This window comes from Streptomyces taklimakanensis (genome assembly GCF_009709575.1).
GTDB classification, from domain to species: Bacteria; Actinomycetota; Actinomycetes; order Streptomycetales; family Streptomycetaceae; genus Streptomyces; species Streptomyces taklimakanensis.
The window spans coordinates 4405884-4463554 of sequence record NZ_WIXO01000001.1 but is presented as its reverse complement, the minus strand read 5'-3'; the positions used below and the strand labels follow the sequence as shown (position 1 = coordinate 4463554).

General features: G+C 70.6%; 36 protein-coding genes, 1 tRNA gene and 3 rRNA genes (2 of these 40 cut by a window edge). 10 read left to right on the top strand and 30 right to left on the bottom strand.

The annotated features are described in order from the left end of the window. A protein-coding gene (locus tag F0L17_RS19790; protein ID WP_155072102.1) for an ATP-dependent helicase crosses the window boundary here: on the top strand, positions 1-3315 show its 3' portion. Its footprint begins 1419 nt before the window's first position; only the last 3315 of its 4734 coding nucleotides appear in the window; its start codon lies off the left edge, out of view; the stop codon is at positions 3313-3315. Between the two features lie 126 nt (positions 3316-3441). Continuing rightward, complete coding sequence (locus tag F0L17_RS19785) at positions 3442-4239, top strand: DNA-formamidopyrimidine glycosylase family protein (protein WP_162466458.1); 798 nt, start codon at positions 3442-3444, stop codon at positions 4237-4239. A gap of 140 nt (positions 4240-4379) precedes the next feature. Here F0L17_RS19785 and F0L17_RS19780 read toward each other — a convergent pair whose 3' ends face one another. The 8 genes from F0L17_RS19780 to F0L17_RS19745 form a co-directional block, all read right to left on the bottom strand. Next, on the bottom strand, positions 4380-4763 hold the full coding sequence (locus tag F0L17_RS19780) for a helix-turn-helix domain-containing protein (protein WP_155072101.1): 384 nt from the start codon (positions 4761-4763) through the stop codon (positions 4380-4382). A gap of 94 nt (positions 4764-4857) precedes the next feature. After that, the gene (locus F0L17_RS19775) at positions 4858-5487 is read right to left on the bottom strand and encodes a CinA family protein (RefSeq protein ID WP_155072100.1); all 630 of its coding nucleotides are present in this window, start codon (positions 5485-5487) and stop codon (positions 4858-4860) included. After that, a complete protein-coding gene (gene pgsA, locus F0L17_RS19770) occupies positions 5477-6121 on the bottom strand; it encodes a CDP-diacylglycerol--glycerol-3-phosphate 3-phosphatidyltransferase (RefSeq protein WP_155072099.1) in 645 nt (214 codons plus the stop codon). The genes F0L17_RS19775 and pgsA overlap by 11 nt, the downstream gene beginning before the upstream one ends. Next, entirely contained in the window at positions 6118-7638 is a 1521-nt protein-coding gene (gene rimO, locus F0L17_RS19765; RefSeq protein WP_155072098.1) for a 30S ribosomal protein S12 methylthiotransferase RimO, read from the bottom strand. Before rimO ends, pgsA begins: the two co-directional genes overlap by 4 nt. 71 nt (positions 7639-7709) lie before the next feature. Then, positions 7710-8519, bottom strand: a complete 810-nt coding sequence (locus tag F0L17_RS19760) for a RodZ domain-containing protein (RefSeq protein ID WP_162466457.1) — start codon at positions 8517-8519, stop codon at positions 7710-7712. Between the two features lie 188 nt (positions 8520-8707). Further along, positions 8708-11464: a DNA translocase FtsK gene (locus F0L17_RS19755; protein ID WP_155072096.1), complete on the bottom strand. Its 2757-nt coding sequence runs from the start codon at positions 11462-11464 to the stop codon at positions 8708-8710. A gap of 148 nt (positions 11465-11612) precedes the next feature. Next, positions 11613-12290, bottom strand: a complete 678-nt coding sequence (locus tag F0L17_RS19750) for a response regulator (RefSeq protein WP_155072095.1) — start codon at positions 12288-12290, stop codon at positions 11613-11615. Between the two features lie 244 nt (positions 12291-12534). Next, complete coding sequence (locus F0L17_RS19745) at positions 12535-18048, bottom strand: HAMP domain-containing protein (RefSeq protein WP_162466456.1); 5514 nt, start codon at positions 18046-18048, stop codon at positions 12535-12537. A 359-nt stretch (positions 18049-18407) separates the two neighbouring features. Between F0L17_RS19745 and F0L17_RS19740 the strand changes: the two genes are divergently transcribed. Then, on the top strand, positions 18408-21071 hold the full coding sequence (locus tag F0L17_RS19740) for a SpoIIE family protein phosphatase (protein WP_155073900.1): 2664 nt from the start codon (positions 18408-18410) through the stop codon (positions 21069-21071). A gap of 134 nt (positions 21072-21205) precedes the next feature. Here the strand turns inward: F0L17_RS19740 and F0L17_RS19735 are convergent. From F0L17_RS19735 to thyX, 8 genes are all read right to left on the bottom strand, one after another. Beyond that, positions 21206-21278: transfer RNA gene (locus tag F0L17_RS19735), tRNA-Thr, on the bottom strand. Between the two features lie 63 nt (positions 21279-21341). Further along, positions 21342-22055 (bottom strand): DegT/DnrJ/EryC1/StrS family aminotransferase, encoded by a 714-nt coding sequence (locus F0L17_RS19730; RefSeq protein WP_155072093.1) that lies wholly within the window; start codon positions 22053-22055, stop codon positions 21342-21344. Between the two features lie 103 nt (positions 22056-22158). Then, a 5S ribosomal RNA gene (rrf, locus tag F0L17_RS19725) occupies positions 22159-22275 on the bottom strand. Positions 22276-22384: 109 nt separating this feature from the next. Next, positions 22385-25507 (bottom strand): 23S ribosomal RNA (locus F0L17_RS19720). Between the two features lie 322 nt (positions 25508-25829). Then, positions 25830-27357: ribosomal RNA gene (locus F0L17_RS19715) — 16S ribosomal RNA — on the bottom strand. The 16S, 23S and 5S rRNA genes sit together here, the layout of an rRNA operon. A gap of 415 nt (positions 27358-27772) precedes the next feature. Beyond that, positions 27773-29458, bottom strand: coding sequence for a ribonuclease J (locus F0L17_RS19710; protein ID WP_155072092.1), 1686 nt, complete (start codon positions 29456-29458; stop codon positions 27773-27775). A 103-nt stretch (positions 29459-29561) separates the two neighbouring features. Beyond that, entirely contained in the window at positions 29562-30461 is a 900-nt protein-coding gene (gene dapA / locus F0L17_RS19705) for a 4-hydroxy-tetrahydrodipicolinate synthase (RefSeq protein WP_155072091.1), read from the bottom strand. A gap of 178 nt (positions 30462-30639) precedes the next feature. After that, positions 30640-31332 carry an FAD-dependent thymidylate synthase gene (gene thyX / locus F0L17_RS19700; RefSeq protein WP_155073899.1) on the bottom strand — a complete coding sequence of 231 codons (693 nt, stop codon included), beginning with the start codon at positions 31330-31332 and terminating at the stop codon, positions 30640-30642. 246 nt (positions 31333-31578) lie between these two features. On the opposite strand from thyX, the gene F0L17_RS19695 reads away from it, so the two are divergent. Then, positions 31579-31818, top strand: coding sequence for a hypothetical protein (locus F0L17_RS19695; RefSeq protein ID WP_155072090.1), 240 nt, complete (start codon positions 31579-31581; stop codon positions 31816-31818). Between the two features lie 50 nt (positions 31819-31868). After that, entirely contained in the window at positions 31869-32420 is a 552-nt protein-coding gene (locus tag F0L17_RS19690; RefSeq protein ID WP_162466863.1) for a hypothetical protein, read from the top strand. Positions 32421-32533: 113 nt separating this feature from the next. Here the strand turns inward: F0L17_RS19690 and F0L17_RS19685 are convergent, their stop codons facing one another. The 6 genes from F0L17_RS19685 to eccD form a co-directional block, all read right to left on the bottom strand. Then, positions 32534-32995: a hypothetical protein gene (locus F0L17_RS19685; protein ID WP_162466455.1), complete on the bottom strand. Its 462-nt coding sequence runs from the start codon at positions 32993-32995 to the stop codon at positions 32534-32536. Between the two features lie 5 nt (positions 32996-33000). Next, on the bottom strand, positions 33001-33753 hold the full coding sequence (gene dapB / locus F0L17_RS19680) for a 4-hydroxy-tetrahydrodipicolinate reductase (protein ID WP_155072088.1): 753 nt from the start codon (positions 33751-33753) through the stop codon (positions 33001-33003). A gap of 98 nt (positions 33754-33851) precedes the next feature. After that, positions 33852-35276: an insulinase family protein gene (locus F0L17_RS19675; protein ID WP_162466454.1), complete on the bottom strand. Its 1425-nt coding sequence runs from the start codon at positions 35274-35276 to the stop codon at positions 33852-33854. After that, positions 35273-37507, bottom strand: coding sequence for a polyribonucleotide nucleotidyltransferase (locus tag F0L17_RS19670; RefSeq protein WP_162466453.1), 2235 nt, complete (start codon positions 37505-37507; stop codon positions 35273-35275). Before F0L17_RS19670 ends, F0L17_RS19675 begins: the two co-directional genes overlap by 4 nt. 284 nt (positions 37508-37791) lie before the next feature. Continuing rightward, positions 37792-38079, bottom strand: coding sequence for a 30S ribosomal protein S15 (rpsO, locus tag F0L17_RS19665; protein WP_162466452.1), 288 nt, complete (start codon positions 38077-38079; stop codon positions 37792-37794). A gap of 229 nt (positions 38080-38308) precedes the next feature. Beyond that, positions 38309-39784 carry a type VII secretion integral membrane protein EccD gene (gene eccD / locus F0L17_RS19660; RefSeq protein WP_162466451.1) on the bottom strand — a complete coding sequence of 492 codons (1476 nt, stop codon included), beginning with the start codon at positions 39782-39784 and terminating at the stop codon, positions 38309-38311. Positions 39785-40043: 259 nt separating this feature from the next. Here eccD and eccCa point away from each other — a divergent pair, with 259 nt between their 5' ends. Then, the gene (eccCa, locus tag F0L17_RS19655) at positions 40044-44015 is read left to right on the top strand and encodes a type VII secretion protein EccCa (RefSeq protein WP_162466450.1); all 3972 of its coding nucleotides are present in this window, start codon (positions 40044-40046) and stop codon (positions 44013-44015) included. 96 nt (positions 44016-44111) lie between these two features. On the opposite strand, the gene F0L17_RS19650 is transcribed toward eccCa, so the two are convergent. Then, on the bottom strand, positions 44112-45311 hold the full coding sequence (locus F0L17_RS19650; RefSeq protein WP_155072087.1) for a Cmx/CmrA family chloramphenicol efflux MFS transporter: 1200 nt from the start codon (positions 45309-45311) through the stop codon (positions 44112-44114). Between the two features lie 454 nt (positions 45312-45765). Here F0L17_RS19650 and F0L17_RS19645 point away from each other — a divergent pair, with 454 nt between their 5' ends. Next, entirely contained in the window at positions 45766-45999 is a 234-nt protein-coding gene (locus F0L17_RS19645) for a DUF397 domain-containing protein (RefSeq protein ID WP_155072086.1), read from the top strand. Between the two features lie 106 nt (positions 46000-46105). Here F0L17_RS19645 and F0L17_RS19640 read toward each other — a convergent pair whose 3' ends face one another. From F0L17_RS19640 to eccB, 7 genes are all read right to left on the bottom strand, one after another. Further along, complete coding sequence (locus F0L17_RS19640) at positions 46106-46393, bottom strand: WXG100 family type VII secretion target (protein ID WP_155072085.1); 288 nt, start codon at positions 46391-46393, stop codon at positions 46106-46108. Between the two features lie 29 nt (positions 46394-46422). After that, the gene (locus F0L17_RS19635; protein ID WP_155072084.1) at positions 46423-46785 is read right to left on the bottom strand and encodes a WXG100 family type VII secretion target; all 363 of its coding nucleotides are present in this window, start codon (positions 46783-46785) and stop codon (positions 46423-46425) included. Positions 46786-46860: 75 nt separating this feature from the next. Further along, positions 46861-48093 carry a S8 family serine peptidase gene (locus F0L17_RS19630; protein ID WP_338018144.1) on the bottom strand — a complete coding sequence of 411 codons (1233 nt, stop codon included), beginning with the start codon at positions 48091-48093 and terminating at the stop codon, positions 46861-46863. Positions 48094-48171: 78 nt separating this feature from the next. Next, the gene (locus tag F0L17_RS19625) at positions 48172-49839 is read right to left on the bottom strand and encodes a WXG100 family type VII secretion target (RefSeq protein WP_155072082.1); all 1668 of its coding nucleotides are present in this window, start codon (positions 49837-49839) and stop codon (positions 48172-48174) included. A gap of 16 nt (positions 49840-49855) precedes the next feature. Further along, complete coding sequence (locus tag F0L17_RS19620) at positions 49856-50281, bottom strand: hypothetical protein (protein ID WP_155072081.1); 426 nt, start codon at positions 50279-50281, stop codon at positions 49856-49858. A gap of 116 nt (positions 50282-50397) precedes the next feature. Next, the gene (mycP, locus tag F0L17_RS19615) at positions 50398-51705 is read right to left on the bottom strand and encodes a type VII secretion-associated serine protease mycosin (RefSeq protein ID WP_155072080.1); all 1308 of its coding nucleotides are present in this window, start codon (positions 51703-51705) and stop codon (positions 50398-50400) included. A 45-nt stretch (positions 51706-51750) separates the two neighbouring features. Continuing rightward, the gene (eccB, locus tag F0L17_RS19610; protein ID WP_155072079.1) at positions 51751-53262 is read right to left on the bottom strand and encodes a type VII secretion protein EccB; all 1512 of its coding nucleotides are present in this window, start codon (positions 53260-53262) and stop codon (positions 51751-51753) included. 190 nt (positions 53263-53452) lie between these two features. Between eccB and eccE the strand changes: the two genes are divergently transcribed. The 3 genes from eccE to F0L17_RS19595 all read left to right on the top strand — a co-directional run. Continuing rightward, positions 53453-54775, top strand: a complete 1323-nt coding sequence (gene eccE, locus F0L17_RS19605) for a type VII secretion protein EccE (RefSeq protein ID WP_155072078.1) — start codon at positions 53453-53455, stop codon at positions 54773-54775. Then, on the top strand, positions 54775-55512 hold the full coding sequence (locus tag F0L17_RS19600) for a hypothetical protein (protein WP_202917897.1): 738 nt from the start codon (positions 54775-54777) through the stop codon (positions 55510-55512). The genes eccE and F0L17_RS19600 overlap by 1 nt, the downstream gene beginning before the upstream one ends. A gap of 236 nt (positions 55513-55748) precedes the next feature. Further along, positions 55749-57671, top strand: the 5' portion of a protein-coding gene (locus F0L17_RS19595; protein WP_162466449.1) for an SCO5717 family growth-regulating ATPase. It continues 519 nt past the right edge of the window; 1923 of the gene's 2442 nt are visible here — the first part of the coding sequence; the start codon lies at positions 55749-55751; the stop codon falls past the right edge of the window.

The window sequence follows — 57671 nt, the reverse complement described above, 5'->3', positions numbered from 1 at the left end:
CTGACGGTGGTGCGGCGCGCAGCGCCCTTCGCGTCACTGCCGGAGTCGGCGTACACCGCCGTGCTGGACATGCTCGCCGGCCGCTACCCGTCCGACGCCTTCGCCGAGCTGCGCCCGCGCCTGGTGTGGGATCGCGTCGCCCACACCGTCACCGGACGCCCCGGGGCCCAACGCCTGGCGGTCACCTCCGGCGGGACGATCCCCGACCGCGGTCTGTTCGGTGTCTTCCTCGCCGGCGCCGATCCGAAGAAGGGCGGTGGCCGCGTCGGCGAACTGGACGAGGAGATGGTCTACGAGTCGCGGGTGGGCGACGTGTTCACCCTCGGCACGACGAGTTGGCGCATCGAGGACATCACACGCGATCGGGTGCTGGTCACCCCCGCCCCCGGGGTGCCCGGGCGGTTGCCGTTCTGGAAGGGCGACCAGCTCGGCAGGCCGCTGGAGTTGGGCCGCGCGCTGGGCGCGTTCCTGCGCGAGGTCGGGGGCCTCCCGACAGAGGCGGCCCGGCGACGGCTGACCTCGGCCGGGCTGGACGAGTGGGCCGTCGACAACGTCCTGGCCTACCTGGAGGAGCAACGGCGGGCCTGCGGGCACGTTCCCGACGACCGCACGATCGTCGTGGAACGCTTCCGCGACGAGCTGGGCGACTGGCGGATCGTGCTCCACTCCCCCTTCGGCGCCCAGGTGCACGCGCCCTGGGCGCTGGCCCTGCGCGCGCGACTGACCGAGCGGTTCGGCATGGACGCCCAGGTGATGCACGCCGACGACGGCATCGTGCTGCGCCTGCCCGACGCCGACCTGCTGGGCTTCGACCCCGACGCGGACCTCGGTGCGGGCCCGGAGCTCGCGGCCACGGGCCGCGACCCGGAGGAACCTCCGGTCGGCGCCGCCGACGTCCTGTTCGACAGGGACGAGGTGGAGCGGATCGTCACCGACCAGGTCGGCGGCTCGGCCCTGTTCGCCTCGCGGTTCCGCGAGTGCGCCGCCCGGGCCCTGCTGCTCCCCCGCCGCGATCCGGGCAGGCGCACCCCCCTGTGGCAGCAGCGGCAGCGCGCCGCCCAACTGCTGGAGGTGGCCGGCGACTTCGGCTCGTTCCCCATCGTCCTGGAGGCGGTGCGCGAGTGCCTGCAGGACGTCTTCGACGTACCCGGCCTCACCGAGCTGATGGGCGACGTCGAGGCACGGCGGGTGCGTCTGGTGGAGGTCACCACGCCCGAGCCGTCGCCGTTCGCCCGTTCCCTGCTCTTCGGTTACGTCGCCCAGTACCTGTACGAGGGCGACTCGCCGCTCGCCGAGCGCCGGGCCGCCGCGCTGTCGCTGGACTCCCGGCTGCTGGCCGAGTTGTTGGGGCGGGCCGAGCTGCGCGAGCTGCTCGATCCGGAGGTGTTGGCCGAGCTGGAGCGCGAGTTGCAGTGGCTCCCGGGCGAGGGCGCCGACGAGGCCGGCGGCGAAGGCGTCTCCCGGATCAAGGACGTCGAGGGCGTCGCCGACGCGCTGCGCGTGCTGGGTCCGCTCACCGACGACGAACTGGTCGAACGGGGCGCCGAGCCCGGGTGGGCGGTGGAGTTGGAGCGGGCCCGCCGCGCCATCCGGGTCCGTGTCGCGGGCCGGGAGCACTGGGCGGCGATCGAGGACGCCGGGCGGTTGCGCGACGCGCTCGGCGCGGCGCTGCCCGTCGGCGTGCCCGAGGCGTTCACCGAGCCCGTCCCCGACCCGCTGGGCGACCTGCTGGCCCGTTACGCCCGCACCCACGGCCCGTTCACCACGGCCCGGGCCGCCACACGCTTCGGGCTGGGCACGGCGGTGGCCGACGGCGCGCTGCACCGGCTGGCGTCCTCCGGACGCGTGGCCCAGGGCGAGTTCCATCCCTCGGGCGTGGAGCAGGAGTGGTGCGACACGGGCGTGCTGCGGCGACTGCGCCGCCGCTCCCTGGCAGCGCTCCGCGAGGAGCTGGAGCCGGTGCCGTCGACGGCGCTGGCCGCGTTCCTCCCCCAGTGGCAGCACCTGGACGCCGGTGGTCTGCGCGGGATCGACGGGCTGGTGCGCGCCGTCGAGCAACTCCAGGGCGCTCCGGTACCCGCCTCCGCGCTGGAGAGGCTGATCCTGCCCTCCCGGATCGCCGACTACCGCCCGGCGATGCTGGACGAGCTGACCGCCGCCGGCGAGGTGCTGTGGGCGGGTGCGGGCGCGTTGCCGGGCAAGGACGGCTGGGTCCGTCTCCTCCTCGCGGACGCCGCGCCCCTGTTGCTGCCCGAGGCCCATCCGTTGGAACTCTCCCCGCTGCACCGGGCCGTCCTGGAGGCCCTCTCGGGCGGTTACGGTCTGTTCTTCCGGCAGATCGCCGAGCGGGTCCGCGCCGCCGGACACGAGGCGTCCGACACCGAGCTGGCCGACGTCCTCTGGGAGCTGGCCTGGTCCGGGCACCTCACGGGCGACACCCTCGCGCCGCTGCGCGCCCTGCTGGGCTCGGGCCGTACGGCGGGCGCCACCGCGCACCGGGCCCGCCGCAGCGTTCCGCGCGGCCGGTACGGGGCGGCCGTGGCCCTGCCCGGTGCCCGTCCCGCCTCGGCCCGCGCCACCGCCTCGCGGACGGGCCCGCCCACCGTGGCGGGCCGCTGGTCGCTGTTGCCCGAACGGGAGACGGATCCCACCCTCCGTGCCCACGCCCTGGCCCGCACCCTCCTGGACCGGCACGGCGTGGTCACCCGGGGCGCGGTGGCCGCGGAGGGGGTCGAGGGCGGGTTCTCGGCCGCGTACCGCGTGCTGTCGGTCTTCGAGGAGAGCGGCCAGGCACGACGGGGGTACGTGGTGGAAGGGCTGGGCGCCGCGCAGTTCGCCGTGGACGGCGCGGTGGACCGGCTGCGGGCGATCGCCGGCGCACGGGAGAAGCCGGAGGGCGCCCGCCCCCGCGCGGCCGTGCTCGCCGCCGCGGACCCGGCCAACGCCTACGGTGCGGCTCTCCCCTGGCCCGAGCCGCCCCGCCCCGTGGACGGAGGCTCGGAAGCGGGCTCGGGCGGGGGGCGTGCGGTCGCCCACAAGCCGGGCCGGAAGGCGGGTTCCCTGGTCGTCCTGGTCGACGGAGAGCTGGTCCTCTACCTCGAACGCGGCGGCAGGACGCTCCTGGCCTGGCGCACCGAGGGACCGGTCCTGGAAGCCGCCGCCCTGAGCCTGGCGGATGCCGCCCGCCGGGGGACGCTGGGCACCGTCACGGTGGAGCGGGCCAACGGCTCCCCGGTGCTGACCTCGCCGTTCGGTGGCGTGCTGGAGGCCGCGGGCTTCCATCCCACCCCGCGGGGGCTGCGGCTGCGCGCCTGACGGTCGAGCGGGCCCGTCCACCGGACCCGGGCCGAGTGGAGACGATGGCCGCAGGAGGGCCGAAAGGGGGAAGGAGGACAGGGAGGCTGCCGGGAACGGAGACCGGGAACGGAAGGAGGGGACGGGGTGCCCGAGGGAGACACGGTCTGGCGCACCGCCCGGCGACTGCGCGACGCGCTGTCGTCGGGCCCGCTGGTCCGCTGCGACCTGCGCGTGCCCAAGCTCGCCACCGTGGACCTCACCGGTCGGAGGGTGGTGGAGACCACCGCGCGCGGCAAGCACCTCCTCACCCGCGTCGAGGGCGGCCTGACGCTCCACTCCCACCTGCGGATGGACGGCGCCTGGCGCGTCCACGCTCCGGGCGAGCGCTGGAGCGGCGGGCCCGGCCACCAGATCCGCGCCGTCCTCGCCACCTCCGAGTGCTCCGCCGTCGGGTACCGCCTCCCCGTACTGGAGTTGTTGCGCACCGAGGAGGAGGAGCGGGTCGTCGGCCATCTCGGCCCGGACCTGCTCGGCCCCGACTGGGACGTCGCCCGGGCCCTGGAGCGGTTGCTCTCCGATCCCGGCCGCCCCCTCGCCGAGGCCCTGCTCGACCAGCGCAACCTCGCCGGAATCGGCAACGTCTACGCGGCGGAGCTGTGTTTCCTGGCCAGGGCCACCCCCTGGCTCCCGGTCGGCGATCTCGCCGCACCCGAACGGCTCCTGGCCCTGGCCAGGAGGCTGCTGGAGGTCAACAAGGAGCGGAGCGCGCGCATCACCACCGGTGACGTCCGCCGGGGCCGCGGTCTGTGGGTGTACGGCCGGGCGGGCAGGCCGTGCCTGCGCTGTGGCGCCACCGTCCGCACCCGGGTCTCCGGCCCGTCCTCGAAAGAACGCGTGGCGTACTGGTGCCCCGGCTGTCAGCGGGGTCCCTCGCCCTCCTGACGGCCGGCGGAGAGCGCGCGGTCACGAGGGGCGGCCGTACCGGTACGGGCCCGGTCCGGTCGCGTGTTCCCACGCTCCGGGCCGGGCCCGTACCGACCGGTGTGACGTGTGTCTCGGTTCGTCCCGATCGGCTCGGCCGATCAGGCGGCCACGACGTCCACGGCCTCCGTCGGCGCCTTGATCGTCACTCGCTCCTCCGGGCGGCCCGTGACGGAGGTCACGTTCACCGTGTTGAGGACCGGGCGACGCATCGGCGCGGGCACCGTCTCGCCGGCCGCGGACTGCGCCAGTTCGGCGAGCGCCAGCTCGTCGCTGACCTCTCGCATCAGTTCGGACATCCGCACGTCGAGCGCCTCACAGATCGAGGCGAGCAGTTCGGAGGAAGCCTCCTTCTGCCCCCGCTCCACCTCGGAGAGGTAACCGAGCGACACTCGGGCGGACGAGGAGACTTCGCGCAGGGTACGGCCCTGGCGCTGGCGCTGCCGACGCAGCACGTCACCCAGCAGGCGACGGAGCAGAATCATCGGTGGCTCCCTCCTAGGACCGCTGACCCGGATCCTTCATGCCCCACCGTACCGCCTACAGCCGCGGCCGTGCGGGGAGCGATGCTGTGTTCACTCAGGGCTGCAAACATCCATTCCCCCCACCGTGTTCCGTATCCTTTGCCGGCGCATTTTCCACGAGTTCGTTCAGGAGCAACCGGACGACGGCCCTGACGGTCCCGTCGCGGATCTCCGCCCGATCGCCGTCCAAGTGCAGTTCGAGGGCCAGGGCGCGGCCCTCTCCGTCCCCCGCCCGGCCGCCCGGCTCGCCCGGTCCGGCGACCGCCACGTAGACGAGTCCGACCGGCCGACCATCCTGCGGTTCGGGGCCGGCCACCCCGGTGGTCGCCAGTCCCCAGTCCGCCCCGATCACCCGTCGCACGCCCAGGGCCATCCGGCGGGCCACCTCGGCGTCGACCGCGCCGCGCTCCGCGAGCAGTCCCCCGTCCACGCCGAGGACATCGCGTTTGACCTCGGTGGCGTAGGCGGTGACCGAGCCCCGGACGGTCGTCGAGGCCCCGGGGGCGGCCGTCAACTCGGCCGCGACCAGCCCGCCCGTCAGCGACTCGGCGGCGGCCACGCTCTGACCGCGGTCGGCCAGCAGCTCCAGCGCCCGGGCGGTGAGTTCCCTGGTGCCGTCGGTCTCGCCCTCGGCGTCCCCGTCCGGCCCGGCCTCCCGCTCCGCCACGACCGTCTCATCGCTCATGGGCACGCTCCCCCGATCGTCCCGCCTTCCTGAGGACCAGGGCCTGCCGCACGTAGTCCAGGCCGGTGCCGACCGTCAGCACCACGGCGACGGCCATCACCCACCAGCGCAGCGTGGCGAGCGGTCCGGTCAGGGCCAGGATGTACATTCCGACGGCGACCCCCTGGGCGAGGGTCTTCAGCTTCCCGCCACGGCTGGCGGGGATGACTCCGTGTCGGATCACCCAGAAGCGCATCACGGTGATGCCGATCTCCCGGAAGAGGATCACTCCCGTCACCCACCAGGGCAGGTCGGAGAGCGCCGAGAGGCAGATCAGTGCCGCTCCCATGATCGCCTTGTCCGCGATCGGGTCGGCGATCTTGCCGAAGTCCGTGACCAGGTCGTACCGCCGCGCCAGTTCGCCGTCGAACAGATCGGTGATCATGGCGATGGAGAACGCCGCCCACGCGAGGGCGCGCCAGGCCGGATCGTGCCCGCCGCCCGCCACCATCAGGAACACGAACCCCGGCACCAGGAGCAGCCGCACCATGGTGAGGATGTTCGCGATGTTCCACAGACTCACCGGCCGCGCGGCGGTGGTCTTCGATTTCGCCATCGGTCCGCCGCTCGCCGCCGAGGCCGGGATATCCGTCATGTCCCTGCCTCCTCGCTACTGTCGGAGCACCCCCAGACGGCGTCTGGGGGCGGCTCGGCCATGAGGTCCACACCCTCGGTCGCCACCACCTTCGCCTCGACCACCTGTCCCACGGAGAACCGCGAGGAGCCGGACGGGACGGTGAGGAAGGTCAGTCCGTCGGTCTCGGGAGCCTGGTGCGCTCCGCGTCCGACCGGACCCTCCTCCTCGTCCACCGACTCGACCAGGACCCGCACCGTCTCGCCGACGCGCTCCTCCGCGCGCTGCGCGGTCAGCTCCTCGGCGAGGCGCGAGATGCGGGCCAGTCGTTCCGCCACCACCTCGGGGTCGGTCTTGTGCTCGTAGGTCGCCGCTTCGGTACCTTCCTCGTCCGAGTACCCGAAGACGCCGATCGCATCCAGCCTGGCACCGATCAGAAAGCGTTCCAGTTCGTCGACGTCCGCCTCGCTCTCACCGGGGAAGCCGACGATGAAGTTCGAGCGGACCCCGGCCTGTGGCGCCCTGGTGCGGATCGTCTCCAGCAGTTCCAGGAAGCGGTCGGTGTCGCCGAAGCGCCGCATGGCGCGCAACACGCCCGGGGCCGAGTGCTGGAAGGAGAGGTCGAAGTAGGGGGCGACCTTCTCGGTTCCGGTCAGCACGTCGATCAGGCCGGGGCGCATCTCGGCGGGCTGGAGGTAGCTCACCCGGACCCGCTCGATGCCGTCCACGGCGGCCAGCTCGGGCAGCAGCGTCTCCAGCAGCCGGATGTCGCCGAGGTCCTTGCCGTAGGAGGTGTTGTTCTCGGAGACCAGCATGATCTCCTTCACCCCCTGTTCGGCCAGCCAGCGGGTCTCGGCCAGTACGTCGGAGGGGCGGCGGGAGACGAAGGCGCCGCGGAAGGAGGGGATGGCGCAGAAGGAGCAGCGACGGTCGCAACCGGAGGCCAGCTTCACCGAGGCGACCGGGCTGCTGCCCAGCCTGCGGCGGAGCGGAGCCCGCGGCCCGGAGGCCGGCGCGAGGCCGTCGGGCAGGTCGGCGGGCTCGGTCGCGGCCGCCTCCCCGTGACCGGGCAGGGCGACACCGGCTCCCTGGCGCTCGGCCGGGCTGATCGGCAGGAGTTTGCGCCGGTCGCGCGGAACGTGCGGGACGTGGGTGCCGCCGGCCAGGATGGTTCGCAGCCGGTCGGAGATGTCGGTGTAGTCGTCGAAGCCGAGCACACCGTCGGCCTCGGGCAGCGCCTCGGCCAGTTCCTTGCCGTAGCGCTCGGCCATGCAGCCGACCGCGACCACGGCCTGGGTCCGGCCGTTGCCCCGCAGGGCCTCGGCCTTGAGGTCGTTCGCCTCCAGCAGGGCGTCGACGGAGTCCTTCTTCGCGGCCTCGACGAAGCCACAGGTGTTGACGACGGCGACGTCCGCGTCGGCGGCCTCCTGGACGAGCTCCCAGCCATCCGCCGCCAGACGGCCGGCGAGTTCCTCCGAGTCCACCTCGTTACGGGCGCAGCCAAGGGTGACGAGAGCGACGGTACGGCGTTCGGGCATGGGCTCAAGCCTACTTCGTCCCGACGGCCCCGCCCGCCGTCAGGGTTTCGTCACCCCGGCCGCTTCCCGGATCACCCCTGCTCGGGGTCGCCCTTGGTGTAGCTGAGGCGCTGCACTTGGCCCATCTCCCCGACCTCGTCGACCTCCTTGCCGTTGACGAAGAGGGTGACCGCCCCGGCATTGCCGAGGACCAGGTCGATCCGCTTGTCGTCGGTGAAGGTCCGGGAGTCGCCCTCCTTGAGCACGCCCTCCTCCAGCAGCCGCCCGTTGTGGGCCTCGGCCGAGAACCAGCTCTGACCGCCCTCGGCGACCAGTTTGACGGTGACCTTGTCGGCCGGGGCCGCGGCGATGGCGCTGTCGGAGACGGACGGATCGGGGTCGGGCTTGGGGTCGGCGGGGCGGACCGTCTCCGGCTCGTCGTCGGTCTCCGGCACGGAGGTGTCCTGCGCGACCGGGGGACCCGTCTGTTCGTCGCCCCCACTGAAGAGGGTGAACCCGACGAAGCCCACCACCGCCACGATGGCGGCGACCATGGCGGCGGTCCAGTTGGGTCGGCTCGGCTCGGGGCGGATGCGCTCCGCCTCGAAGAGGGTGGCCGCGGGGGTCGGCGCCGGACGCCCGCCGTACTCGGCGTCGTACCGCGCCACGAGTTCGTCCGGATCGAGGCCGACGGCCCCGGCGAGGGTGCGGACGTGGCCGCGGGCGTAGACGTCGCCTCCGCAGCGGGAGAAGTCGTCCTGTTCGATGGCGTGCACGATCGGGACGCGGATGCGGGTGGTGGTACTGACCTCGTCCACCGTCAGTCGCGCGTCGATACGGGCCTGCTGGATCGCCCGGCCCACGGAGGGTCGGTCTTCTGGAGGAGAGTTGCCGATGGACACGGGGGCGCCTTTCGAGCGTGTAGCCACCTGCTGGATGCTCAGTCTAGAGGGGGTACGGAAGGGTCGGGCAAGCGGGCGGAGGGGGTCTGTCCGCCATAGGGATGGCCCTGCCCCCCGTCGGCGAACGCATGACCGCGCTCTCCTCCCGTTTGACGTCTTGCCAGGGAAAACGGTTGCCCGACTCATTCCTACGAGTGAGTTTCCCCGCGAATCGTCGCGAGCACGTCGTCCAGCTCGTCCGGCTTGACCAGTACGTCCCGGGCCTTCGATCCCTCGCTGGGGCCGACCACTCCGCGCGACTCCATCAGGTCCATCAGCCTGCCCGCCTTGGCGAAACCCACGCGCAGCTTCCGCTGGAGCATCGAGGTGGAGCCGAACTGCGTGTTGACCACCAGCTCGGCCGCCTGGCACAGCAGGTCGAGGTCGTCCCCGATCTCCTCGTCGATCTCCTTCTTCTTGTTCTGCCCGACCAGGACGTCGTCACGGAAGACCGGCGCCATCTGCTTCTTGCAGTGCTCCACGATCACCGCGACCTCTTCCTCGGTCACGTAGGCGCCCTGCATACGGGTGGGTTTGCCCGCGCCCATCGGCAGGAAGAGGCCGTCGCCCTTGCCGATCAGCTTCTCGGCACCGCCCTGGTCGAGGATGACGCGGCTGTCGGAGAGCGAGGAGGTTGCGAAGGCCAGCCGCGAGGGCACGTTCGCCTTGATCAGACCGGTGACGACGTCGACGGAGGGCCGCTGGGTGGCCAACACCAGGTGGATGCCCGCGGCCCGGGCGAGCTGGGTGATCCGCACGATCGCGTCCTCCACGTCACGCGGCGCCACCATCATCAGGTCGGCCAGCTCGTCCACGATCACCAGCAGGTACGGGTAGGGGGCCGGCTCCCGCTCGCTGCCCTCGGGGGCCTTCACCCTCCCCGCGCGCACCGCCGCGTTGAAGTCGTCTATGTGGCGGAAGCCGTAGGTGGCCAGGTCGTCGTAGCGCAGGTCCATCTCGCGCACGACCCACTGCAGCGCCTCGGCGGCCTTCTTGGGATTGGTGATGATCGGGGTGATCAGGTGGGGGATGCCCTCGTAGGCGGTCAACTCGACCCGCTTGGGGTCCACCAGCACCATCCGGACGTCCTCGGGAGTGGCTCGGACCATCACCGAGGTGATCAGGCAGTTGATGCAGGAGGACTTGCCGGAGCCGGTCGCTCCCGCGACCAGGACGTGCGGCATCTTCGCCAGGTTGGCCGTGACGTAGCCGCCTTCGACGTCCTTGCCGAGCCCGACCAGCAGGGGGTGGTCGTCGCCGGCGGCCTCCGCCAACCGGAGGACGTCGCCGAGGTTGACCATCTCCCGGTCGGTGTTGGGGATTTCGATGCCGACCGCCGACTTGCCCGGGATCGGACTGATGATCCGCACGTCGGGGCTGGCGACGGCGTAGGCGATGTTCTTGGCCAGCGCGGTGATCTTCTCGACCTTGACCGCCGGGCCCAGCTCCACCTCGTAGCGGGTGACCGTCGGACCGCGGGTGAAGCCGGTGACGGCCGCGTCCACCTTGAACTCGGAGAAGACGGTGGTGAGCGAGGCGACGACCGCGTCGTTCGCGGCGCTGCGGGTGCGGCCGGGACCACCGCGCTCCAGCAGGTCCAAGGAGGGCAGCGCGTAGGTGACGTCGCCGGCGAGCCGGAGCTGCTCGGCCCGCGGCGGCAGGGAGTCGGCGGCCGGTTCGGCGGGGGCCTTGGTCAGGTCGGGCACGCCCTCCCGTCCGGTCCCGGGGCGCGCCGCGCCGCCGGAAGCGGTCGGGACGGCGGTGCGTTCGCGCCCGTTCCGGCGGCCCGCCGTCCGGCCCGTCCCCGTCTCCTCCCGTTCCCTGGTGTCCCGATCGGCCCTGACCGAGTTGGTCAGGTCGGCGACCAGCGGGGAGGGCTGCACACCGTGCAGCACGGCGCCCTCCAGCTCGGCGGCGGCCGCGGCGGCCACGTCCACGGCGCCCGGCGAGTCGCCGCCTGGCGCGGTCTTGGTCGAACGGCGTGTCCGGCGACGGCCGTCCAGCGCCTCCTTCTCGGCCCGGAAGGCGTCGTCGCCGTCCTTGCGCAGGTTCGTCCGCCGAGGGCGCCGGGGGGCCTCCTCGGCGTAGGGGGCGTCGTACTCGGCGTCGTGGTCGCCGGGGAACCCCGTGTCCTCCTCGGCCACCAGACCGAGCCGCACGCCCAGTTGACGCAGCCGCTGGGGAACGGCATTGACGGGAGTGGCGGTGACGACGAGCAGCCCGAAGACCGTCACCAACAGCAGCAGGGGGACGGCCAGGGCCTCGCTGACGCTGAGGACCAGCGGCTTGGAGACGGCCCAGCCGATCATGCCGCCCGCGTCCCGCACCGCCCCGTCGCCCTCACCACGCCCCGGGGTGCCACAGGCGACGTGCACCAGCCCGAGCAGACCGACGGCCAGCGCGGAGAGGCCGATGACGATGCGTCCGTTGGCCTCCGGCCTCTCCGGATGGCGCATCAGCCGCACCGCGACGGTGCCCAGCAGGATCGGCACCAGCAGGTCCAGGCGGCCGAAGGCACCGGTCACCAGCATGTCGACCAGATCGCCGACCGGGCCCTGGAGATCGGACCAGGTTCCGGCCGCCACCACCAGCGCGATGCCGAGCAGCAACAGGGCCTGCCCGTCCTTGCGGTGCGCCGGGTCCAGCCCTCTGGCGCCCTGGCCCACGCCGCGCAACAACGCGCCGACGGCGTGCGCGACACCGAGCCACACGGCTCGGACCAGGCGGAGGACACCGCTGGTGGGCGACGGCGCCGGCTTCGGCGGGGGCTTGGGCGCCGCCTTCCTCACGGCTTTCTTCGCCGGCGGCTTCCTGGGCGCGGCGGACCTCGACGCCGGAGTCCTTCTGGCGGGAGCCTTCTTCGCGGGCGCCTTCTTGGCGGCCCTGCCGGACGTACGTGAGGCCATGGTGCCGAGATTACCCGTGCGAGCCCCTGGAGACACGGACGCGCGTGTGACCGAGTGGGACGTGTGTACGGACACGCGGCCGGTCCTGTCACTCCGTCAGGGAATGTCGCGCCGGGGGACGCGCGACGGCCGGTGGCCTACCGGTCCGTCAGTTCTGCGAGGGCAGCGAGCCGGCCGGTCCGCCGTTGCCCGGTTCCAGGGCGTCGAGCGCCCGTCGCAGCCCGGAGAGCTTGCGCTCCAGATGGGCGGCGGTGGCGACCGCCGCGGCATCGGCGGAATCGTCCAGGTGTTTGGAGAGCGCCTCGGCCTGTTCCTCGACCGCCGCCAACCGCGCGGAGAGTTCGGCCAGCAGCCCGGCGGGTCCCTTGACGCCGTCCTCCGCGGCGTTCTGTCCCTCCAACTGGAGCCGGAGCAGGGCGGCCTGTTCCCGCAACTGAACGTTTTTCATGTACAGGTCGACGAAGACGGAGACCTTGGCCCGCAGAACCCACGGATCGAACGGCTTGGAGATGTAGTCGACGGCTCCGGCCGCGTACCCGCGGAAGGTGTGGTGCGGACCGTGGTTGATCGCGGTGAGGAAGATGATCGGGATGTCCCGGGTGCGCTCGCGCCGCTTGATGTGGGCCGCGGTCTCGAAGCCGTCCATGCCCGGCATCTGCACGTCCAACAGGATGACCGCGAAGTCGTCCGTGAGCAGCGCCTTGAGCGCCTCCTCCCCTGACGATGCCCGTACCAGCGTCTGGTCCAGCGCGGAGAGGATGGCCTCCAGCGCCAGCAGATTCTCCGGTCGGTCATCGACCAGGAGGATCTTGGCCTTCTGCACCATGGCCCGTCCTCCTCGCCCCGACAGCGTTCTGGTCGCCGCCACTGGCAACGACTCCTTCGCGCCGCCCGTCCTTGTGCCGGTCATGGTAGCCCCACCTCGCGGCCCACCACACCCTGTCACCGAGATGTCACTGTGCACGTACCTGAAACGCTGCGGAGGTCTCGAAGGTTCCCCGAAACCAGCACTTCCACACCTAATGCGCCGAGAATCGACAGCGCATCACGCGCACCGGAACCATCGCACATCACCTCTCCCGCATCCACTGCGCCATGACGGACAGCAGATGATCGGTGTCCACCGGCTTGGTGACGTAATCCGACGCCCCGGACTCGATGCTCTTCTCCCGGTCCCCCTTCATGGCCTTGGCGGTCAGCGCGATGATCGGCAGCCCGGCGAACTGTGGCATCCGCCGGATCGCCGCGGTCGTGGCGTACCCGTCCATCTCCGGCATCATGATGTCCATCAGGACGACCGCCACGTCGTCGTGCTGCTCCAGCACCTCGATGCCCTCGCGCCCGTTCTCGGCGTAGAGCACCTGAAGGCCGTTCTGCTCCAGCACGCTGGTGAGGGCGAAGACATTGCGGATGTCGTCGTCGACGATCAGCACCTTCTCGCCGCCGAAGACGTCCCCGGAACGGCTCTCCGCCGCCCCGCGGCCGCTCTCCGGCCACACCGGCGCCTTCTCCTCCACGGCGCCGCCCCGTTCCTCGACCGGCTGCCGCGGCGGCTGCTTCTTCGGCATCGGCGGCACCTGGCGCCGTCGGGAGGCGAGGGCCGCGGCGGCGCGCTCCGCGGCGGGCACGTCCAGCACACCGCCCGACTCCCGTTCCGTCGTTTCCTCCCCCGCGGGAGCGTCGGCGGTCTCGGCGTCGTGTTCCCTCTCGACCCTTTCGACGGCTCCCAGGGGCCCCGCGGGCTGCGGGTATCCCTGGGGTGGCAGGTCCGCCGGGTTCAGGGGCAGGTAGAGGGTGAAGGTGGAGCCCCGGCCCGGCTCGCTGACCGCGTGGATCTCGCCGCCCAGCAGTCGCGCGATCTCCCGGCTGATGGACAGCCCCAACCCGGTGCCGCCGTACTTGCGGCTGGTGGTGCCGTCCGCCTGCTTGAACGCCTCGAAGATCACGCGCATCTTGCTCTGCGCGATTCCGATGCCGGTGTCGGTCACCGAGAACGCGACCAGGTCGGCGTCGGCGTCGCGCAGCGAGCCGTGCTCCAGCATCTGCTCCCGGATCGACTCGGGCACGTCCGACTTGGCCGAGCGGATCACCAGCTCCACCGCACCGCTGTCGGTGAACTTCACCGCGTTCGACAGCAGGTTGCGCAGGACCTGCAGCAGCCGCTGCTCGTCGGTGTGGAGCGTCGGCGGGAGTTCCGGCGACACCCGCACCGAGAAGTCCAGCCCCTTCTCGGCGGTGAGCGGCCGGAAGGTCGCCTCCACATAGTCCACGAGCTGCACCAGCGCGATGCGGGTCGGGCTGACGTCCATCTTGCCCGCCTCGACCTTCGACAGGTCGAGGATGTCGTTGATCAACTGCAGCAGGTCCGAACCCGCGCCGTGGATCGTCTCGGCGAACTCCACCTGCTTGGGCGAGAGGTTCCCCTCGGCGTTGTCGGCCAGCAGCTTGGCCAGGATCAGCAGCGAGTTCAGCGGGGTCCGCAGCTCGTGCGACATGTTCGCCAGGAACTCGGACTTGTAGCGCATCGAGACGGCGAGCTGCTCGGCGCGCTCCTCCAGGACCTGCCGCGCGTCCTCGATCTCGGAGTTCTTGATCTCGATGTCGCGGTTGGTCTTGGCCAACAGCTCCGCCTTCTCCTCCAGCTCCTCGTTCGACGCCTGGAGCGCCTTCTGGCGGCTCTCCAGCTCGATCGAGCGCTCCTGGAGCTGCTCGGCCAACTCCTGCGACTGCTTGAGCAGCCGCTCGGTCTTGGTGTTGACGCTGATGGTGTTGACGCTCGTGGCGATCATCTCGGCGATCTGGCTGAGGAAGTCCTTCTGGATCTGGGTGAAGGGCTGGAAGGAGGCCAGCTCGATGACGCCGAGCACCCTGTCCTCGAAGAGCAGCGGCAGCACCACCACATTGGCCGGCGGGGCCTCGCCGAGGCCAGAGGCGATCTTCAGGTAACCGGGCGGGGCGTTCTCCACCAGGATCGTGCGCCTCTCCTCGGCCGCGGTGCCCACCAGGGACTCGCCCGGCCGGAAGGAGGTGGGCATGGTCCCCGGCGAGTAGCCGTAGTTGCCGATCATCCGCAGTTCGTACGAACCGTCCTCGCTGGCGCCCACCCCGACCTCGGTGCCGCCGCCGGTCGGCGCCGCCACGAAGAAGGCACCGTGCTGGGCGGAGACCACCGGAGTCAGCTCGCTCATGATCAACCGGCCGACGTCCTCCAGGTCGCGGCGGCCCTGCATCAGACCGGAGATGCGGGCGAGGTTGCCCTTGAGCCAGTCCTGCTCCTGGTTGGCGAGCGTGGTCTCGCGCAGGGTGGCGATCATGGTGTTGACGTTGTCCTGGAGGGCCAGGATCTCGCCCGCGGCGTCCACGTCGATCTTCACGTTGTGGTCACCGCGGGTCACCGCGGCGGCGACCGCCGCGATGGCGCGCACCTGACGGGTCAGATTGCCCGCCATCTCGTTCACCGACTCGGTGAGGTCCTTCCAGGTGCCGGAGACGCCGTCCACCCGGGCCTGACCGCCCAGCTGTCCCTCGGTGCCCACCTCGCGGGCGACCCGGGTGACCTGCTCGGCGAACGACGACAGCTGGTCGACCATCGTGTTGATGGTGGTCTTCAGCTCCAGGATCTCGCCCCGGGCGTCGATGTCGATCTTCTTGGTGAGGTCGCCCTTGGCGATGGCGGTGGTGACCATCGCGATGTTGCGGACCTGACCGGTGAGGTTGGACGCCATGGAGTTCACGGACTCCGTGAGGTCCTTCCAGGTACCCGAGACCCCGGGCACCCGCGCCTGGCCGCCCAGGATGCCCTCGGTGCCCACCTCGCGCGCCACCCGCGTCACCTCGTCGGCGAACGACGACAGGGTCGTCACCATGGTGTTGACGGTGTCGGCGAGCTGGGCCACCTCGCCACTCGCCTCGACGGTGACCTTCTTGGTGAGATCGCCGTTGGCGACCGCCGTCGCCACCTGGGAGATGTTGCGGACCTGACCCGTCAGGTTGGACGCCATCAGGTTGACGTTCTCGCTGAGGTCCTTCCAGATGCCGGTGACCCCCGGCACATGGGCCTGGCCGCCGAGGATGCCCTCGGTGCCCACCTCGCGGGCGACCCGGGTGACCTGCTCGGCGAACGACGACAGCTGGTCCACCATCGTGTTCACGGTCGTCACCAGGGCGAGGATCTCCCCCTTGGCGTCGACGGTGATCTTCTTGGAGAGGTCGCCCTTGGCGACCGCGGTGGTCACCTCGGCGATGTTGCGCACCTGGGAGGTCAGGTTGTTCGCCATGCCGTTGACGGACTGGGTGAGGTCCTTCCAGGTGCCGGAGACCCCCTCCACCTCGGCCTGGCCGCCCAGGATGCCCTCGGTGCCCACCTCGCGCGCCACCCGGGTGACCTGCTCGGCGAACGACGACAACTGGTCGACCATCGTGTTGAGGGTGTTCTTCAGCTCCAGGATCTCGCCCCGGGCGTCCACCTCGATCTTCTGCGACAGATCACCGCGCGCCACCGCCGTGGCGACCTGGGCGATGTTGCGCACCTGGGCGGTGAGGTTGCCCGCCATGCCGTTGACCGAGTCGGTCAGGTCCCGCCACACACCGGCCACTCCGGGCACCTGCGCCTGGCCACCGAGCCGACCCTCGGTGCCCACCTCGCGGGCGACCCGGGTGACCTGCTCGGCGAAGGCCGACAGCTGGTCGACCATGGTGTTGAGGGTGTTCTTCAGCTCCAGGATCTCGCCCCGGGCGTCCACCTCGATCTTCTGCGACAGATCACCGCGCGCCACCGCCGTCGTCACCTGCGCGATGCTGCGGACCTGGGCGGTGAGGTTGGACGCCATGGAGTTGACGGAGTCGGTCAGGTCCTTCCAGGTGCCGGAGACGCCGTCCACCCGGGCCTGGCCGCCCAGCCGGCCCTCGGTGCCCACGTCCCGGGCCACGCGGGTGACCTGCTCGGCGAAGGCGGAGAGCTGGTCCACCATCGTGTTGACGGTGTTCTTCAACTGGAGCATCTCGCCGGACACGTCCACGGTGACCTTCTGCGACAGATCACCGTTCGCCACCGCCGTCGTCACCTGCGCGATGTTGCGCACCTGTCCCGTGAGGTTACGGAAGGCGGTGTTCACCGAATCGGTGAGGTCCTTCCACGTCCCCGCCGCACCCGGCACCTGCGCCTGACCACCCAGCTCGCCCTCGACACCGACCTCCCGGGCGACCCGGGTGACCTCGGACCCGAAGGCGGAGAGCTGGTCGACCATGGTGTTGACGGTGTTCTTCAGCTCCAGCATCTCGCCGGACACGTCCACGGTGACCTTCTGCGACAGATCACCGTTCGCCACCGCCGTCGTCACCTGCGCGATGTCGCGCACCTGCGCCGTGAGGTTACGGAAGGCGGTGTTCACCGAATCGGTGAGGTCCTTCCACGTCCCCGCCGCACCCGGCACCTGCGCCTGACCACCCAGGACGCCCTCGGTGCCCACCTCGCTCGCCGCCCGCGTCACCTCGTCGGCGAACGTCCGCAGCGTCTCGGTCATCGTGTTGATGGTGTCGGCGAGCTGCGCGACCTCGCCGCGCGCGTTCACCGTGACCTTCTGCGACAGGTCGCCGTTGGCGACCGCCGTCGTCACCCGCGCGATCTCGCGCACCTGGGAGGTGAGGTTGCCCGCCATCGTGTTGACGGAGTCCGTGAGGTCCTTCCACACGCCTCCCGCGCCCGGGACCCGCGCCTGGCCGCCGAGCTGGCCCTCGGTGCCCACCTCGCGTGCGACGCGCGTCACCTCCGACTGGAAGGCGGAGAGCTGGTCCACCATCGTGTTGACGGTGTTCTTCAGCTCCAGCATCTCGCCGGCCACGTGCACGGTGACCTTGCGGGACAGGTCGCCCTTCGCGACCGCCGTCGTCACCAGGGCGATGTCGCGCACCTGGGCGGTGAGCCGGGACGCCATCGTGTTGACGGAGTCGGTCAGATCCTTCCAGGAACCGGACATGCCGCGCACCCGGGCCTGGCCGCCCAGCTTGCCCTCGGTGCCCACCTCGCTGGCCACCCGCGTGACCTCGTCGGTGAAGGTCGACAGCTGGTCCACCAGCCCGTTGACGGTGCGCCCGACCTTCAGGAACTCGCCCCGCAGCGCCTGCGTCGTCCCGTTCGCCCCCTGGACCCGCAGATCCATCCGCTGTTCCAGATCGCCCTCGGCGACCGCCGACAGCACCCGTCCCACCTCGGAGACGGGTCGCACCAGATCGTCCACCAGCGCGTTCGACGCGTCGATGGCCGAGGCCCAGGCCCCCTCGCAGGCCCCCGTCTCCAGCCGCTCGGTCAGCTTGCCGTCACGGCCGACCACCCTGCGTACCCGTGCCAGCTCGCTGGTGAGGTGGAGGTTGCGGTCGGCGACCTCGTTGTAGACGGCGGCGATCTCGGCCATCGGGCCGTCACCGGTGACGGTCAGGCGTTTGCGGAAGTTCCCGTCCCGCATGGCCTCCAGAGCGGTCAGCAACCGATTGACCGCGGCAGCGTCAACCTCGATCACCCCGTTTGCCCGAGACCGTCCGCTTTTCGTGCGCGTGCCGGCGCCTCGCGCCGTTCCGCCAGACTGCACCGTGTCCCTCCCGCTGGGTCGAACGTTCCGCCCGGGCATTCACTTCGAGCCTTCCCAGTGTTTCACCATGGTGGAACCAGGCGATAACAGTTCGGCAGCATCGCACACCGCCGACCGAACCCCCCAAAGGGGAAACACCCGCATCCGGGGCCCGCCGGTACTGCGAACGTAAGTAACCTGGCATCCGGCTGTCCATCCGCCCCGGATCCGCCGGGACGGACGGTCGCGTGATCACGACGGGCAATCGGAGGGGCGCTGCGGTGGACGAGGCGAGTGCCGGGCAGCGGCTGGTCGCGGCGTCGGTGGGCGCTCAGCGGGCACCCCTGTCCCCGGCGCGCACGGACGGCGACGACGGATCCATGGGGAGAGAAGTGATCACGGCGCGAGCTGCGGCTACCTTCGAGCCGGTCGGACGCTCGGTCGCGGCCGCCCGCGCCTTCGTGCGCGACACCCTCCACGGATGGGGACTGGCCGACATCGTCGACGACGCCGTGGTCCTCACCAGCGAACTGGTCACCAACGCCGTCGTCCACGCCGGCACCGCCGCCGACGTCCTGTGCCTGCGCGAGGGCGACGGCAGCGTGCGCGTCGAGGTCGTCGACCGCTACCCCGACCGGGGTCTGCCCGTCCAGGACCTGGGCCACCACTTCGGCGACCCGGACCGCGAGGGCGGCCGCGGCCTGCTGCTGTGCGCCTCGCTCGCCGACCGCTGGGGCGTGGAGTACACCTCCACCGACAAGCACGTCTGGTTCCGTCTCGACCTCCCCGAGCGTCCGGTCGGCACCCGCAGCGCCGGTCCCGCGCTCCCCGACAGCGCCCTGCCCGTGACCGACGCCCGGATTCGCGTCGCCGTGCTCCAGGTCGACCGGGGCGGCACCGTCTCCGCCTGGAACGACGACGCACAGGCGCTGTTCGGCTACACCTCCGAACAGGTCGTCGGCAAACCCCTCACCGACCTGGCGGCCTGGCCCCACACCCCCGGACTGGGCACTGGCATCGCCGAGGCGTTGACGCTCTCCCGCTGGGAGGGCTCGTACGGCATCCGCGGCTCCGACGGCCGCACCCTTCCCGTCTACGCCTCCCACCTGCGCGTCCGCGACGCCGACGGCGAGCCGTCCACCATCTGCCTGCTGGTGCGCGACCACGAGCGCGCCGTGCTCCAGTCCCCGCCGCGCGGCGGCGCCTCCGACAACGCCGGTTCTCCCGAGGGCCGCGAGCGCCCCGGCGCCGACCCCTTCGAGGCCTTCATCGGCTCGCCCCCGCCGGACGATCTCGACGGCCTGCTCCAGCGCACCGTCGAACGGGCTCGCGACATGCTCGACGGCGACGCGGCGTTCCTCCTGCTGGCCACCGACGACGAGACCGAGTTGGAGGTCCGTGCCACCACCGGTCTGCCCTCCGCCCGCCAGCGCTTCGCCCGGGTTCCCGTCGAGGCGGGCAGCGGCCGTTACGGCTCGGCCCGGATGCCCTCGGTCCACGAGGACCTCACCGCCGTTCCCGGCGCGGTCCCCCTGCTGGAGGGCACGGGGATGCGCTCGGTGGTCACCGTCCCGCTGAAGGTCGAGGGGCGACTGACCGGCTCCCTGGGCGTCTCCGCCGAGTCCCCCGGCCGCTACACCAACGAGGAGGCGCTGCGGTTGCAGTTCGCCGCCGACCGGATCGCGCTCGCCGTGGAGTCCGCTCGGCTGACGGAGCTGGAACGGCTGCGTCGCGGCTCGCTGTCCTTCCTGGTCGAGGCGTCCGACCTGCTCGCGGGCACTCTCGACCGTGACCAGACCCTCGCCCTGATGGCTCAGATGACGGTTCCCACCCTCGCCTCCTGGTGCGCCGTCTACACCATCGCCGACCAGTCCTCCGAGCCCGAGCTCTCCTACGTGCTGCACGAGGACGAGGAGCGCATCGACGGCCTCAAGGCGCTGCTGACCAAGGTCCCCCCGCCGGACCCGGTCCCCACGCCCGGCGCCCGGGTGTGGAGCGCGCCGGGCGACGCGGCGCACTCCGCGGCCCTGCGCACCTCCCTGCGCAGTCTGGGCCTGGACAAGACGGGCCTGGCCGGCGACCGTCTGCCCTCCCTCTCGTCCGGCATCGCCGGCACCACCCTCTCCACGGCCTCCGCCGTCGGCGGTGAGACGGTCGTCCTGCCGCTGGTGGCGCGCAACCGCGTCATCGGCATGTTGACCCTGGGCAAACCGACCGAGGAGCGTTTCCGGCAGGAGATCCTGGAACTGGCCGAGGACCTCTCGCGCCGTGCCGCCCTGGCCCTCGACAACGCCCGCCTCTACAGCGAACGGACGGCCATCAGCCAGTCCCTCCAGCGCAGTCTGTTGCCGCCCGAGCTCCCCCGGGTGCCCGGAGTGGAGGTCGAGGTCATCTACCGCGCCGCGGGCGAGGGCAACGAGGTCGGCGGTGACTTCTACGACATCTTCCCCATCGGGGACGGCGCCTACGGCTTCGCCATCGGCGACGTCTGCGGCACCGGCCCGGAGGCCGCGGCGGTCACCGGCCTGGCCCGTCACGCGCTGCGCCTGCTGGCCCGCGAGGGCTTCGGAGGGCCCGCCGTCCTGGAACGGCTCAACGCCGCCATCCTGGACGAGGGATCCCGCAGTCGCTTCCTGACCCTGCTCTACGGCGAGCTGCGCCCGCAGCCGGAGGGCGGCGCCGCCCTCCGAGTGGTCTGCGCGGGCCACCCGCTGCCGCTGCGCCTGCGCCAGGACGGCACCGTCGAGCCCGCGGCCGAACCGCAGCCGCTGCTCGGCGTGATGGACGATCTGGAGCTGTACGAGGAAACCGTCACCCTCGATCCGGGCGACGTCCTGTTGTGCGTCACCGACGGCGTGACCGAGCGCCGCGAGGGCACCCGCATGCTGGGCGACGACGGCTTGGCGGAGGTCCTCACCACGTGCACGGGACTGACGGCCGGCGCCGTGGCCGCGCGCGTGATGCGGGCGGTGGAGCGGTTCGCCGCGGACGCGCCCTCCGACGACATGGCGATCCTCGCGATGCGCGTTCCCGAGCAGGACTGAGTGGGGGGAACGGGCTCGGTGGGACGAGTCCTGGAGCCCTGGGGAGGACGAACCGGAGGGAAGGACCGGGAGAGCGGGCAAGTCCGAAGAGGCCGAGGCCCCCGCCTGGTGGCGGGGGCCTCGGCCTCTTCACGAGCCCCAATACGGAATCGAACCGTAGACCTTCTCCTTACCATGGAGACGCTCTGCCGACTGAGCTATTGGGGCGAGCCAGCGGTATAGATCATACCCGACTCCCGGAGTCGTCTCGACCACCCTCCCCGAGGAGGCTCAGCAGGCCGGTTCCATCAACAGGCCGCCCAGGGCGTTGCAGTTCGAGACGATCCTCTGGAGTTCGCGACGGGTCATCGAGCCCGCCAGGGGAAGCGCCAGGCATTCCCCCACGGCGCGTTCGGTCTCGGGCAGCCACACATCCGCCCGGAACTCCGGCAACCGGTACAGGGGCGCCCTCACCGGTACCCGGCATTCCACGCCCCGGGCCGCCAGCGCATGCTTGAAGGCGTCCCGATCGGGGCGACCGTTCCCCGGCACCCGCACCACGTACTGCTCGTAGGAGTGTCGGACCCCCGCCGCGACGGACGGAACGATCACGCCCTTCAGGCGAGCGCTCAGGAACTCGGCGTACTGCCGACGGCGTCCCTCGTCCACCGACGGCGCCGTCCACTGCCCGCCGGCCGGTTCGATGACATCGATACCGTGCCGCTGCGCCAGCGCACGCAGACACACCATGTCGGCGGGGTGCCCGAAGAGGTGCACGGGGATCACGGCCGCGGTCCGCTCGGTCAGGACCGAAGCGACGGACGCGGGATCGAGACAGAGGCTCCTCGGGTCGATGTCGGCGAAGACCGGCAGGGCGCCGACCCTCCGTACGGCGGCCGCCACATCGCTGTCGCCGTACGCGGGTACGACCACTTCGTCCCCGATGCCTATGCGGCGTCCCTCGAGCTCGGAGCGCAGAGTTCCGCCCAGTGTCGTCGTCCCCATGCCCGTGATGCTGACGGCACCACATGAACGGACGGTGACGAAACAAGAAAGAGCCGTGGTTTCCGGACCAACCAGTCCGGAAACCACGGCTCTTCAACATATCGTTCGGCGGCGTCCTACTCTCCCACACGGTCCCCCATGCAGTACCATCGGCGCTGAAAGGCTTAGCTTCCGGGTTCGGAATGTAACCGGGCGTTTCCCTCTCGCCATGACCACCGAAACACCATCCGAGTGTTCCTAGCGAACAAGCACACTGTTCAATTGGAAACCTCGAAAATCCGGAGAAACCGGTCGTGGTCTCAGAACCCACACAGTGGACGCGAGCATCTACGGTCAAGCCCTCGGCCTATTAGTACCGGTCGACTCCACCCCTCACGAAGCTTCCATCTCCGGCCTATCAACCCGGTCGTCTCCCGGGAGCCTTACCCCCTGAAACGGGGTGGGAGTCCTCATCTCGAAGCAGGCTTCCCGCTTAGATGCTTTCAGCGGTTATCCCTCCCGAACGTAGCCAACCAGCCATGCCCTTGGCAGAACAACTGGCACACCAGAGGTTCGTCCGTCCCGGTCCTCTCGTACTAGGGACAGCCCTTCTCAAGACTCCTACGCGCACAGCGGATAGGGACCGAACTGTCTCACGACGTTCTAAACCCAGCTCGCGTACCGCTTTAATGGGCGAACAGCCCAACCCTTGGGACCGACTCCAGCCCCAGGATGCGACGAGCCGACATCGAGGTGCCAAACCATCCCGTCGATATGGACTCTTGGGGAAGATCAGCCTGTTATCCCCGGGGTACCTTTTATCCGTTGAGCGACGGCGCTTCCACAAGCCACCGCCGGATCACTAGTCCCTGCTTTCGCACCTGCTCGACCCGTCAGTCTCACAGTCAAGCTCCCTTGTGCACTTACACTCACCACCTGATGACCAACCAGGCTGAGGGAACCTTTGGGCGCCTCCGTTACCCTTTGGGAGGCAACCGCCCCAGTTAAACTACCCACCAGACACTGTCCCCGATCCGGATCACGGACCCGGGTTAGACATCCAGCACGACCAGAGTGGTATTTCAACAACGCCTCCACACACACTGGCGTGCATGCTTCACCGGCTCCCACCTATCCTACACAAGCCGAACCGAACACCAATATCAAGCTGTAGTAAAGGTCCCGGGGTCTTTCCGTCCTGCTGCGCGAAACGAGCATCTTTACTCGTAGTGCAATTTCACCGGGCCTATGGTTGAGACAGTCGAGAAGTCGTTACGCCATTCGTGCAGGTCGGAACTTACCCGACAAGGAATTTCGCTACCTTAGGATGGTTATAGTTACCACCGCCGTTTACTGGCGCTTAAGTTCTCAGCTTCGCGGTACCGAAGCACCACTAACCGGTCCCCTTAACGTTCCAGCACCGGGCAGGCGTCAGTCCGTATACCTCGCCTTACGGCTTCGCACGGACCTGTGTTTTTAGTAAACAGTCGCTTCTCGCTGGTCTCTGCGGCCACACCCGGCTCGGAGTGCAAGACTCGTCACCAGACATGGCCCCCCTTCTCCCGAAGTTACGGGGGCATTTTGCCGAGTTCCTTAACCATAGTTCACCCGAACGCCTCGGTATTCTCTACCAGACCACCTGAGTCGGTTTGGGGTACGGGCCGCCGTGCAACTCGCTAGAGGCTTTTCTCGACAGCATAGGATCATCCACTTCGCCACCATCGGCTCGGCATCGGGTCTCACCCCTACACGAGGGACGGATTTACCTACCCCTCGGGCTACACCCTTACCCCGGGACAACCACCGCCCGGGCTGGACTACCTTCCTGCGTCACCCCATCACTCACCTACTACCGGATCGGACCGTCGGCTCCACCACACCCCGCACCCGAAGGCACGAGAGGGCTTCACGGACTTAGCATCACCGGGCTCGGCCCTTGCGCTCCACAGCGGGTACCGGAATATCAACCGGTTGTCCATCGACTACGCCTGTCGGCCTCGCCTTAGGTCCCGACTTACCCTGGGCAGATCAGCTTGACCCAGGAACCCTTGGTCAATCGGCGCAGGAGTTTCCCACTCCTGTATCGCTACTCATGCCTGCATTCTCACTCGTGTACCGTCCACAACTCGCTTCCACGGCTGCTTCACCCGGCACACGACGCTCCCCTACCCACCCACACGGCCGTTGGACCTGATGTGTGAGTGACACGACGTCGGCGGTGTGCTTGAGCCCCGCTACATTGTCGGCGCGGAATCACTTGACCAGTGAGCTATTACGCACTCTTTCAAGGATGGCTGCTTCTAAGCCAACCTCCTGGTTGTCTCTGCGACTCCACATCCTTTCCCACTTAGCACACGCTTGGGGGCCTTAGTCGATGCTCTGGGCTGTTTCCCTCTCGACCATGGAGCTTATCCCCCACAGTCTCACTGCCGCGCTTACCACTTACCGGCATTCGGAGTTTGGCTAAGGTCAGTAACCCGGTAGGGCCCATCGCCTATCCAGTGCTCTACCTCCGGCAAGCAACACACGACGCTGCACCTAAATGCATTTCGGGGAGAACCAGCTATCACGGAGTTTGATTGGCCTTTCACCCCTAACCACAGGTCATCCCCCAGGTTTTCAACCCTGGTGGGTTCGGGCCTCCACGACCTCTTACAGCCGCTTCACCCTGCCCATGGCTAGATCACTCCGCTTCGGGTCTTGGGCACGCTACTCAATCGCCCTGTTCGGACTCGCTTTCGCTACGGCTCCCCCACACGGGTTAACCTCGCAACATACCGCAAACTCGCAGGCTCATTCTTCAAAAGGCACGCAGTCACGACGCACAGGACGAATCCCGCACGCGACGCTCCCACGGCTTGTAGGCACACGGTTTCAGGTACTATTTCACTCCGCTCCCGCGGTACTTTTCACCATTCCCTCACGGTACTATCCGCTATCGGTCACCAGGGAATATTTAGGCTTGACGGGTGGTCCCGCCGGATTCACACGGGATTTCTCGGGCCCCGTGCTACTTGGGTGGTCCTCAAACGAGCCGCACAGATTTCGACTACGGGGGTCTTACCCTCTACGCCGGGCCTTTCGCATGCCCTTCGCCTATCCATACGGTTTCTGACTCGTCCGGCCGCCGGCAGACGACCGAAGAGAACTCCCACAACCCCGCACACGCAACCCCTGCCGGGTCTCACACGTGAACGGTTTGGCCTCATCCGGTTTCGCTCGCCACTACTCCCGGAATCACGGTTGTCTTCTCTTCCTGCGGGTACTGAGATGTTTCACTTCCCCGCGTTCCCTCCACACTGCCTATGTGTTCAGCAGCGGGTGACAGCCCATGACGACTGCCGGGTTTCCCCATTCGGACACCCCCGGATCACAGCTCGGTTGACAGCTCCCCGGGGCCTATCGCGGCCTCCCACGTCCTTCATCGGTTCCTGGTGCCAAGGCATCCACCGTGCGCCCTTAAAAACTTGGCCACAGATGCTCGCGTCCACTGTGCAGTTCTCAAACAACGACCGGCCCACCGTCACCCCACCCCACGGGCGAGTACACCGGGTCCGGAACCCAAGGGAACCACGACCTCACGGCCGCACCCTCAGACACCCAACAGCGCGCCCGACCCGACCCCCGACCACCCACCTCCGTTCCACACCCCACAGGGCAGTACTGAGAAGCGGATCACCGACGATCCGGCCGACTAGTCAACGTTCCACCCACGAGCAACCACCGCAGAACACGCGTCTGCGCAGTGGCCTCTGGACCGGCGCCCGAAGACGACCGGCCGAGAATGCTCCTTAGAAAGGAGGTGATCCAGCCGCACCTTCCGGTACGGCTACCTTGTTACGACTTCGTCCCAATCGCCAGTCCCACCTTCGACGATTCCCTCCCACAAGGGGTTGGGCCACCGGCTTCGGGTGTTACCGACTTTCGTGACGTGACGGGCGGTGTGTACAAGGCCCGGGAACGTATTCACCGCAGCAATGCTGATCTGCGATTACTAGCGACTCCGACTTCATGGGGTCGAGTTGCAGACCCCAATCCGAACTGAGACCGGCTTTTTGAGATTCGCTCCACCTCACGGCATCGCAGCTCATTGTACCGGCCATTGTAGCACGTGTGCAGCCCAAGACATAAGGGGCATGATGACTTGACGTCGTCCCCACCTTCCTCCGAGTTGACCCCGGCAGTCTCCTGTGAGTCCCCATCACCCCGAAAGGCATGCTGGCAACACAGAACAAGGGTTGCGCTCGTTGCGGGACTTAACCCAACATCTCACGACACGAGCTGACGACAGCCATGCACCACCTGTACACCGACCACAAGGGGGGCTCTGTCTCCAGAGCTTTCCGATGTATGTCAAGCCTTGGTAAGGTTCTTCGCGTTGCGTCGAATTAAGCCACATGCTCCGCCGCTTGTGCGGGCCCCCGTCAATTCCTTTGAGTTTTAGCCTTGCGGCCGTACTCCCCAGGCGGGGCACTTAATGCGTTAGCTGCGGCACGGACGACGTGGAATGCCGCCCACACCTAGTGCCCAACGTTTACGGCGTGGACTACCAGGGTATCTAATCCTGTTCGCTCCCCACGCTTTCGCTCCTCAGCGTCAGTATCGGCCCAGAGATCCGCCTTCGCCACCGGTGTTCCTCCTGATATCTGCGCATTTCACCGCTACACCAGGAATTCCGATCTCCCCTACCGAACTCTAGCCTGCCCGTATCGAATGCAGACCCGGAGTTAAGCCCCGGGCTTTCACATCCGACGCGACAGGCCGCCTACGAGCTCTTTACGCCCAATAATTCCGGACAACGCTCGCACCCTACGTATTACCGCGGCTGCTGGCACGTAGTTAGCCGGTGCTTCTTCTGCAGGTACCGTCACTTGCGCTTCTTCCCTGCTGAAAGAGGTTTACAACCCGAAGGCCGTCATCCCTCACGCGGCGTCGCTGCATCAGGCTTGCGCCCATTGTGCAATATTCCCCACTGCTGCCTCCCGTAGGAGTCTGGGCCGTGTCTCAGTCCCAGTGTGGCCGGTCGCCCTCTCAGGCCGGCTACCCGTCGTCGCCTTGGTGGGCCGTCACCCCACCAACCAGCTGATAGGCCGCGGGCTCATCCTGCACCGCCGGAGCTTTCCACCACCACGGATGCCCGCGATGGTCGTATCCGGTATTAGCTCCGGTTTCCCGGAGTTATCCCAGAGTGCAGGGCAGATTGCCCACGTGTTACTCACCCGTTCGCCACTAATCCCCTCCCGAAGGAGGTTCATCGTTCGACTTGCATGTGTTAAGCACGCCGCCAGCGTTCGTCCTGAGCCAGGATCAAACTCTCCGTGAATGCTTCCCGGTACTCCGGGGTCACATCCGCGGGGAGCGGCGCCACCGGGAGGAATGATCCCGGGGCGCACAGCGTCCTCGCTGTGTGTTTCAAAGGAACCACATCACCGGAACCGACCGGTTCCGACGACGGGGTATCAACATATCTGGCGTTGACTTTTGGCACGCTGTTGAGTTCTCAAGGAACGGACGCTTCCATCGGCACCCCTTCCCGGGGCCCCTCCGGGCGCTTCCCTTCGGTGTTTTCCACCTTACCAGAACCTTTTTCCGGTCCGTTTCCGTCCCGTTTCCCGATTCCGGTGTCCGGGAACCTGTCCGAAGCGTGACTGCTTCCGGTTCCCGTTCGGTGGAGACTTAAACGTACTGGAGCGTGGCGCCCGGATGCAAATCCGGGCGCCACGCCCCCGGTTGTCCCCTCAGACCTCGACCACCACGGGGAGGATCATGGGACGGCGACGGTAGTTGTCCGACACCCACCGGCCCACCGCGCGGCGAATGAGCTGCTGGAGCTGGTGGGGTTCGGAGACACCGTCCTGTGCGGCCTTGGCCAGTGCCTCGTCGATCTTGGGGAGCACGGACTCGAAGTCGCTGTCGTCGATGCCGGAGCCCCGGGACTGGATGTGCGGACCGCCCGTGATCTTGCCGGTGCTGCTGTCCACCACCACGAAGACCGAGATGATGCCCTCCTCACCGAGGATGCGGCGGTCCTTCAGCGAGGTCTCGGTGACGTCCCCGACGGACAGGCCGTCGACGTAGACGTACCCCGCCTGGACCTTTCCGACGATCTTCGCCCTACCGTCGACCAGGTCGACCACCACGCCGTCCTCGGCGATGACGATGTGGTCCTTGGGGACGCCCGTGAGGGCCCCCAGTTCGGCGTTGGCGCGCAGGTGGCGCCATTCGCCGTGGACCGGCATCAGGTTCCTCGGCCGGCAGATGTTGTAGAAGTACAGCAGCTCACCGGCCGAGGCGTGGCCCGAGACGTGGACCTTGGCGTTGCCCTTGTGGACGACGTTGGCGCCCCACCGGGTCAGGCCGTTGATCACTCGGTAGACCGCGTTCTCGTTCCCCGGGATCAGGGACGAGGCGAGGATCACCGTGTCGCCCGGGACGATGCGGATCTGGTGATCACGGTTGGCCATGCGCGACAGCGCGGCCATCGGTTCGCCCTGTGATCCGGTGCAGACGAGGACCACCTCGTCGTCCGGCAGGTCGTCCAGTGCCTTCACGTCCACGACCAGACCCGCCGGAACCCTGAGGTAGCCCAGGTCCCGGGCGATGCCCATGTTGCGGACCATCGACCGGCCGACGAACGCGACGCGACGGCCGTACTCGTGGGCGGCGTCGAGGATCTGCTGGATGCGGTGGACGTGGCTGGCGAAGCTGGCCACGATGATGCGTTTCTGCGCCCCGGCGAAGACCTGGCGCAGCACCTGGGAGATGTCGCGCTCGTGCGGGGTGAAGCCGGGGACCTCGGCATTGGTGGAGTCCGACAGCAACAGGTCGATGCCCTCCTCGCCCAGGCGGGCGAAGGCGGGCAGGTCGGTGAGGCGACGGTCCAGCGGGAGCTGGTCCATCTTGAAGTCGCCGGTGTGCACCACCATGCCCGCCGGGGTGCGGATGGCGACCGCCAGCGCGTCCGGGATGGAGTGGTTGACCGCCACGAACTCGCAGTCGAAGGGACCGACGCGCTCGCGGTGCCCCTCGGCCACCTCCAGCGTGTACGGCCGGATGCGGTGTTCCTGGAGCTTGGCCTCGATGAGGGCCAGGGTGAGCTTGGAACCGATCAGCGGGATGTCCGGCTTCTCCCTCAGCAGGTACGGGACGCCGCCGATGTGGTCCTCGTGCCCGTGGGTCAGGACGATGCCGTCGATGTCGTCCAGCCGGTCCCGCACGGAAGTGAAGTCCGGCAGGATCAGGTCGACGCCGGGCTGCTCCTCCTCCGGGAAGAGGACGCCGCAGTCGACGACGAGCAGCCGCCCGCCGTACTCGAAGACGGTCATGTTGCGGCCGATCTCGCCGAGACCGCCCAGTGGGGTGACACGCAGGCCGCCCTCGGGAAGCGCCGGCGGCGGGCCGAGTTCGGGATGCGGATGGCTCAAAAGACTCTCCTCATCACGCGCGCCACGCGCCCCCGCGGGGCACGTGGCGCGCGATCGTCGTGCACTTGCAGTTGTCGTTCCGTATGGAGTTGTGAAGCCTGTGTCAGAGCTGTACCCCGCCGGCCGCGAGATCGCGCTTGAGCTGGTCGGTCTCCTCCGGGGACAGCTCGACGAGCGGCAGACGCAGGGGGCCGGCGGGCAGACCCTGGAGGGTGAGCGCCGCCTTGGTGGTGATCACGCCCTGGGTGCGGAACATGCCGGTGAAGACCGGCAGCAGCTTCTGGTGGATCTCCGTCGCCTTGGTGACGTCACCGCTGAGGTGGGCGTCCAGCATCGCGCGCAGTTCGGGGGCGACCACGTGGCCGACGACCGAGACGAAGCCGACGGCGCCGACGGAGAGCAGCGGCAGGTTGAGCATGTCGTCGCCGCTGTACCAGGCGAGCCCGCTGGCGGCGATGGCCCAGCTCGCGCGGCCCAGGTCGCCCTTGGCGTCCTTGTTCGCGACGATCCGGGGGTGCTCGGCCAGCCGGACGATGGTCTCGGTGTTGATCGGGACGCCGCTGCGGCCGGGGATGTCGTAGAGCATCACCGGCAGGTCGGTGGCGTCGGCGATCGCGGTGAAGTGCCGGTACAGGCCCTCCTGCGGGGGCTTGCTGTAGTACGGCGTGACGGCCAGCAGACCGTGGGCGCCCGCCCGCTCGGCGGCGCGAGCCAACTCCACACTGTGCCGGGTGTCGTTGGTGCTGGCTCCTGCGACGACGTGGGCCCGGTCGCCGACCGCCTCGACCACGGCCCGCACCAGCCGGGATTTCTCCTCGTCGCCGGTGGTCGGGGACTCGCCGGTGGTGCCGTTGACGATCAGGCCGTCGTTGCCGGCGTCCACCAGGTGGGCGGCGAGCCGCTGCGCGCCGTCGAGGTCGAGTTCACCGTCCGCGGTGAACGGCGTGACCATCGCGGTCAGGACCCGCCCGAAGGGCGTCTGCGGTGTGGAGGTCGGAGCCATGGGTCCCACGCTACTCGCAGCCTGTGGTGCGATGCTCCCTCGGGAGGCCTGTTGTGGAGCCCGACACTGTCCGCTCGGGGGTTCAGACAGTGTCGGGTCCGTGAAAAGAGCCTAAACGAACATCTACAAAAGCCGCAATACGGACACCGTTCGCGCGGTCGACCGTCCGCCGGAACGCCTACGGCGCCACCCGTCCGTTGGCGTTGAACGCCGCGTGGGTCAGGGGCATGAGCCGCGCCCAGTGCTCCTCCATCCGCTCGGCGACCATCTCGATCTCGCGCTGCGGGAAGGAGGGCACCTTCGCCAGCTCGTGCCGGGTCCGCAGCCCCAGGAAGTGCATCAGCGAGCGGGCGTTGCAGGTCGCGTACATCGACGAGTACAGGCCCACCGGCAGGGCGGCGCGGGCCACCTCGCGGGCGATGCCGGCGGCCAGCATCTCCCGGTACGCCTCGTAGGAGCGGCGGTAGGACTCCTCCAGCGTCTCGGTGACCGTCCGGTGCTGCTTCTCGGTGCCCGAGACGAACCGGTACTTGCCGGGGCGCCCCTCCTGCACCAGCTCGCGGTCCGGGCCGGGGAGGTAGAAGACGGGTTCCAGCTCCCGGTAGCGACCGGACTCCTCGTTGTAGCTCCACCCCACCCGGTGGCGGTGGAACTCCCGGAAGACGAACAGCGGCGCGCTGATGAAGAAGGTCATCGAGTTGTGCTCGAACGGACTGCCGTGCCGGTCGCGCATCAGATAGTTGATCAGCCCCTTGGAGCGCTCCGGGTCCTTCTCCAACTCGTCCAGGGACTGCTCGCCCGCCGTGGAGACCCGTGCCGCCCACAGCACGTCGGTGTCTGCGGCGGCGTGCTTGACCAGTTCGACGGTCATGTCGCTGCGGAAACGGGGGGTGGAGGGGTCGGGCACCTGGGTTCCTTCCGATCGCGTCACTCGTGGGCGGCGAACAGCCTACGGGGCCGTGCCGCCGACCCGACGCCGGTCCGACGGCACCCCCGCGGGCCGCGGCCGTCGCGTCCGGCGGTTCTCCCCGTCCAACACCGAAAACGGGCACTTTGGCGAAGCTACGGACGTTCCTCCCGTGACACCGAAGATCGCCGTCCGAGGAGTCCGAGCCACATGGTCCGTCGCGAGGAGCCCGTGCCCTTCGCCTTCACCGCCGAGTCCGATCGGTTCCGCAGCAACGTCACGCCCCCGCGCACACCTCCGACGGGGGCGCGGACAGCCGGCCGCGTGTTGTGGGGCCTGGTCGTGGTGGCCGGGTTGGTCGGGGCCCTGCTGCTGGGAATGCCCGCCCTGGAGACGCCACACACCCCGGACGACGGGCCGAGCGGACCCACCGCGGCCGAGGGCCGCTGATAATCTCCTCGCTCACAGACCCCACGAACGTGCCTGTGAGCGAGGATCCCGTGCCCCTGCACTTCCTGACGGCCGACGGCGAGCCGGACGCCGCTCCCTCGGACGCACCGCTGCCGTACGAGGAGCGCGAACGGTGGCGGCGTCCGTACCGCCCCGGTCCGTGGCGTGTCGCCGTGGCCGCGCTGTCGCTGCTGATCGCCTCCTACCTGTTGATGTCCACCCTGATCATCGCCATGGCGGGCACGTTGGCGGAGGCGGGTGTGTGCCTGGTCGCGTCGGTACTGGTGATCGCCTACGCGCTGCGACTGCTGCGCATGGGGGTGTGGGTCAGCTCCCACGGAATACGGCAGGTCTCACTGTTCAGAACGGCTACATCGGCGTGGCGAAACGTCACGGCAGTGCGGACCGCGCAGCAGCCGGTGAGGTGGCTGGGCATGCCGCGCACCGTGCAGGGCCAGGCGCTCCTCGTCGAACCGCGCGGGGGCGAGTCCCCGCGGACGGTCCTGACCGATCACAACGCCGACTTCCTGGCACGTCCCGAGGCCTTCGACCGGGCCGCGGACGTGGTGGAGGCCTGGGCGGCGGAGTACCGCCACCCGTAGCCGTCCGCCATCGCTCCCCGACATCGCCCGCGGCCCCCCGGTGGGGCGGCGGGCGATGTCCGTGGCCGGCGGCGGGTGCCGCGACCGGGCCCGGGGGCCGTCGGGGCACCGCTTCAGCGGACGTCGTTCCGGACGGGCCGGCCGTCGTGCAGGGCGATGGCGCGCTGCATCGCCCTGCGGGCTCGCGGGGTGTCCCTGGCGTCGTGGTACGCGACGGCCAGCCGGAACCAGCAGCGCCAGTCGTCCGGTGCCGCCTCCGCCTCCGCCTTGCGCCGGGCGAAGACCTCGTCGGCCGACGCGCGGTCCACCCGGCCGCCCGGCGTCCGCTCCGGCTCGTCCTGCGGCAGTCCGCCCTCCGCCTCCAGCTCCCGCGCCAGCCGGCCCGCGTCCCGGGCGAAACGGGTGTTGTGCCAGAGGAACCAGGCGCCGACGCAGGGCAGCACGAAGGCCACGGCCCCCATCCCCATCGCCGCGGGCTCGCCCGAGCGCAGCAGTAGGACGCCCTCCAGCGCCACCACCGCGAAGACGACGACCAGCGCGGTGGCGAGAAAGGCGTAGGTGATCTTTCCGCCCACGGTCCTCAGTCCAGATCCAGGAAGTTCTCCAACCCCACGGTGAGGCCGGGGGTCTCCACCACCCGGCGCACGCCCAGCAGGATGCCCGGCATGAAGCAGCTGTGGTGCAGCGAGTCGTGGCGGATGGTGAGGGTCTCGCCGGTGTCGCCGAGCAGCACCTCCTGGTGGGCCAGCAGACCCCGCAGGCGCACCGCGTGCACCGGAATCCCGTCCACCTCGGCGCCACGCGCGCCGTCGAGGGCGGAGGTGGTGGCGTCCGGCTGCGGGGGGCAGCCGGCCTCGGCGCGGGCGGCGGCGATGAGCCGGGCGGTGCGGGTGGCGGTGCCGGAGGGGGCGTCCGCCTTGTTCGGGTGGTGGAACTCGACGACCTCGACGGACTCGAAGAACCGGGCGGCCTGCTGCGCGAAGCGCATGGTGAGGACGGCGCCGATGGAGAAGTTCGGCGCGACCAGCACCCCGGTACTCGGCGAGGCGTCCAACCGGCGGCGGAGTCGCTCGAAGCGCTCGTCGGTCCAGCCGGTGGTACCGATGACGCCGTGGATGCCGTGGTCGACGCAGTACTCCAGGTTGCCCATCACCGCGTCGGGGTGGGTCAGGTCCACCGCGACCTGGGCGCCGGCCTCGGTGAGCGTCTCCAGACCGTCCTTGCGGTCGAGGGCGGCGACGAGCTCCATGTCCTCGGCGCCCTCCACGGCGCGCACGGCCTCGGAGCCGATCCGGCCCTTGGCGCCGAGGACTGCTACGCGGATCCTGCTCATGTGCGTACTTCCTTCACGAGTCGCGGGCACCGCCACGGGTGCGGGCACGGGGCGGGTGCGTCTCCTGCGGCGCCCCCGCCGGGCGGGGGCGGGCCGGATCAGGCGACGGCTTCGTCCAGACGGGCGCTCTGCCGGTCGGTCAGCGGTCCGATGACCGACAGCGAGGGCCGCTGTCCCAGGATCTCGCGGGCCACCGAGCGGACGTCGTCGGGGGTGACGGCGGAGATCCTCGCGAGCATGTCGTCGACCGACAGCTGCTCGCCCCAGCACAGCTCGCCCTTGCCGATGTGGTTCATCAGGGCGCCGGTGTCCTCCAGGCCCAGGACCGTGGAGCCGGCGAGCTGCCCGACGGCACGTCGCATCTCCTCGTCGTCCAGTCCGTGCTCGGCGACGTGGTCGATCTCGTCGCGGCAGATCTTGAGCACGTCGTGGACCAGGTTCGGCCGGCAGCCCACGTAGACGCCGAACAGACCGCAGTCGGCGAAGCCGGAGGTGTAGGAGTAGACGCTGTAGGCCAGGCCGCGCTTCTCCCGGACCTCCTGGAACAGCCGCGAACTCATGCCGCCGCCCAGGGCCGCGCTGAGCACCTCGAGCGCCCAGCGGCGCTCGTCGGTGCGGGAGAGCCCCGGCACGCCCAGGACCACGTGGGCCTGTTCGGTGTCGCGGCCCAGCAGGTCCACGCGTCCGGCCGTGCGGATGCGGCGGCTTCCGGTGCGAGGGCCGACGGGCTCGGCGTCGGTGTCCGCCGGCGCGCCGGCCTGTTCGAACGCCTCTCTCACCTGGCGCACGACCGTGTCGTGGTCGAGGTTGCCCGCGGCGGCGACCACCAGGTGGGTGGGGTCGTAGTGCCGGCGGTAGAAGCGGGCGATGCGGTCACGGGTCAGGGCGTTGACCGTCTCGTTGGTGCCCAGGACCGGGCGGCCCAGCGGGGAGTCGCCGAGCATGGTCTTGGCGAACAGGTCGTGGACGCAGTCGCCGGGGTCGTCCTCGGTCATGGCGATCTCCTCCAGGACGACGCCGCGCTCGGCCTCGACGTCCTCGGAGCGGATCAGCGAGCCGGTGAGCATGTCGCAGACGACGTCGATCGCCAGCGGCAGGTCGGTGTCCAGGACCCGGGCGTAGTAGCAGGTGAACTCCTTCGCCGTGAAGGCGTTCATCTCGCCGCCGACCGCGTCGATCTCCGCGGAGATGTCCAGGGCGCTGCGGCGCTTGGTGCCCTTGAAGAGCAGGTGTTCCAGATAGTGGGTGGCACCGCCCAGGGCGGGCGTCTCGTCGCGGGAGCCGACCCGCGCCCAGATGCCGAAGGTCGCGGAGCGGACGTCCGGCACGGACTGGGTGACCACGCGCAGCCCGCCGGGGAGCACGGTCTTGCGGACGGCTCCCGGAGCACCCCCGGCCGCGGCGGGGACGCCGGGTCCCCGGTGAGCGGCGGGCGGGAGCGGGGAGCGGGCGGAGTGGGCATGGGCGACGGCCCGCCCCACCGGGGAGGTGGGGCGGGCCGTCGTACGGGGCGTGCGCGTCACTTGGTCGCGGTGTCCTTCGCGTCGGCGCTCTCGGCGCTGTCCTTGCCGTCTTCCTCGTCCAGGACCGGGATCAGCGACAGCTTGCCGCGCTGGTCGATCTCGGCGATCTCGACCTGGACCTTCTGGCCGACTCCGAGCACGTCCTCGACGTTCTCCACACGCTTGCCGCCGGCGAGCTTGCGGATCTGCGAGATGTGCAGCAGGCCGTCCTTGCCCGGGAGGAGCGAGACGAAGGCGCCGAAGGTGGTGGTCTTCACGACCGTGCCCAGGTAGCGCTCGCCGACCTCGGGCATCGTCGGGTTGGCGATGCCGTTGATGGTGGCGCGGGCGGCCTCGGCGGCCGGTCCGTCGGCGGCCCCGATGTAGATGGTGCCGTCGTCCTCGATGGTGATGTCGGCGCCGGTGTCCTCCTGGATCTGGTTGATCATCTTGCCCTTGGGGCCGATGACCTCGCCGATCTTGTCCACCGGGATCTTCACGGTGATGATCCGCGGCGCGTTGGGGGACATCTCGTCCGGGACGTCGATGGCCTCGCTCATCACGTCCAGGATGTGCAGACGGGCGTCGCGGGCCTGCTTGAGGGCCGCGGCGAGCACGGAGGCCGGGATGCCGTCCAGCTTGGTGTCGAGCTGGAGGGCGGTGACGAACTGGCGGGTGCCGGCGACCTTGAAGTCCATGTCGCCGAAGGCGTCCTCCGCACCGAGGATGTCGGTGAGGGTGACGTAGTGGGTCTCGCCCTCGATCTCCTGGGAGATCAGCCCCATGGCGATGCCGGCGACCGGGGCCTTGAGCGGCACGCCGGCGTTCAGCAGCGACATGGTGGAGGCGCAGACCGAACCCATGGACGTCGAACCGTTGGAGCCCAGCGCCTCGGAGACCTGGCGGATGGCGTAGGGGAACTCCTCGCGGCTGGGCAGCACCGGGACGATGGCCCGCTCGGCCAGCGCGCCGTGGCCGATCTCGCGGCGCTTGGGGGAGCCGACGCGGCCGGTCTCACCGGTGGAGTACGGCGGGAAGTTGTAGTGGTGCATGTAGCGCTTGCGCGTCACCGGCGAGAGGGTGTCGAGCTGCTGCTCCATGCGGAGCATGTTGAGGGTGGTGACACCCAGGATCTGGGTCTCGCCGCGCTCGAACAGCGCCGAGCCGTGCACCCGCGGGATCGCCTCGACCTCGGCGGCCAGGGTGCGGATCTCGGTGAGACCGCGGCCGTCGATGCGCTTCTTCTCCTTGATGACGCGCTCGCGGACCAGGGCCTTGGTCAGCGAGCGGTACGCCGCGGAGATCTCCTTCTCGCGCCCCTCGAACTGCGGCAGCAGCTTCTCGGCGGCCAGCGCCTTGACGCGGTCCAGCTCGCTCTCGCGCTCCTGCTTGGCGGCGATGGTGAGGGCCTGGGCCAGCTCGTCGCGGACGGCCTGCTCCAGCGCCTCGTACACGTCGTCCTGGTAGTCCAGGAAGATCGGGAACTCGCCGACCGGCTTGGCGGCCTTGGCGGCCAGGTCGGACTGGGCCTTGCACAGCGCCTTGATGAAGGGCTTGGCGGCCTCCAGACCGGCGGCCACGACCTCCTCGGTCGGCGCCTCGGCGCCGCCCTTGACCAGCTCGACGGTCTTCTCGGTCGCCTCGGCCTCGACCATCATGATCGCGACGTCGCCGTCGGGCAGAACACGGCCGGCGACGACCATGTCGAAGACGGCCTCCTCCAGCTCGCTGTGGGTGGGGAAGGCCACCCACTGGCCGCGGATCAGGGCCACGCGGGTGCCGCCGATCGGGCCGGAGAAGGGCAGGCCGGCCAGCTGCGTGGAGCAGGACGCGGCGTTGATCGCGACGACGTCGTACAGGTGCTCGGGGTTGAGCGCCATGATCGTCTCGACGATCTGGATCTCGTTGCGCAGGCCCTTCTTGAAGGAGGGGCGCAGCGGGCGGTCGATCAGCCGGCAGGTGAGGATCGCGTCCTCGCTGGGGCGGCCCTCACGGCGGAAGAAGGAGCCGGGGACCTTGCCCGCGGCGTACATCCGCTCCTCGACGTCGACCGTCAGGGGGAAGAAGTCCAGCTGGTCCTTCGGGTGCTTCGAGGCGGTGGTGGCCGACAGCACCATGGTGTCGTCGTCCAGGTAGGCCACGGCGGAACCGGCGGCCTGACGGGCGAGCCGGCCGGTCTCGAAGCGGATCGTGCGGGTGCCGAAGGAGCCGTTGTCGATGACGGCCTCGGCGTAGTGGGTCTCGTTCTCCACCAGGAAATTCTCCTCGTCCTCGTCCCCACCCGGGTGGCGGGGACGTTGATGGTGGAGCGTCTTCCCGTGCGGACCGGTCTTCGATCGAAGCTCCCGGGACCACATGCCCGGGGGCCACTACCGAGGACCGGCGACGCGAAAGCGCTCCGCCTCGTTCGTTATGTCGTTGTGGGACCAGACTACAAAGCTTCCGCTTCCCGTGAGGCCCCGTGCGGCACGGATTTTCCGTGCGTACGGCGAAGGGAGCGGTTCCCGTCCGTGGGAACCGCTCCCTTCGGGGCGTGTTACCGGGCGCCCGCGGCGCCGCGCCGGATACCCAGGCGCTCCACCAGCGCGCGGAAGCGCTGGATGTCCTTCTTCGCCAGGTACTGCAGCAGGCGACGGCGCTGGCCGACCAGCAGCAGCAGACCACGGCGGGAGTGGTGGTCGTGCTTGTGGGTCTTCAGGTGCTCGGTGAGGTCGGAGATGCGGCGGGTGAGCAGCGCGACCTGCACCTCGGGGGAGCCGGTGTCGCCTTCCTTGGTGGCGAACTCGGCCATGATCTGCTTCTTCGTAGCGGCGTCGAGCGACACGCGATACTCCTTGGGTTTCTTCGTCGAGGCCACCGAGTGCCCCTGGTCGGACGCGCAGGGAATCTTCCGGGACTCGGGAGGCGGGGCTCGCTGGGCGCTGTCTCCAGGGCTCCCGGAGACGCGTACGCAAACGGCCGCGGACCAGCCTACCAGCCGCGCGACGGCCCGATCACCACCGGTCGCGTCCACCGGCGCGGTGATCGGCCGGCCCGGCGGACGGGCGGGACCGTCAGCTCGTCATGCTCCGGGCGGCCGAGTACGCGTCCAGCACGGCCAGGCAGAGCGGGACCAGGGTCAGCAGGACGAAGCCCTCGGCGATGTCGAGGAAGCGCCCCCAGAAGGGGGTGACACCGCGCCGCGGCACGACCAGTCCGATGGCCGTGAGCAGGGCCGCGGCGACGGCGAGGGCTGCCGACAGCCAGATCGTCCGCAGGTCCAGGGCGCCGGCGTCTCCCGCCAGCAGCTTCTGCACCAGGTCGGCGGGCGGGTCGAGGGCCAGGCCGAGGGCGAGCAGGGCCAGCGAGACCAGACCGGCGGCCAGCGCGCAGGTCACCTGGGCGGTGTAGCGGAAGAGGCGGGCGCGCGTCAGCAGGCCGAGCCCGGTGGCCAGGGCGAGGAGTTGGCCCCAGCCGGAGTCGGAGAACCCCAGGACGGCGGCCGCGCCGACGGCGACGGCCGCGCAGCCGCCGACCAGGCCGAGGAGCATCTCGTGCCCGCGGCGGGCCTGGGCGGCGACACGGTCGGCGTCGACGGGGCCGGCGGTGTCGGGGGCGGCGTCCGGGTCCTCGTCGTACCGCATGGTGCCGGTGTGGGGCGGGTGGTAGCCGACGGGCAGCCGCGCGAAGCGGGCGGACAGTCCGGGGAGGAAGGCGATGACGCCGACGGCGACCGGCACGCACACGGCCGCGGCCTCCACCGGACGCAGTTCGGTGAGGACGGCGACGAAGGTGACGAGGGTGCCCACGGTCGCGGCGAAGGCGGCGGCGACGAACGGGCCGTCTCCACTGGGAGTGGCGGCGATCAGGGCCGCCGAGGCGACCAGGACGGCCACGCACCCCAACAGGAACTGCAACCTGCCGACGCCGGCACCGTCCTGGAGCGGCAGCAGTCCGGACCCGGCGATCATCACGTGCGGCAGGGCGGCGAGTCCGAGCGCGACCGCGGCGGGGCGGTCGTCGTAGACCCGGGCGCGCACCACCGCGAAGGCGATCAGCAACACCCCGGTCACGGCGGCCAGGACGCCCGGCAGGCCGTGCATGTCGTGGTGGACCGGGTCGGCGAACCACAGCACGAAGGCCATCAACGACAGCAGCACCACGCCGCCGACCAGGCCGGCGACGCGCATCAGGTCGTCGCTCCACATCCTGCGGTCCCGGCTCACCGCGGAGGCGACCGCGTCGGAGACGTCGTCGAAGACGGCCGGCGGCAGCGACTCGGAGAACGGGCGGAGGCCGAGGACCTCGCCGTCCAGGACGCGCTGGGCGCCGAAGGAACGCGATCCGTCCAGCACGCTGCCGTCACGGCGCACCAGGTGGTAGCCGACGGGGGCGCCCTCGGCGGGGGTCTGGCCGCTGAGGCGGAGGATCTCGGGGTGGAGGTCGGCGACCGGGACGTCCTCGGGGAGTGCGACATCGATGCGGCTGTCGGGCGCGACGATGGTGACCCGGCAGAAACCGGTGGCGGCTGCCGATGCAGTCGTACTCACCTTGAGTTCCCCCTCGTGGGCTGCTCACTGGCTCTCACTGGCTTCACACGATGCGCACGGTTCCGCCATGGGAATCCCGTGTTCCCCCGCGGCTCCCCACCGCCGGCCGGCCGCTCACGCTGCGCATATGTCGCGCGCCACCCTACCGCCCTCCGCCATCGCGCACTGCCAGTAGGATCGCCCCGCGCGGACGGGGTCCGTCGCCACGGGGGCGTCGGCAGGAACACCGTCCCGTTCTGCCCGAGGGATTGATGCTTCCGTGAGCCAGATCGTCGTCAAGCGTCCGCCGCGGGTGCTGCCGCCCGGCGTGCCCAACGAGGATCTGAGGTTGGAACCGCCCCCCGAACTCCCGCGCGGACAGCAGGAGGGCGTGCTGTTCCAGCTCCTGCCGATGCTCGGCATGGGTGGTTCGGTCGTCTTCTTCTTCATGCCGAACGCGCACCCCTTCATGCGCATCATGGGCATGATCATGGTCGCGTCCACGATCGCCATGCTGATCGCCACCATCGTGCGGTTCCGGCGGGGCACCCAGGGCGAGATGGCGCAGCTGCGCCGGGACTACCTCAAGTACCTGGCGCAGACCCGGCGCAGGGTCCGCAGGACGGCGCGGATGCAGCGGGACGCGCAGTACTACCTGCACCCCTCGCCGGACCAGTTGTGGGCCCTGGTGGCCGAAGGCAGCCGGATCTGGGAGCGGCGCGCGAGCGACGACGACTTCGTGCACGTGCGCGTCGGTCTGGGCGACCAGCGGCTCGCCACCCCGCTGGTGGCTCCGGAGACGGCGCCGGTGGACGAGCTGGAGCCCCTGACGGCGGGCGCGATGCACCAGTTCCTGCAGACCCACGACACCGTCGGGGGACTGCCGATGGCCGTCTCCCTGCGGGCCTTCTACCACCTGACGGTCAGTGGCGACCCGGAGTCGGTGCACGGCGCGGTCCGCGCGATGGTCGCCTCCCTGGTCTCCCTGCACTCCCCCGACGACCTGGTGCTGGGCATCGCGACCGGGCGGGAGGGCGCCGAACGTTGGGAATGGGCCAAGTGGCTGCCCCACGCCCAGGCCGCCGGCGTCACCGACGGCGCGGGCAGCGGACGGCTGATCGCGGGCGACCCGGCGGAGCTGGAGCACCTGCTGGGCGCGAAGTTGGAGGGCCGACCCCGCTTCAACTCCGCCGGGCAGCCGCTGCTGGACCAGCCGCACGTGGTGGTCGTACTGGACGGTGGCGCCGCGGTGCCCCCGAACTCGATGCTGGCCTCCGCCGAGGGACTGCAGGGCGTCACGGTCGTGGAGGTCGTCCCCGGTGACATCGGCAGCCCGCGCGGCGGCCTCTCGGTGGTCGTGCGCCCCGACGAGCTGCGACTGGAGTCGGCGCGCGGCGCGGTGTACGAGGGGCGGCCGGACTTCCTCTCCCCCGAGGCCGCCGAGGCGCTGGCCCGCCAGCTCGCCCCGCTGCGCATGGGGACCGGTGGCGACGACGACGAACCGCTGTTGGCCAACCTGGAGTTCACCGACCTGCTGAACCTGGGTGACGCCGCCTCGGTGGACGTGCGGCGCACCTGGCGGCCGCGTTCGACGGCCGAGCGGCTGCGCGTCCCGATCGGGGTGGGCGAGGACGGACAGCCGGTCATGCTGGACCTGAAGGAGGCGGCGCAGGACGGCATGGGCCCGCACGGCCTGTGCGTCGGCGCGACCGGTTCCGGCAAGTCGGAGCTGCTGCGCACCCTCGTGCTGGGCCTGGCGGTCACACACTCCTCGGAGACGCTCAACTTCGTCCTGGCGGACTTCAAGGGCGGCGCGACCTTCGCCGGGATGTCGCAGATGCCGCACGTGGCGGCCGTCATCACCAACCTGGCCGACGACCTGTCGCTGGTCGACCGCATGGGCGACTCCATCCGCGGCGAACTCAACCGCCGTCAGGAGTTGCTGCGCGACGCCGGCAACTACGCCAACATCCACGACTACGAACGGGCGCGGGCGGCCGGCGCCCCGCTGATCCCACTGCCCTCGCTGGTCCTGGTCATCGACGAGTTCAGCGAGCTGTTGACGGCCAAGCCCGACTTCATCGACATGTTCATCCAGATCGGCCGCATCGGCCGTTCGCTGGGCGTGCACCTGCTGCTGGCCTCGCAGCGCCTGGAGGAGGGCCGGCTGCGCGGTCTGGAGACGTACCTGTCGTACCGGATCGGTCTGCGCACCTTCTCGGCCGCCGAGTCGCGCGCCGCGCTCGGCGTGCCGGACGCGTACCACCTGCCGTCGGTGCCCGGTTCGGGTTACCTGAAGTTCGGCACCGACGAGATGGTCCGTTTCAAGGCCGCCTACGTCTCGGGCACCTACCGATCCGGGACCTCCTCCGGCGACGCGGCCGCCGGGGGGCCGCTGCCCGTCGAACGTCGACCGGTGCTCTTCACCGCCAGGCCGGTGCCGGTGCCCGCGCCGCGCCGCGCCGAGCCCGCCCCGGCTCCCGTGCCCGCCCCGGCGGACGACGACGCGCTGGCCGACACCGTTCTGGACGTCGTCGTACGACGCCTGGAGAACCAGGGTCCGGCCGCCCACCAGGTGTGGCTGCCGCCGCTGGACCAGGCGTCGCCGCTGGACGAGCTGCTGCCCGGCCTGACGAGCGTCTCCGGCCGCGGCCTGGCCCGGCCCGACTGCCCGCACGCGGGCCGGCTCACGGTGCCGCTGGGGCTGGTGGACAAGCCGTTCGAGCAACGGCGCGAGGTGCTGGTGCGCGACTTCTCCGGTGCCGCGGGCCACATGCTGGTCGTCGGGGGCCCGCAGTCGGGCAAGTCCACCCTGCTGCGCACCCTCGTCGCGTCCTTCGCGCTCACCCACACCCCGCAGGAGGTCCAGTTCTACGGCCTGGACTTCGGTGGCGGCGGCCTGTCGGCCGTGACGGGTCTGCCGCACGTGGGCGGCGTCGCCTCCCGGCTGGACCCGGAGCGGGTGCGGCGGACCGTGGCGGAGGTCGCCGGCGTGCTCAACCAGCGCGAGGAGTACTTCCGCGCGAACGGCGTCGACTCCATCGCCACCTTCCGGCGCCGCCGGGCCCGGGGGGAGATCGTCGACCAGCCGTGGGGTGACGTGTTCCTGCTCGTCGACGGCTGGGGCGCCTTCAAGCAGGAGTACGAGATGCTGGAGGCCGTCGTCACCGACATCGCCTCCCGCGGCCTGGGCTACGGCGTCCACGTCGTGGTGACGGCCTCCCGCTACATGGAGGTGCGCCCGGCGCTGAAGGACCAGTTGCTGAACCGGCTGGAGCTGCGGCTGGGCGACACCATGGACTCGGAGTTCGACCGCAAGGTCGCCGCGAACGTCCCCTCCGGCGTCCCCGGACGCGGTCAGACCCCGGAGAAGCTGCACTTCATGGCCGCGGTGCCCCGCATCGACGGCGTCTCCTCCGACGAGGAGCTCTCCGACGCCACCGCGGCGCTGAACGACGCGGTGGCGCGGGCCTGGCAGGGGCCGTCGGCCCCACCGGTCCGGCTGCTGCCGCGCGAACTGCCCGCCGACCGGCTCCCCAAGGGGAGCGACCACCCGCGGTACGGTGTCGCCTTCGGCATCGACGAGAACACCCTGCAGCCGGTCTTCGTCGACTTCGAGACCGACCCGTTCTTCCTCGTCTTCGGCGAGAGCGAGTCGGGCAAGACGGCCCTGTTGCGCCTGCTGGCCAAGCAGATCTGCGAGCGGTACACGCCCGACGAGGCGCGCATCGTCGTCGCCGACTACCGGCGCTCCCTGCTGAGCAACATCCCCGACTCGCACCTCATCGTGTACGCCGCCATGTCCAACGCCATGGACACGCACATGGCCGCGATGAAGGACCTGATGGAGAAGCGCACCCCGCCGGAGGACGTCACCCCCCAGCAGCTGCGCGATCGCAGTTGGTGGAACGGGCCGAAGATGTTCATCGTCATCGACGACTACGAGCTGGTCTCCACCTCCAGCGGCAACCCGTTGGCGATGCTCACCGAGCACCTGCCCTTCGCCCGGGACATCGGCGTCTGCTTCATCATCGCCCGCAACTCCGCCGGTGCCTCCCGCGCCTCCTACGAACCGTTCATGCAGCGCATGAAGGAGCTCGGCGCCCAGGGTGTGGTCCTCTCCTCCGACCCCGGCGAGGGCGAACTCCTCGGCAACGTCCGTGGTCGACCGATGCCGCCGGGCCGGGGCCACTTCGTCTCCCGGAAGCGCGGCAACCCGCTGGTGCAGGTCGGCTGGCTGCCGGCGCGCTAGGAGTGCCGTCCGGGAGGGTCGGTGGTGTCGTGCGGAGGCGCGAGACCGGTGGGGGCGCCCCGGCGGCCGCGTTCACCGGGGCGCTCGCCGGGGCGTTCACCAGGGCGTCCGCACGTCTTGCCGGAGCGCCTCGGCGCTTCGGCCGGCCGCGACCACGGTACGGAGGGGGAACGCGATGAGCAGTGTGATCGCGACGAGCAGGCCGCTCACCCACAGCGGTCCGAGGTTCCCGGCCGCGGTGGTGAGGGTGGTCGCGGCGACGAGGGGGCCGACGGCGGCGCCGACGTTGAGTGCCGCGGTCGCGTACGACCCGGCCATGGTGGGGGCTCCAGCGGCCTCGTAGAGGACCCGCGTGATCAGTGTGCTGCCCAGCGCGAACGACAGCGCGCCCTGCACGAACACCAGGGCGAACAGGGCGGCCGGCTCGTCGGCCAGCACCGCCAGGGCCGGCCAGCCGACGAGCAGCAGCGGACCACCGATCGCGATGACCGAACCGGGACGTTGGTCGGACAGCCGGCCGGCGACGGTGACACCGACGAAGGAACCGGCGCCGAAGAGCACCAGAACGACGGAAATCCACAGCTCGCCCAGTCCGGCGGTGTCGGTCACCACGGGGGCGAGGAAGGTGAAACTCCCGAACGTCGCCGCGTTCACCAGCGCGCCGAGCACCATCACCAGGGCCAACCGCGGCCTCGCGAGTTGGGCGAGTTCCGCCCGCAGGACCGGCCCGCCGGTCGCCTTCCCCTTCTCGCGTCCTTCCGGGATCCCCCTCAGGATGCCGAGGGCCGCGGGCAGACAGAGGGCGGCGACGGCCCAGAACGTGGCCCGCCAGCCGAGCAACGTGCCGAGCACCGCCCCGCCGGGGACACCGGCGACCGTGGCCACCGTCGTGCCGGACAGCAGCACGGCCAGCGCGCGTCCCTTCCTGTCGGGCGGAACCAGCGCGGCGGCGGCCGTCAGCGCGACGGCGAGGAACCCCGCGTTCGCGAGCGCGGCGACGATCCGGGTGGTGAACAGGACCGGGAAGCTCGTGGTGACGGCACCCACGGCGTGAGCCGTCGCGAAGACGAGAACGAACCCGAGGAGGCCGGAGCGCCTGGGCCAGTTGCGGGACAGTGCGGCCACCAGGGGAGCGCCGACGATCATGCCGATCGCGAAGGCCGAGGTGAGCAAGCCCGCCGTCCCGACGGTGACGTCGAGATCCGAGGCGATGTCCGGCAGGAGGCCGGCGAGCATGAACTCCGAGGTGCCCATGGCGAAGACCGCCATGGCAAGCAGGTACAGCGGAAGAGGCATCGAGTGGCTCCGAGGTGAGGAGAGGCACGAGAGGGTCATCTCGTCACCGCGGCCAGCCCCAGGGCACACGCGTCCCACCACGGAACGTGGCGCGACGACAGGGCTGTGAGCTCAGTGGTTCAGGGGGCTGACGGCGTGACCGAAAGCCCCCACCGTGTCCGACTCAGGACTCGACATGCCCCGCACGCTACCCGACCGGTGCCCGTCGAGGCACCTCGTTTTCGCCGGCGGCGGCCGGTGTCCGTGCGAACCGTCCCGAACGGGGCGTCCCTCGATGGATCGGAGGTCGCGCGGACGCCCTTCGAGGCGCCGACCGGGCTGTTATCTTGCGTGGGAATCCATGAGACGCGGAGCGCTTCGCCGTGGTCCTCGGTTCACCGTCGCCGCCACAGAGCCGCGCACGGTGCGGTGCGGGAACACGCCCCGTCGCCGCGGTCGTCGAGGAAGGACATTGATGGGGACTCAGCAGGAGAAGGACGAGCTGTACGCGATGGACATCTCCGACGCCGCGTGGGAGAGCGCGCCCGGCGGTCCGGAGGACGAGAGGGTGGAGATCGCGCACCTGCCGGGCGGCGCCGTGGCCATGCGCAACTCCAAGGATCCCGACACCGTGCTGCGCTACACCGCCGCGGAGTGGCGGGCCTTCGTCCTCGGGGTCCGTGACGGGGAGTTCGACCTCGAACCCTGAGCCGGGCCCGTCCGACGCGAGACCTCGGTGGAAACGGCGGGCGGGCGCCCGACGTCCTGGACGTCGGGCGCCCGCCCGAAGCGTTCGGCGGCGAAACCGGAAGGGTTCAGAACTCGAACTGCGCCGCCGCCTTCTTGTCCGTGCGCTGGTAGTCGCCCGCGGCGCCGCGCAGAAGGTTGGCGATCTCCGTCAGCGTGCGGTTCAACCCGTTGACGTTCTCGTCCCAGTTCGCGTGCTTGGCGTGGAACTGCGCCTTCGCCTCACCCTCCCAGTTCGCGACCACGGCCTTGACCTTGCCGTTCAACGTGTCGAGCTGGCTCGTGAGGTCCCTCGCGGCCTGGTCCACGTCGTCGGCGGCGGAGACGACGGTGTGGTAAGTGATCTTGATGGTCATACGTGTCCCTCCCTTCCTGCTGAAATCGGTTACTTGACGTTCGGAGTGACGCCCACGCCGGAGAAGTCGCTGATGGGGCTCGCCTTGGAGAGCTGGTTGAACTTCTCCATCTGGTCGATCTCGTTGGCGGTGAAGCCGTCCTTGCTCGCCTGGAGCGCCTCCTCGATCATGCGGAGGTTGCCGTCCAGCTTCCGGGCGTAGTCGTTCGTGCTGCGCTGGAGCCGGTCGTACTGGGCGTGCGCGTCGCCCTTCCACGCGGCCTGGATCGTGTCGACCACGGCGTTCAGGTTGGAGATCTTGCTCTTCAACTTCGCCTGCATGTCCCGAACCTCGTCGAGCAGGCTCTTGAGTTCGGCATCATTTGACTGGAAGTTGCCGCCTTCGCCGGACATACCGTCCTCCCTGGAATGTGAGTTACTGGTGCTTGCGGGCTGGTCGTCATGGGCGCTCCGCGTGCGGGCCCCCGGTCATGTCCTGCGGATCGCCCTCCGCACGAGAACGAACGCGCCGGCGACCACGATGGCCACCGCGGCGCCCGCTCCCAGGAGGATCCACAGGTCACCGTCGTCCTTGGACTCGGTGGCTCTGGTGTCGGCGTTGTCGGCGCTGCCGGCGTCGTCGTCCGCCTGGCCCTTTTGGCCTTCGCTCTTCCCCCCGGCGTCGCTCCGGTCGTTCTTGCCGTCCCTCTCCCCCTGGGGAGGGGACGCCGACGCCGACGGAGTCGGTTCCGTGGCCTCGATCGGGTTCTCGTTCGGGTCCCCGGGATCGCCCTTGCCTTCGAGGAGGTGGATACGGGGCCGGACGGCACCGTATCCGATGTAGACGCTGGAGACTCCCTTTTTCCCGTCCTTGCGTCCGGCGGTGTCCACCAGGACCCGAAGGACCTGGTTGGCCGTCCAGTCGGGATGCTCGGCCCAGATCAGAGCGGCGGAGGCGGAGGCGATGGCGGTGGCCACGCTCGTCCCCGCGCCGTCCGGGCAGTACTCCTCGAACCGCTCGTCACACCATCCGGGGACGTCGACACCGGGTGCGGACAGATCGACGTTGAGGCCGTGCTGGGAGAATTCCGTCACTTCCCCTTGTCGGTCGGTGGCGCCCACGCCCACCACCCCGACGTACGAGGCCGGGTACTGCTGCTTGTTGCCCTTTTCCGCGTCGTTCCCCACGCCCGCGAAGAGAAGTTTCCCCTTGCCGATCGCGTACTCGACGGCCTCCGCCCCGGCGGCATCGTAGTAGGGCCCCGAAAAGGACATGTTGATGATCTTCGCATCACTGTCGGCCGCGGCCCGGATCGCTTTCACGTAACCGTCGGCCTTGATTTCATGGCCGAGCCCCTCCAGGGGAATCCGGTAAGGGATGATCTTCGCTCCGGGGGCCAGACCCCTGATGCTTCCGTTCCTTCCGGTGCCGGCGATGATTTCGGCCATGTCCGTTCCGTGGCCGCTGTAGTCGTCGGTGGCCTCGCCCGGCGCATCGGTCATGTCCTCACCGGGCAGGACCTGGCCCCGCAGGGCATCGGTGGAGGCGTTGACGCCGCTGTCGATGACCGCGACCTTGATGCCCTCGCCCGTGCTGACCTTCCACATCTCCTCGGCCCGCATGGCGTCCAGGTACCACTGCCGCGGACGAATGTCCTCCGCGTGGGCCGTCGGTACCGGCCCGACGAGGCATGTGGTCCATACGCCGGTTACAGCCAGCACGGAGAGCAGGAGCCGCCGCATGCGCCGCGACGGCGTCCCACCCCGGCCTGGGTTGTGTCCTGCCGTCATCGCCGCTCTCTACTGTGGTGTTTGGTCGACGACGGGAGGGGCGATGCCGCTCCGCCCCGTCCGCCATGTCTCTTCGTCCTCGGTGAGGTAGTCCGGTCGACGGGAATCGTTACGGTTCTCCTCACGGGGACGGGGGCTCGTGGTTCCGGTGCGGGGCACCGCGCCCGTCGAGGTCCGGCTGTCTCCCGTGGCGCCGCTCCTCGTCAGCCCGGTGCCACCGGGCGTGAACGGGCGCGCCGCGCCTGCTTGGTCAGGAGCGCTCCGGGAGGCGCCGACGACACCGCCGGCGCCCACGCCCGGCCTGTACCCGGCGGAGCCGCTTCCCGTGCCGGCACCACCGACCGCGCCCGGCCCAGCGGCTCCCGTGGGGGGCCGTCCTGCCGTACCGTGCTCCGTTCCGACCACGGTTCCCCGGGGAACGCGCGGGCTTTCGGAGGTCGTTCCGCCCTGCGTCGGAGTGCCGCCGAAGACACCGTGGCCGCCTCGGCCCATCGGGGGGACCGTCGAGGCAGGGGGCTTTCCGACCGGGGCACCGCCCGTGCCCGTGACGGAGCGGGTGGTCGCGTTGTTCGCCGGCGACGCGGTGGATGCGCCGCTCTCCCGGCCCGCCCCGGGTCGGACCGGGTTCGGAGGAGGCGGAGGCTTGGCCGTTCCCACCCGTCTGTTGCCCCCCGACCGGTCGGGGGCGAGCACCGGAGGAGCGCCGGGTACGCCGGTGTTGGGAGCGGCCGGGCCGCCGGCACCCGAGGGGAGCGGAGCGCGCTGCCCGGTGTCGGTGGGCGTCGTGGTGGCCGGAGGGGCGGCTGTGTCGAGGTCGATCCGCACGGACTCCCGAGGAGCGGGGGATCCCTCGACGGATCCGGGCTTGCCCGGGGTGGAGGACGGTGGACCCGCCTCGGCGGCCCACGCGTCCCATGCGGCTCCGCCGCCTCCGTGGGCAGCCGGCGCGGAGCCGCTCCCGCCCCCTGGCGCAATCTTGACCGAATCCTGCGGTGGCGGCGCCGGGGGCATGCCGACGTCCGGCATCGGGCCGAACTCCGGCTCCTGGAGGCCCTGCATGTTCTCGTGCGAGACCCGGTAGTAGGACGCCAGGCGGTTCATCTGGTTGACGGCTTCCTGGCGGTTGTCCTCCTTCCGCTTGGCCAGCCGGTACTTCTCGTCGGACTCGTCGCGCTCCTCGGGCGGAATGCTCTCCAGACGCGGCGCGGCCATGACGGCGGGGTCACGCTCGGGCATGCTGCCGCGCACCGTGGCCAGGCCGACCCCGGCGGCCTTCAGGTGGATGCCGGCCTTCTCGGTGAAGTCCGCCAGGAGGATGGTGTTCCTGCTCAGCTTCCGGCCCCAGTCGCGGAAGCTGTCGCCGAACTCGCCCTCCCAGTCGACCTTGTCGATGTGCTTCTTGAGGTCCTCGCCGATCTGCCTGATGTCGCCGCCGGCCTCCCAGAGCCTGTCGGCGGCGCTCTCGATGTCGCCGGGGTCGCCGCCGTCGACCAGGGCGTACATCTCCTCGAGTTCCTTGTTCTCGAAGTTCGTGGACCCCATGACGCTGTTGCGCATGTTCAGGGCGCCGAACAGGTCGAACGGGGCGAGCGCGCCACTCCGCTTGAGGTCGGTCACGAGGAGCCGACCGGCGACGACCGGCTCCTCGGACCTCTCCTGGGTGTTCTCGTCGGTCACGGTCGTGCCTCCCCCGTCAGTAGGTCGCCCCGGTGGCCTCGTCCTTGGGCCGCTGCCCCTCGTGCTCCTGCTTCTCCGCCTCCCGCTGCCGCCGGTGTTCGAGCGCCCGCCCCTGGATCTCCCAGAAGCGCCGCTTGAGGTCGTCCTCCAGGTTGCCGAAGCCGATGTCGGCACCGTGGACGGCGATGCGCATGGCCTCGATCTGGTCACCGAGCGCCTTGGAGAGGGAGGCGAGTTGGGTGTGGACCCGGTTGTACTGCGCGTAGACGCCGTCGGCCTCGGCGAAGTCGCCGCCGAAGGCGGAGCGTGGGACCTCCTGCCGACCGACCCGGGCGGGGGAGGCCGGGGAGTCCTCCAGGGTTCGGAGGATGCCGTCGACCCGCTTCTTGAAGTCCTTGAGCGACTCGAGCTCGCCTCTGAGCTTGCCGGCCGACAGCCCCATCAGGTTCCCCCTCCCCCGTCGAACACACCCGGTGGCCCTGTGACCCACCACTGTAGCCACCGCCTGGGACAGCACCAACGGCGATACGGCCGTCCGGCCGGCGGTGGGCGCGGCCCCTAGTGGGTCTCCCGCCTGCGCCGCCAGTCTCGGTGGACCAGGGAGCCACCGGCGATCACCGACACCAGGACGCCTCCGCCCACCACCGCGTACGTGCCCAGGCGTTCGTCGCGCTCCTGCGGGGTCTCGCCGAGGTGGAGTTCGGCCGGCGTGGGCGGCTCCGCCCGGTCCACTCCCTCGCGGGCCACCGGCTCCTCGATCCGCCGGTCGTCCTCGGTGAGGGCTCGGACGGGGTCGATGACGCCCCAGCCCACGTGACGGTCGTGTCCGGGGACGGAGCGTTCGGCGGTCTGCGCGATCTGGGCCGCGACGTGGCGCGGTTCCCAGTCCGGGTGCTCGGCCACGAGCAGCGCCGCGACGCCCGCCACGTACGGGGCCGAGAAGCTGGTGCCGTTGTCGGCGCAGTGGCCGCCCCCGGGGACCGTGGAGATCATGTCGACGCCGGGCGCGGCGACGTCCACGAAGTCGCCCGACTGGGAGAAGGGCGCGCGTTCGTTGTTGCGGTCGGAGGAGGCGACGGCGATGACGCCCTCGTAGGAGGCCGGGTAGGTCTCCTTGACGTTGCCGCCCAACCCGTCGTTGCCGGCCGACGCCACGATGACGACGCCCTCGGCCAGTGCCTTGTTCACCGCCTGCTCCAGATCGGAGTTGGGCTTGAGGGGCGTGGAGGTGTCCTGCGAGATGTTGATGACCTTCGCCCCGGCCTCGACCGCGTGCTCGATCGACCGGGCCATGGTGGTGGTGTCGCCGTTGCCCTGGGCGTCGTTCTGCTGGATCGGGATGATGGTCGCCTCGGGCGCGATGCCGACGAAGCCGGTGTTGTCCGCCGGACGCGCGGCGATGATGCCGGCGACCTTGGTGCCGTGGCCGACGGTGTCGTCCGTGCCGTTCGCCGCCGGTGGTTTCACGGAGTTGCCGTACTCGTCCTTCTCCGGGGTCTTCAGGAACCTCTTGCCGAGCTCGGCGTCGACCGCGTCCTTCAGTTGGGGGTGGTCGTCGTCCACCCCGGTGTCGATGACCGCGACCTTGACGCCCCTGCCCTTGGTCTTCTCCCACAGTTGGTCCAGGAGCACCCTCTTGAGCGACCACGGCCTGCCCTCGAAGGGCTCGGCCGGGAAGGTGCACTGTCCGGTGTCGGCCGCCGCGGGTGGCGCCCAGGCCAGGGGGGCCGCGACGGCGCCCAGGGCCGCCACGCCGAGCGCCGCGGCCGTCGGGAGCGCCGTCCACCGGCGTGGCGTGCGCGCCGGGCCCGGTTCGCGGACGGCTCCGGTCCCGGACGCGGGTGTGGTGGTCGACGTGTGCGTCATCTCGTGCTCCTCCCCCTCCTCAAAGCCTCTCCTCGGGGCCTTTCCTCAGGAGCCCTGCGGCTGCTTCGCCGCGCTCGTGCTCAGCCTCGGTCCGGTCGGCAGGAAGCTCGACCAGTTCGCCGGCACCGGTACGGGTCGGGCGCCCTCGTAACCGAGCCTGATCTGCGCCTGGTTGCCCTCCTGCGCGCTCTGCCGCGGGTCCTCCTTCTTCCCGTCCGTGCCGATCTCGGACTCGTCCCGGCCGCTGTCGGTGTTCGCCTGTACCGCGTAGCGCAGACCGGTGTCGGTCACCAGGAAGACACCGCCGGAGCCGGTCTCCTCCCCCTTGATCTGTCGGAAGAGCAGGCCCGAGCCCGGGGTGACGTACGCGCTGGTGGCGCCGTTGGGCAGGGTGGCCGGGTAGTCCTCGCCCGCCCAGGTGCTGAGCGTGGTGGTGCCCTTCTTCTCGTCCACCTCGCGCAGGACGTTGCACAGGGCGTCCCGGCCGCCGTCCGCCTGGTTGACGGTGCTCGCCTCCGTCTCCGGCCAGTCCAGGTCGCTTCCGTAGAAGGTGTCCTCGGGCCGGATGGCTCCGGCACTGACCTCACGGGCCTGTCCCTGCTGGCCGAGCGGGACGGAGGCCGGGCTGTTGAGCAACAGCTTGGCCATGAAGTCGGTGACCGGCCTGATCTGCTCCTCCAGCACCACGTAGTGCTGGTGTCCGGTGCCGGACGGGGCGCGCAGCACCATGCCGATCCGGTTGGTCTCGGCGTCCAGGCTGCCGGGGGCGCCGGCCGGGGTGCCGGTTCCGTCGATCGCGCGGGGGAACCGGATCTCGTCGCCCTGTTCGAAGGTCTTCAGCCAGTCGTCGCTGACGTCCTGTGGCCGTGCGTTGCCGACGACGGTGCGCAGCAGGTTGTCGTCCGCGTCGACGGGGTAGGCGGTGCCCCGGGCGTCGACGATGTGGAGCCCCCCGTCCTGGTCCCTGACGTACATCACCTCGCCGTCACGCAGCCGGTTCCTCCCCTCGACCCGCTTCTCGTCCCGGTCGGCGAGGACGAAGACCGCCTCCTGGACGCCGTCGTCGCCGGGCTGGACGCACACGGCCCAGCGCTTGGCCTCCGTCGCCTCGTTCCTGTCGGGCAGCCGGTCGGGGGCGTAGGGGATGCCGATGGTGGCGCCGTGCGGGATCCTGCCGCTGTCGAGGATCTTCTCGTCGACCTCGACGATCCCGAACTTGCTCGGATCCAGCAGGAGTTTGGCGGAGGCCAGGTTGAGCACCGGGTGGAGTTGCTTCTTGCCCTTGGTCTCCAGGACGACGTAGCGGGTCGTGGAGTCACTGCCGATGATGACCTTCTCGCCGGGGTTGTCCCACCCCTTGGGCGCCTTGGGTTTGAACATGCCCCAGGCGCCGAAGCCCGCCAGGATCACGGCCCCGACGACCAGTCCGGGCAGCACGGCCCGCAGCGGGCGCGGCGCTCCCTCCTCGGTCCCCGTCGGAGAGGGCTGGAGGAATGCCGAGACCAACCGCTTCTTGGCGAAGGTGTAGGCGTTGAGCTCGTCCCGCCGTGATGCCATCTCTCGCTGCTTCTCCCCACTGGTGGCCCGGCGTCCCCCGGATTCCGGAGCACCGCCACTGCTGCCGTTTGTCGGACCGGGCCCCTACTATGCCCGTTGGCGATCGGCCCGCGCCGCTCCGGTAGGGTGATCGCCCGACCAGCGCCCTGGAGGGCCAGGGCGATTACGGACACAAGGGGATTTTCAGGGGATGGGGACCGCCACGCGGGCCCGGACCGCCACGTCCGCGCCCGACCTTCCGGCGCCGGACGGCGCACGCCCCGAGTCCGCACGGCCGCGCCCGACCCGCGCGGTCACACCGCGCGTCGAAGCACGTCACCGCGGCCTGGGGCCGCTCAGGTTGCACCAGTTGGTGATGGTCGAGCTGGCCGCGGCGGGGGTGTTGGCGGCCGCCGCCGTCCATGAGGTCCTGGTCGTCCCGACGGCCGTGGTGGCCGTCCTGGTGCTGCTCGCGGTGGTGTCGCGGCGGCGCGGCCGGCCGCTCCCCGAGTGGCTGGGCACCGTCGTGGCGCTGCGCCGCCGCAGGCGGCGGGCCGCCGCCGAGGTGCTTCCGCCGGAGACCGATCCGGGCCTGGCCCCGGCCGTCGAGTGCGAGCCGGCCCTGCGCAGCCTGACCTACACCGACCGCGACCGACGCGGCGTGGGCATGGTGGGGGACGGCACGTTCCTGACCGCCGTGCTGCGCGTCGAACCGCGTCCCTCCGCCCTGCGCTCCGGTCCCGCCGAGCGTCCCCTGCCGCTGCGGCTGCTCTCCGACGTGCTGGAGGTGGACGGCATTCGGCTGGAGTCGGTGCAGGCGGTGCAGTACACCCAGCCCGCCCCGGCGCCGCACCTGCCCGCCCGGTCGCCGGCCGCGTCCAGCTACGGCCCGCTGCAGGCCGCGTGCGGCGCTCCGGCCGTACGGGTGACCTGGGTGGCCCTCAAACTCGACCCGGAGCTGTGCCGGGAGGCGATCCGGGCGCGCGGTGACGGCCTGGAGGGCGCGCAGCGGTGCCTGGTGCGGGCCGCGGACCAGTTGGCGAGTCGGTTGGTCGGGGCCGGTTTCCGCGCGACGTTGCTGTCGGAGCAGGAGTTGGTCACCGCGCTCGCGACGTCGGCCGGGGCGAGCCCGATGGCCACGACGCGGGCCGGGCGCCCCGACTCCGCTCCGGCCCGGCGCACCGAGGAGAAGGCCCGTGCCTGGCGGTGCGACGACCGCTGGCACACCACGTACGCGGTGGCGCGCTGGCCCGAGTTGGGGCCGGGTGCCGCCTCGCTGCCGTCGCTGGTGGCGACGGTGACGGGTCTGCCCGCCCTGGCCACCACCTTCAGTCTGACCCTGAGTCCAGGCGAGCGCCGTTCCGTGGCGCTGCGCGGCCATGTGCGGATCACCGCCCGCAGCGACGGTGATCTGGTCTCCGCCCGGCACGTGTTGGAGCGGCTGTCGCGGGAGCACCGGATCGGGCTCGTACGGTTGGACCGCGAGCAGGTGCCCGGGGTGCTGGCGACGCTGCCGTTGGGAGGGACGCGCTGATGCCCGGATCCGTCGACTCGACGCGCACGGCCGCCCGCCCCCGCCTGGGGTTCGGGCTGCGCGGTCCCCGGACGGCCCGTCAGGTTCTGCCCGTCGAACAGTTGGACGTGCTCGCCCTGCCGGTCGGTGACGACGGCGTGGTGGCCGGCGTGGACGTCCAGGAGCGCCCCGCCGTCCTCGGCCTCCACCACCCGGTCGCCCACGACGTGGTGTTGATCGGCGGTCTGTGGACGGCTCAGGTGTTGGCGCTGCGCGCGGCCGGCACGGGAGCGCGGGTGGCCGTCGAGACCGGTCGGCCGCAGGTGTGGACGAACCTGGCCCGGGCCGCCGGCGGCGACCAGCAGTGCATGACGCTCCACGACGTCGGTCGGGTGCCGCCGATGGGTGCCACGGCCGTCTCGCCGGTGGTGGTGGTCAGGGACTGCGGGATGAAGCCGCCGCGCGGCCGGGTCTCCTCGGGCCCCTGGCAGTCGGTGCTCACGCTGCTGCCGTACCTGAGTCCGGTGGCCCCCCGGCTGCTCAAGGGTGCCTCGCTCGCCGGCATCCAGCAGGTCTCCCCCGAGGAGGCACGGAAGGTCGGCCGGCTCCTCTCCCTGTCGCGGCAGGAGATCGAGGCGCTGTCCACGCTCGCCGACGGCGTGACGCTGTGGTGCTCCGGCCGGGATCGACGGTTCGTGCTGACCAGACCCACCGACGTGGAGACGGGTCTGCTGGGCACGGCCCGGCGGCTGGACTGATCCGCGTCCCACCGGCCGGATCCCACGCCGTCATCGGTCCGTTGTCCGAGTGCGACGGGATCGGCATGCCGCATCGTCGTCCACGGCGATTAGTGTGGTCCTGCGCGCGGCAGGACGTGTCCGGTGAACCGACCGGGGCCGCGGCGGCGGAGGAGCGGTCCGACGGGACCGTCCGGCGGCGAGGGGCGGACCGCGCGACCCGACCGGGGTGCCCGACCAGATCAGCAGGAGGCATTGTGAGCAGCGACCGGGACGAGATCCGCGTCGACGGGATCGCACCCGGCGACGATCTGCCCGAGGACGACACCGAGACCACGGGCGAGTTCACCATCGACTACACACCGCCTGCCTGGTACACGCGGAACGCCGAGCCCGCGCCGCGGTCGCCCGCGGCCCCCGCCGACGGGGCGTCCGGTGACGGCGACCGTGAGGAATCCGCCGCGCGGGGTCCCGAGGCACCCCGGAACGCCCCGGGAGATCCGGGCGGGACCGCCGGAAGCGACGCCGTCCTCGACGGCGCCACCATGCGCTTCTCCGCCGACGCCATGCGCCGGGAGATCGCCGAGCGGAGCGTCGGGGGGGAGCCGTCCGACGCGGACGCCGTCGATGGGCGTCGCCCGGAGAGCGGGACCGTGGGGTCCGGTGACGCCGTGCCCGAGGGCTCCGGTGCCGCGCCGCCGGACGAGGGCGGCCCGGAGGAGCCCACGGAGGAGGACGGCGACGGGCCGGAAGAGGTACGGGAGAGGACCCCCGACCGGGGCGACGCGCCCGACGGCTCCGAAGGCGCCGGGGGGCCCGGTGCTCCGGCCGGAGAGAAAACCGGCGGCGGTGCGGCACAGGCCCCCGCTCCCCCGCCGTGGCAGCCCTCGCCCGAGGGTGGGGTGCCCGCCGGGCTTCCTCCGCTGCCTCCGCACTTCCGGCCCGCCGCGCCGCAGCCCGGTGCTCCGGTTCCGGCATCGGGGTGGAACACCACGCCGGAGCAGCCGCCCGCCGACCCCGCGCCCCACCAGCAGGCCCCGGGCGGTTACGGTTTCCCGCAACCGCCCGGCCCCGGCACGCCGCCGCAGGCCGGCGGCCCGGCCCGACCCCCGTCCACCGCACCCGGCGCACCGGCACCGGCACCGGCACCGGCACCGGCACCGCAGGGTGGATACGGCTTCCCGCAGCAGCCTCCGGTCCCGCCCGCGCCCCACCAGCCCGTTCCGGGCGGCCACGGCTTCCCGCAGCAACCCCCCGCCCCGCCGACGCACCAGCCGCCCGCCGGCCCCCCGACACCCGACTCCCCGGTACCGCCGAGTGGTTACGGCTTCCCCCAGCAGCAGCCCCCCGCCCCGCCGGCGCACCGGCCGCCGGACGCGCCGCAGCCGCCCCAGGCCCAGCCGCCCCAGACCGAGCCGCCCGGCGCGCCGCAGGATCCCCGTGCCGGCACCGCCTGGCCCGCCGACCCGCGCCGGCAGCCGCCGAGTCAACCCGGCTCGCTCGGCTACACCGCGTCGGTCGAGCTGTCCTCCGACCGCCTGCTGAACCAGAAGAAGAAGCCTCGCCCGCAGAGCGGCCGCGGCGGCGGCTCCCGGTTCCGCTTCGGTGCCCGGAAGGAGGAGGCCGAGCGGCAGCGCAAGCTGGACCTCATCCGCACTCCGGTGCTGTCCTGCTACCGCATCGCGGTGATCAGCCTCAAGGGCGGCGTCGGCAAGACCACGACCACCACCGCCCTCGGGGCGACGCTCGCCAGCGAGCGGCAGGACAAGGTCATCGCGATCGACGCCAACCCGGACGCCGGCACACTGGGCCGCCGGGTGCGGCGCGAGACGGGCGCCACCATCCGTGACCTGGTGTCGGCCATCCCGTACCTCAACAGCTACATGGACATCCGCCGGTTCACCTCGCAGGCGCCCTCCGGTCTGGAGATCCTCGCCAACGACGTGGACCCGGCGATCTCCACCACCTTCAACGACGAGGACTACCGCCGCGTCATCGACGTGCTGGGCCGGCAGTACCCGATCATCCTCACCGACTCGGGCACCGGTCTGCTCTACAGCGCGATGCGCGGGGTCCTCGACCTGGCCGACCAACTGATCGTCATCTCCACCCCGTCCGTGGACGGCGCCAGCAGCGCCAGCACCACCCTGGACTGGCTCTCCGCGCACGGCTACGGCGAC

Bases quoted from the DNA above. Each gene is read 5' to 3' on its own strand.
- F0L17_RS19640 (WP_155072085.1), bottom strand. From the start codon at position 46,393: ATGACCATCAAGATCACTTACCACACCGTCGTCTCCGCCGCCGACGAC.
- F0L17_RS19750 (WP_155072095.1), bottom strand. From the start codon at position 12,290: ATGGTGCAGAAGGCCAAGATCCTCCTGGTCGATGACCGACCGGAGAAT.
- rimO (WP_155072098.1), bottom strand. From the start codon at position 7,638: ATGCCCGAACGCCGTACCGTCGCTCTCGTCACCCTTGGCTGCGCCCGT.
- eccE (WP_155072078.1), top strand. From the start codon at position 53,453: ATGGGGACCGCCACGCGGGCCCGGACCGCCACGTCCGCGCCCGACCTT.
- F0L17_RS19645 (WP_155072086.1), top strand. From the start codon at position 45,766: ATGGGGACTCAGCAGGAGAAGGACGAGCTGTACGCGATGGACATCTCC.
- F0L17_RS19620 (WP_155072081.1), bottom strand. From the start codon at position 50,281: ATGGGGCTGTCGGCCGGCAAGCTCAGAGGCGAGCTCGAGTCGCTCAAG.
- F0L17_RS19635 (WP_155072084.1), bottom strand. From the start codon at position 46,785: ATGTCCGGCGAAGGCGGCAACTTCCAGTCAAATGATGCCGAACTCAAG.
- dapA (WP_155072091.1), bottom strand. From the start codon at position 30,461: ATGGCTCCGACCTCCACACCGCAGACGCCCTTCGGGCGGGTCCTGACC.
- F0L17_RS19695 (WP_155072090.1), top strand. From the start codon at position 31,579: ATGGTCCGTCGCGAGGAGCCCGTGCCCTTCGCCTTCACCGCCGAGTCC.
- F0L17_RS19730 (WP_155072093.1), bottom strand. From the start codon at position 22,055: ATGGGGACGACGACACTGGGCGGAACTCTGCGCTCCGAGCTCGAGGGA.
- thyX (WP_155073899.1), bottom strand. From the start codon at position 31,332: ATGACCGTCGAACTGGTCAAGCACGCCGCCGCAGACACCGACGTGCTG.
- F0L17_RS19755 (WP_155072096.1), bottom strand. From the start codon at position 11,464: ATGGCCTCACGTACGTCCGGCAGGGCCGCCAAGAAGGCGCCCGCGAAG.
- F0L17_RS19775 (WP_155072100.1), bottom strand. From the start codon at position 5,487: ATGAGCGATGAGACGGTCGTGGCGGAGCGGGAGGCCGGGCCGGACGGG.
- pgsA (WP_155072099.1), bottom strand. From the start codon at position 6,121: ATGACGGATATCCCGGCCTCGGCGGCGAGCGGCGGACCGATGGCGAAA.
- F0L17_RS19740 (WP_155073900.1), top strand. From the start codon at position 18,408: ATGGGGAGAGAAGTGATCACGGCGCGAGCTGCGGCTACCTTCGAGCCG.
- eccB (WP_155072079.1), bottom strand. From the start codon at position 53,262: ATGGCATCACGGCGGGACGAGCTCAACGCCTACACCTTCGCCAAGAAG.
- F0L17_RS19600 (WP_202917897.1), top strand. From the start codon at position 54,775: ATGCCCGGATCCGTCGACTCGACGCGCACGGCCGCCCGCCCCCGCCTG.
- dapB (WP_155072088.1), bottom strand. From the start codon at position 33,753: ATGAGCAGGATCCGCGTAGCAGTCCTCGGCGCCAAGGGCCGGATCGGC.
- mycP (WP_155072080.1), bottom strand. From the start codon at position 51,705: ATGACGCACACGTCGACCACCACACCCGCGTCCGGGACCGGAGCCGTC.
- F0L17_RS19780 (WP_155072101.1), bottom strand. From the start codon at position 4,763: ATGATTCTGCTCCGTCGCCTGCTGGGTGACGTGCTGCGTCGGCAGCGC.
- F0L17_RS19650 (WP_155072087.1), bottom strand. From the start codon at position 45,311: ATGCCTCTTCCGCTGTACCTGCTTGCCATGGCGGTCTTCGCCATGGGC.